Source organism: Adlercreutzia muris (assembly GCF_041223505.1).
Lineage (GTDB): Bacteria > Actinomycetota > Coriobacteriia > Coriobacteriales > Eggerthellaceae > Adlercreutzia > Adlercreutzia muris.
Genome location: NZ_JBCLQK010000003.1, coordinates 115,344 through 171,535 on the forward strand (window position 1 = coordinate 115,344; position 56,192 = coordinate 171,535).

Below are 56,192 nucleotides of genomic sequence, written 5' to 3' on the forward strand. Positions count from 1 at the left end.
GACTACATGCGCGCCCTTGTGGATGCCGGCGAGGATCTGAAGATCGTGGGCGTCGTACAGCCCAGGCCCGACGCGAAGGCCACGGCGCTGTCCATTGGCATCTACTACACGCCCGAGTTGACCCGCCACCTCATCGACCAGGCTCGCGAGACCGCCATCGTGCAGGCCCAGCTGGCCGATCCGGCCGTCGATGTGTTCAACGGCCGGGAATTCGATGCCGAGGACGAGGAAGACGCCTCGGGCTTCAATATGGATTCCCTGTTCACGGTCGATGAGGACGCCCTGCAGGATGCCTTTAAGTTCGACGAGTCGAAAATCGCCGTGGACACGAGCTCCATCAGCGGGGGGCTTTCCGCCAGCGACCTGCCATCTCCGCCCTCCCTGGATCCGAGCGATCTCGATGTGGATATGGCCTCGGCGTTCAGCCAGGAGGCCATGGGCGAGATGATGGCCGCCGCCATGGCCGGCTACGCCCAGGCCCTCGGCGCGGCCTACCAGGAGGCCATGGCCGGCATGGCCGAGGGAGCCGCGCCGCCGGACTTCCAGCAGCTGGCCCAGGACACCCTGCAAAGTTACATGGGCAGTGCCGAGTTCCAGGCCCTCGCGGGCCAGTACGCCGGCCAGATCGTGGATGCCAACGCCCTGCAGCAGGAGCTGGCAGAAAAGATCTCGGCAGCCATCCAGCAATCCATGGGCTCTTATATGGAAGAGGCCATGGGCATCATCGGATCCAAGACCGAGAGGGCGGTTCAGGGGGTCATCGGACAGTTGCAGGCGAACATTCCCCTGGCCATGTCCGTGGATGCTGATGCCTTTCAGAACGCCTTTCAGATGGCCATGACCGAGGACGAGCTGCGCGAGCTCATCCTGTCGCTTATGACCGACGGCACGCGCTCCTTCGACGGCAACTTGGCCAAGCTGGGCTACGCTGATCTGGCCAAGCCCTCCGAGATCGCCATCTATCCGGACAACTTCGAGGACAAGCAACGGGTCATCGCCATCCTGGACGGCTACAACGATCGCATGATCGAAGAGGGCCAGGAGAATCGGAAGATCTCCTACACCGATTTCGTGGGCACGCTCATGAAGTCGGTCACTACCATCGTGGACATGATCAGCTACGTGCTCATCGCCTTCGTGGCCATCTCGCTCGTGGTGTCGTCCATCATGATCGGCATCATCACCTACATATCGGTGCTCGAGCGCAAGAAGGAGATCGGCATTCTGCGGGCCATCGGCGCCAGCAAGGGCGACATCTCCCGAGTGTTCAACGCCGAGACCATTATCGAGGGTTTGGTGGCGGGCCTCATCGGCGTCGGGTTCGTGGCGCTGGTGTGCATTCCGGTGAACGCGCTCGTGTACTCGCTGCTCGACGTGCCCGATGTGGCGCTGCTGCCCTGGACCGCGGCGGCCATCCTCGTGGGCATCAGTGTGTTCCTGTCCTTCGTAGCGGGCCTGTTCCCCGCCATGGCCGCCGCCCGCAAGGACCCGGTGGAGGCCCTGCGCTCAGAATAGGCCGTTTCGTCGGGGCCGGCTCATGAGGTGCGGCGCGCGGCGCGGACCTTGCGCCCGAGCCCGGGCGCGGCCCCGGGCGCGGCCGCTCATAAGGTGCGGCACGCGGCGCGGGCCTTGCACTCGGAACGGACTGTCTCTCCGACACCCGGGAACCAGACGGGGTTTGCGACGAGCGCAGAAGGTTTTTCTAGTCGCCAAAGTCCGGTTTGGCGTGGGCTCAGCACGGATTCAGCGCGGGCTCGGCGCGGGTTTGGGACGGGTTCGGCGCTGGTTCGGCGTGCAGTGAGCACCAAAGAGGGCCTTTGAGACGAGTATGACGATAAAAATGTCCGAGAAGGGCGATTTGGTGCTTTTGGCCGTGCCGCAAAAGGGCTCTTTGGGGCAAGGACTTGGAGAAAGCCCAGTTCAAACTGCTCCAGTGGCGAACTAATTCGCCGCAAGTGACACCAAAGAGGTCATTTCGGACAAAAAATGATAAACCTAGGGCCGAAAACCCCTCTTTGGTGTTCTCCCGGGACCAGTACGGCCCCTCTTTGGCACTTTCCCCGGGACCGACAGGGCCTCTCTTCGGTGCCCTCCCCGGGACCGGAATGGCCCTTCGAGACCGCAGAGACGAACGGCTCACCTGCTCAGCGAGCAGGGGTGTGCGGCCGCGAGGGCGGACCATGCCTCCATGTTCGGCAGCCCTCATGTTGGGGAGACGCCCGCTGGGCACCTCCCGTCGCTACGGAGCTGCGCGCGGAGGCACCCCCGCTCTTGCGGCCTGATCATTCTCGCCAACTCCCTCGGGCGAATTCGGAATCGCGTTTACGCGTCGTTGCCCACGAGACCGTTCACGAGGGCCGATACAATGGAGATAACGATGGAGGCCACAAAAGCGCTGCCGAAGCTGGCGATGTAGAAGCCGGCGCCGAACAGCCCGTTGGCGAGCCAGGCGGCGAGGTAGAGCAGCAACGTGTTAACAATGAGGTAGAAGATGCCCAGGGTGAGCACCGTCACCGGAAGCGACAGCACCTGCAAAATCGGCTTGATGGACATGTTGACAAGCGACAGGATGAGCGCGAACAGCGCGATGCCCACCCATGAGGCATCGGCGCTGATGATGTCGATGCCGGGCACGATCCACACGGCGGCGGCCACGGCGATGGCGGTCACGATCCAGCGAATGATGAAGTTCATGATTACCTCCTTTTCCGATGGCCCCATTATGTCAAAATGAGACTATGACGAGAAAACATGACAACAAGCCGAAACGCGCCAGTAACCGCCCCGCCAAGGTGGGGAAGGCCCCTCGGGCAAAGCGGGGGGTCAATCGCGGCCGCGCAGCGGTGCGCGGCGATGCGCAAGGGTGCAAGGAGGCTCGCCCAGCGGGACGCGGCCCCGCCGCCCGCCCCTGCGCGCTCTGCCCGGTGTTCGGCCGTTGCGGCGGCTGCAGTCAGCTCGATGTGCCCTACGAGGCGCAGCTGGCGGCCAAGCAGCAACGCGTGGCCGCGCTCTTCGAGGGCCTTGCTCCGGCCGATGCGATGCTGCCGATTATCGGCATGGAAGAGTCCTTCCACTACCGCAACAAGGTCATCTCGCCCTATGCGCCCGCCAAGGGGAAAGCGCGGCGAGCCGGCGGCAAGGGGAAGGGCGGCGATGCCAGGCTGACCCGCGACGACATCCTCACGGGCATGTACGCACCGGGCAGCCATCGCCTCATTCCCACCGATGCCTGTGCCATCGAGAACGAAACGGCCAAGCGCGTCACCCTGGCCATCCGCGACATCATGGCCCGCTGGGGCATGGAGCCCTACGATGAGGACGCCGGCACCGGCTTCGTGCGTCACGCCGTGGTGCGGGTGGGCCACGAGTCGGGCGAGGTGCTGGTCACGGTGGTCACCAACGGCGACGAGTTCCCCTCGGCGAAGTCCTTCTGCCGCGAACTCGTGCGCCGCGTGCCCGAGATCACCACCATCGTGCAGAACGTGAACACGCGGGCCACCAATGTGATCCTCGGCGAGAAGGAGCGGGTGCTCTACGGCCCGGGATTCATCCTGGACACGCTCTGCGGTCTCAGCTTCCGCATCTCATCCCAGTCGTTTTACCAGGTGAATGCCACGCAGACCGAGGTGCTCTACGACGAGGCCATCCGCTTGGCCGGGCTCACGGGGGCGGAGACGGTGATCGATGCCTACTGCGGCACGGGCACCATCGGCCTGGTGGCCGCCAAGCGGGGAGCCGCCCGCGTCATCGGCGTTGATGCGGTGGAATCGGCCATCTGCGATGCCGCGGGCAACGCCCGCCACAACGGCGTGAAAAACGCCGCGTTCGTCGCCGAGGACGCCACGGCGTTCATGGAAGAGCTCGCCGCGTCGGGGGAGCGTCCCTGTCCGCTCGTGCTCCTCATGGACCCGCCCCGGGCCGGCTCGACGCCCGCGTTCCTCGCCGCCGCCGCAACCCTGGCCCCCGAGCGCATCGTGTACATTTCCTGCAACCCCGCCACCCAGGCCCGCGACGTGCGCCAGCTCGTGGATGCCGGCTACGTCGTGCGCACCGTGCGCCCCGTCGACATGTTTCCCCACACCGACCACGTGGAATCCATCGTGATGTTGGAACGGGAAGCCAAGCGCTCCACCACAGTGGGAGCCGTGCGCGGAGGAGACGGCGGGTGTTCCGGCCGAGCGAGTTCCGCGGCGACGGGAAGCGCCCAGTGGACACTTTCCCAAAGCGAGGACTGTCTGAGCGAATCGGAATACCCGGCGGCTCCGACCGAGGAGCCGCTGCGAGAGGAAGAGAAATGACCGACTGTTTGGAAAAGACGCTTGAGAAAGCCCGCGCCACCATCGCGGCCCGCGACTTGGCCGCCTCCGATGCGGCGGTGCTGCTCATGGTGTCGGGGGGTTCCGACTCCACGGCCCTGGCCTACCTGGGCGCGGCCCTGCGCGACGCGGGCGATATCGGCCCCGTGGCCATGCTGCACGTGAACCATCAGCTGCGCGGCGAGGAAGCCGACGGCGACGAGCGCTTCGTCTCATCGTTGGCCGAGCTGCTGGGCATTCCGCTGTTCATCTGCTCCATCGACATCGCCGCCGAGGCCGCTCGCTCCCGTGAGAACGTGGAAGCCGTGGCGCGGCGCGAGCGCTACCTGGCCGCCAATGAGGCGCTGCGCTCGATGTGCCAGCATGAGGGCTGCCCGCTCTCCGAGGCGCGCATCTTCACGGCCCATACCGCCGACGACCGCATCGAGAACTTCTACATGCGCTCCATCGTGGGCACCGGTCCGGGGGGCTTTCGCTCCATGCGCTACGAGAACGGCCCGGTGGTGCGCCCGTTGCTCGATGCGACCCGCGATGAGCTGCGGGCCTTCCTGGCTGCCCGCGAGGCGGCCGGCGAGCCCTGCGCGTGTGATGCGGCCGGCAACCTCTGGCGCGAGGACGCCACCAACGCCCACACCGATCGTTTCCGCGCCTATGTGCGCCACAAGGTGGTGCCGCCGTGCAAGGAATGGAACGAGGCGCTGCCCGAGGTGCTCGTGCGATCCATGAACCTCATCGCCGACGAGGACGACATGCTGGAGCAAATGGCCGGCGAGCTGGCGCAGCGCGACAGCGAGTGGGTGGCCGAGGACGACACCTTCGGCATCGACCGCTCCGAGGGCTTCCGCCTGCGCCCGGCCTTCGGGGCTGCCGCGCGGCCTCTGCAGCGCCGGGCCGTGCTCCAGCTGCTCCAGGCCATGCTCGGCCCCGACGCCCGGGTTGACACCGCCAGCGTGGAGGCAGTGCTCGACGGCTTTGCCGAGGGCAAGCCACACGGCGGGTACGTGACCAACATCCAGCACGATCTGGCCGTGAGCGCCAACAAGCAGGGCGTGCTCGTGGAGCCCATGGCCTACTTCCGCGCCCGTCGCAAGCGCGACAGGGAAAAGGCCGGCGAACGTGCTGCCGCGCCCCGATCCCCCCGAGACCGCCTCGTAGGGCGGCGCCTGCACTCCCGCACTCATCCGACCCCTCCCGAAAGGACGTCCCCATGACCGAAGAAGCGCCCCAGTCTGAATCCGCCGCCCCGACTTCCGCCCCCGCCTTCGAGGTGGTGCTCGCCAGCGGAAGCCCTCGCCGCCGCGAGCTGCTGGAGCAGGCTGGCGTGAAATTCATCGTGCACACGCCCGAAGCCCCGGTGGACGAGAGCCTCGAGCCCGACCTGGCCGCCAACCCCGAGGAAGCGGCGAAGAAGCTCGCCGAGCGCAAGGCGGGGGCCGTGGTGCAGGAAGTGCTGGCCGGCAACTACACGGGCATGCTCATCGTCATCGGCGCCGATACCATGGTGGTGCTCGACGGGAAGATCTTCGGCAAGCCTCGCAGCCTGTCGGATGCGAAGCACATGCTGCGCCAGCTGTCGGGCCGCACCCACGAGGTCATCACGGCGGTATCGGTGTGGATGATCTCCGCGCCCGCGACCGACGACATCTCGCTCGGCTTCCGCACCTTCGCCGATATAAGCCGCGTCACCTTCCGTGACTTGACCGACGAGGAAATCGCCGACTACCTTGGCAAGGGCGAGTCTTTCGACAAGGCCGGCGCCTACGCCATCCAAGGCGAGGGGGCCGCGCTCGTGGATCACTACGACGGAGCCCTCGACACCATCATCGGCCTGCCCGCCGACCGCCTCATCCGGGAGTTCCCGGACTTGCTTCAGGCGGAAGTGAAGTAGCAAAACGCGTCTCGCCGGGCCCCGCGGCCGCCTCGCCCGCCGCGGGGATCCTGCCGCCTCGCTCGCCGCGGGGGCCTTGCCGCCCCGCCCCACCTCCCGGCTCGCATCTAAGGAGGCCCCGCCGGACGCGGGGTCTCGGGCGCTGCGGCAGTCCCTTCGGGTATGCGCCCAGATCGAACGAAACAATTGTGTTGCGTTCTCGCATGGCGGGCGCAGGGGGAGAGGGCAATGGTACACTGAACTGCGATCAAGGATTATCCGCGGGAAACATCCCGGATATGGGAAGAAAGTGGTTCACGTGCATAACGACATTTCGAAGATTCTCTTCTCCGAGCAGGATCTTGCCAACCGCGTGCGCGAGATGGGCGAGAACATCACGGCTGATTACGCCGCGATGGCCGGCCCCGAGGGTATCGTGGTCATCTCCATTCTGCGAGGCGGTGCCATCTTCACCTGCGATCTCGTGCGGGCCATCGACATGCCCCTCGAGATGGACTTCATGGCCGTGTCCTCCTACGGCAATGGCGTGAAGAGCTCCGGGGTGGTGCGCATTCTGAAGGACCTGAATACCGATATCCGCGGCCGCCACGTCATCATCGCCGAAGACATCATCGATTCCGGTCTCACGTTGAAGTACCTCATGCAGAACTTGCAGTCCCGGGGACCGGCGTCCATGACGGTGGCCGCGCTCATGAAGAAGAACACGGAGAACCAGGCCGATATCGAGTGCCGCTATGTGGGCTTCGAATGCCCCGACGAGTTCATCGTCGGCTACGGCCTCGATTATGCCGAGCGTTACCGCAACCTTCCCTATATCGGTGTGCTGAAGCCCGAGATTTACCAGTAAAGACAGAGAGACACTATGGCAGACAACAATTCGAAACTCCCCACTCCGCCCTCGTCGTCGCGTACCACCATGGTCATGGTCGTCATCCTTTTGGCCGTGGCGTTTTTCGTGGGCAGCCAGTTCATGCGCACCGGGGCCATGGGCACCACGGTCACCGACCAGCTCATCACCTCCGAGTTCACCCAGGCCGTGGAGCAGGGTCGCGTGAAATCGGTTACCTACTCGGCCGGCGACTACACCGTGTCGGGCACCTACTTCCCCGCTGTGACCGCCGGAGCCACGGCGGCCGATGCCTTCAACAGCGCCTTCGACGCCATGAACGCCCTTATGGCCACTGAGAAGGACGCCGACGGCAAGAGCCTGGCCGGCGTGGGCACCACCACCTTGGATCCGGCCACCCTGGGCAAGGAGCACAACTACACGTCCACCTACGTGGGCAGTGATTCCCTCGGCGAGTTGCTGGCGGCGCACCCCGATATCTCCTATCAGGTCACGCTGCCGAGCCCCTTCCTGGAGATTATCGCCACGCTGCTGCCCATCATCATCATCGGAGGACTGCTGTTCTTCTTCTTTTTCAAGATGCAGCAGGCCAACAATTCCCAGATGAACTTCGGCAAGGCCAAGACGAAGAAGGCCGCCGAGGAGCGCCCCGATGTGAAGTTCTCCGATGTGGCCGGCGTGGATGAGGCGGTGGAGGAGATGCAGGAGATCAAGGACTTCCTGGCGAATCCGGCGAAGTACCAGTCCATGGGCGCGAAGATTCCCCGCGGCTGCCTGCTCGTGGGCCCTCCCGGTACCGGCAAGACGCTTCTGGCCCGCGCCGTGGCCGGCGAGGCCGGCGTGCCCTTCTTCAGCATTTCCGGCTCCGACTTCGTAGAAATGTTCGTGGGCGTGGGCGCTTCCCGCGTGCGCGACCTGTTCCAGCAGGCCAAGGACGCCGCGCCCGCCATTATCTTCATCGACGAGATCGACGCGGTGGGCCGCCAGCGCGGCACGGGCCTCGGCGGCGGTCACGACGAGCGCGAGCAGACGCTCAACCAGCTGCTCGTGGAGATGGACGGCTTCGAGTCCAACGACTCGGTGGTGCTCATCGCCGCTACGAACCGCGCCGACGTGCTGGATCCGGCACTGCTGCGTCCTGGTCGCTTCGACCGGCAGATCGTGGTGGACACCCCCGATGTGAAGGGCCGCGAGAAGATCCTCACGGTGCACGCCAAGGACAAGCCCATCGGCAGCGACGTGGACCTGAGCAAGATCGCGAAGATCACCCCCGGCTTTACCGGTGCCGATTTGGCCAACCTCATGAACGAGAGCGCCCTGCTCACGGCCCGTCGCGGCAAGAAGATCATCACCATGCGCGAGGTGAGCGAGTCCATGGAGCGCGTCATCGCCGGCCCGGAGCGCAAGGGCCGCGTGATGAACGAGAAGACCAAGCACACCATTGCCTACCACGAGAGCGGCCATGCCCTGGTGGGCCACCTGCTCGACCATGCCGACCCGGTGCACAAGATCTCGATCATCTCCCGCGGGCGCGCGCTCGGCTACACGCTGTCCATCCCCGATGAGGACAAGGTGCTGAACTCGCTTTCGGAGATGAAGGACGAGCTGGCGGTGTTCATGGGCGGCCGCGTGGCCGAGGAGATCTTCTGCGACGACGTGACCACGGGCGCTTCCAACGACCTGGAGCGCGCGAGCAAGATGGCCCGCGCCATCGTCACCCAGTACGGCATGAGCCCCTTGGGCACCCAGGTGTTCGGCCAGCCCAACCACGAGGTGTTCTTGGGCCGCGACTACGGCAACACCCAGGACTACTCCGAGGAGACGGCCCGCCGCATCGACGAGGAGGTGGCGAAGATCATGAAGGAGGCCCACGATCGGGCCCACAAGATCCTCGCCGACCATGCCGATCAGATGGACCTCATGGCCAGCGTGCTTCTGGAGCGCGAGACCGTGGAGGGCGAGGCCTGCGAGGCGCTGCTCGACAACAAGTGGGACGAGTACCTGGCTCGCGAGGACGAGATCATCGCCGCGAAGGAGGCCGAGGAGGCCGCAGCCCGGGCCAAGGACGCCGAGCTTCTGGCGGCCCAGGGCGACGGGGAAGGCGCCCAGACCGCTGCTGCCAGCAGCCCCGACGCCGGCGAGACCCTGGCCGACCCGAACTGGCGCCGTGAGCCGGTGGAGCCGGGCGACCAGGATCCGAATGCGCCGTACCGGCCCGCCGCCGAGGGTGCCGACCGCGCCGATATGCCCACCCAGGCCGAGGTGGATGCCGAGATCGACCGCGAGGACGAGATGGACTCCTCGGCCGATGCGCCCGATTCCGATAAGCGCGACTAGTTGCCTGCGCGACCCCGGTTAGACCCCTTCCAGTTGAGAGAGCGCCCTGCGGGGCGCTCTCTTGCTGTGGGGGCTTTGCCGTTTTCACCCCCCTGCTTTCTGTCTCATGCTGTCATATACTTTTCTGCGCGGTTGTGTCATACTTTTCGAAAGCATGCGAAGCGGAGAAGGGGGCGATCGGTGTTCGGCGAGCTTGTGGCAGCCTACCTGTTTTTGGCTGGCGTCGGTGCTGGCGGAATAGCTGCCGCCTCCTTGGCCGACCTGCTCTTCGTGCGGGCACCCTTCGGAGCGGCGGCGGAAAGCTCGGTGGCTGAGGCCCCCGCAGCCGAGCGGCTCGTGTCTTTGGTATTCGCGGCAGCGTTCGGCGCGCTCGCCGTGGGCGTCGGCTGCCTGGCGGCCGACTTGGGGCGCGTCGACCGGGTGCTCGCGCTGTTCCTCACACCGGCGTTCACGCTCATGAACGTGGGGGCGTGGGCGCTTGCGGGGCTTTTGGCCGTCGGCGCGGTCCTGGCGCTCGGGCGATTCGCGTACCTGCCCTGGCTCGGCCGCCGCGCAGTGGGGGCGCTCGAGGTGGCAGCGGTGGCGCTGGCTTGCGCGGTGGCGGTGTACGCGGGGCTTCTGCTGCGGGGCCTTGCCGGCGTGCGCCTGTGGGCGAGCCTGTGGGTTCCCGTGCTGTTCGTGCTGTCGGCCGCATCGTGCGGCTGCGTGCTGTTCGCGGGCTGCTCGCTGTTCGTGGAGGCCGACGGGCGCACGGTGGCGCTCGGACGCGCGATCCTGCGGGTGGATGCAGTCGTCGTCGTGGCAGAAGCTGTCGCGGCGGCGCTGTTCTTCGGCGAAGCGGCGGCCAGCGGTCACCCCGGCGTTATCGCGTCGGTCGCGAGCCTCTCCCACGGCGCGGCGGCGTTGCCCTGGTGGGGCGGCTTTGTGCTGTGCGGCCTTGCGGCATCCCTTGCCATCGAGGGCGCGCTGTGGGTGCGCGAGCGGAGGAGCGCCGGCACGAGGGGCGTCGCGGCAGTCGGAGTCACGGCCCGCGGTTCCATAGCCGCTCCCGCGTCCGCCTTCGACGCGCCGCCCGCGGTGCTGGCCGCCCTGGCGCTCGCCGTGCTCGTGGGAGGCGCGGGACTGCGCTGGGCTGTGGTGGAAGCCGGGACGCAGCGCCCCTTGGAATTGCAGAGCGTGGAAGATGCCGCGGATGCCGAGTCGTTCGGCCTTGGACAGGCCGACGAAGCCCCCGCCGTGGCAGCCGAGGGCGGGGCGTCCGGCGGCAGCCCGGCATCTTCCCAAAAGAGAGAGGACCTTTCCCTATGGTCGAGCTAGGACGCACCATTCCGGCCGGCGACTTGTTCGCGCTGGACGATGCCAGCTCCATTCCCGTCTGGCTCCAGCTGAAGAACCGCTTCATCTACCTCATCACCTCGGGGTTCTACCTGCCGGGCGATCAGCTGCCCACGGTGCGCGGGCTTGCCGCCGAGGTGGAGGTGAACTACAACACCGTGAGCAAGGTGTACCAGAGCCTGGAGGAGGATGGCTACATCGTCTCGAAGCGCCGCCAGGGCGCCTTCGTGGCCGACGTGTCGGACAAGCCTGGCGTGTCGGCCGAGGTGACGGCCGAGATTGTGACGGCTGAGTATTTGCAGCGCTGCCAGGAGCTGGGCATGTCGCTGGAGGATATCGACGCGCAGTTCACCGCCGCCCTCGTGGCGGCCAAGGCCAAGCGCGACAAGAGCGGAGGAGCAGGATATGACACGCAGGAATCGCGGCGCGGACGCCTCGTCAAGTTCCCCGAGCCCGCAGCGGGCAGCGGCGCCGAGCGCTCGGCTGGAAACGGGGCGTAGCCGCACCTCGCGCAACGGGGCCGTGGCCTTCACGCTCATCGTGTTCGCCGCCGTGGTGGCCGCGGTGCTGGGTTTGGTGCAGCTTGCCGCGGGCTCCATCGGGCTTGCGGCCATCGTGGGCGCCGTGCTGGCCGGTGCGCTCGCGGCGAGCTCGGTGCATGTGGTCATGGAATGGGAGAAGGCCGTGGTCATGCGCTTCGGCCGCTTCAACCGCGTGGCGGGGCCGGGCATCGTGTTCACCTGGCCCATCGTGGAGTTCTACACCGTGCGCATCGACCAGCGTGTGGCGGCCACCTACTTCGGCGCCGAGGAGACGCTCACGGCCGATCTGGTGCCCGTGAACGTGGACGCGGTGGTGTTCTGGATGGTGTTCTCGCCGAAGAAGGCCGCCTGCGAGGTGGAGGACTACGGCAGCGCCGTGTCGTGGATGGCCCAGGCCACGCTGCGCAAGGCCATCGGCCGCGCGAGCCTGGCCGAGGTGGCCTGCCGCCGCGACCAGCTGGACTCCGAGTTGAAGGACGCGCTGGAGGAGAAGCTGGACGGTTGGGGGATCGATATCATCGACGTGGAGGTGCGCGACATCGTGGTGCCCCGCGAGCTGCAGGCCTCCATGGCCGCCGCGGCCGTGGCCACCCGCGAGCGCGATGCCCGCATGATTCTGGCCGAGGCCGAGGCGGACATCTCCGACATGCTGAAGGACGCGAGCGCCAACTACGAGGGCGATCCGGAAGCCATGCGCCTGCGCACCATGCATCTGGCCTACGAGTCGGTGAAGCAATCCGGCGGCACACTCGTTATCCCCAGCGCCTTCAGCGAGGGCTTCACCGACCCCGACGCCGCCGAAGCCCTGGCGAAAGCCGCGAAGGGGTAGCGCCTCCTTATGCAATTGGGTGAAAAGTACAAATAAGGAGCACTCGAAATCACCGTTATTTATACGATTTGGGAAAAAGTATAAATAACGGTTCCGCTGAGCGTTCTGACGGACGATGGCAAAGCGGGATAGCAGCAAACGTGCTACAATGGATAGCGCCTAGAGAACTTGGCCCCAAGGGGCCGGGACGCCGCAAGGACGTCCCGGTAGCGAGGGTGCCTAGTCCTCGCGATTGTTGGAGTTCCCGCCGTTCTGCGGCGGGTTCTCTCTTGTTAGGGCCAGTAGCGCCACGCCAAGAGTGGCAGCTCCAACAAAAGTCTGGACCAGGGCCAGGAAAACGCTCATCTGCATCACCTCCCTCCCGCATCTAGAATTGGTGATAGGGAAGGTGTATGCAGAGAGTTCTGCTCCCCGCTTATCAACTATAATACAAACAAATATTCTATTTTCAAGACTTGACATTGCCGAGTCGTGCATTTTGAATTGAATTATTTTATCTAGCAGAATAGGCAATTAACCTGCGATAACTCTGAGATGCTCTACCTTTGTCATACTCTGCCCTACATTTTCTCTTGACAGTCTATGACAGAGTATGACAAACTGGCAACAACAGAATCCGGCCGATTCTTAGAGACTATGTTGGAATCCCATCATTCGTGCCGCGAGCATGCAACCGGATTCGCCCATGGGGGATGGGAAGAAAGGGCGCGCAAGCCCGTTGCGCAGAGAAGCTGTCTGCGCCCGGCTTGCCCCTCTGCCATGAAAGAGGAGGAGAGATGTCAGGAAGCGAAACCAAGCGCTCCGGCCTCACCCGCCGAGGATTTCTGAAAGCGACGGGTGCTGTTGCGGGCGCTGCTGCGCTGTCTGGTCTGGCAGGTTGCGCGAATGAGGAGGACAGCTCGCTGGCGGCCACAGGCGAGGAAGAGCGCCACTATGCCCGCTGCATGTGGAGCGGCTGCATGCATTGCGGCAGTTGGGTTACCGTGCGCAATGGCGTGGTGGTGAAGCGCGAGCCCGATCCCGACGAGCCGTTCAACAACCGTCCCTGCCTGCGTGGCTATTCGCAGATTCAGCGCCTGTACCACCCCAACCGCATCAAGTACCCCATGAAGCGTGTGGGCGAGCGCGGCTCAGGCGAATGGGAGCGCATTTCCTGGGAGCAGGCCATTCAGGAAATCACTGACAAATGGAAGGGCTACATGGAGGAATCTGGCCCGCAGTCCATCACCTTGTACCCTGGCACCTCGAATGGCGGCCTCATCAACGGGGCGGCCATTAGCCTGCTCAAGCGACTGTGGAATACGGCGGGGTTCTCGGTTTACGACCTATGTATCGATGTTGGGGCTCTTACCGGTGTCGACCGGGTGTGTGGCGGCACCGGTTTCGATAAGCCGGGCAATCACTACGCGTCGGATATCATGAACGCGAAGTATATCGTCAACATGTCGGCTAACGAGACCGAATCGGCCTTGTTCCGCTGGCGCGACGTTGCGAGTGCCTGCGAGAACGGCACGAAGTACATTGTCATCGATCCCAATCAGTCGACGGCCGCTTCCAAATCAGACAAGTGGATTCGCTGCCGCCCTGCATCTGACGGCGCCCTCCTCATGGGAATCATGAACGTCATTTTGGATGAGGGTTGGGAAGACGAGGACTTCATCCGCCAGCACACCGTAGCTCCCTACCTGGTGAAGGAGGACGGCAAATTCCTGCGCGCCAGTGAATTCGGGATAGAGCCGGTTGAGACGGGCATGAACCCCATGACGGGTGAGCCCATCCTGTACGATGCTCCCATTCTCATGGGCGAGGACGGCAACCATGGAACCGCCGAGGAGGTAGCGACCCCCGTGCTGCATGGCACGTTCGATATCAACGGCAAGAAGGTGACTTGCGCCTACGATCTGTTCTGCGACCGTGTGGCCGAGTACGATCCGCAAAAGGTGGAAGAAATCACCGAGGTTTCTCCCGAGGATGTACGCTATCTGGCCGAGGTATTCGCAGACGGCCCCACTCGTGTGCACCTGGGCATGGGCGGCCAGGCCTACAACAACGGTCATTCCATCGGCACGGCCTTGGGCTGCCTGCTGTCCATTACGGGCAACCTCAGCAAGCCGGGTGCCGGTATGGATGGCGGCTACTTCGGCCTGCCTTGGAACTACCTGTACATGATGCCAACCATGACCATGGGCCCCACGCTTCCTTGGCTGGAAGTGGCCGATATGCTGGAGACGGGGCTGGAGCCCGTTTCTGGCCAACCTTTCCCCATCAAGTGCATCTATTCCATCGGCGCGCTTTACGGCGGAGGTATCGATGCCAACTGGGTGAAGGAGAAGATTATCGACAAGATCGACCTGCTTGTGGTGGCCGACACGTCCATGACCGATACGGCACGACAGGCCGATTATGTGCTTCCGGCCGCTCATTACTTCGAGTTCGAGGACATCATCACCAACCCCACCAATGAGGGCGCCGTCAAGTGGCACGATAAGTGCGTAGATCCGTCTTTCGAGTGCAAACCCGACGGCCAGATTGTGCGCATGCTGGCCGAGGGCTTGGGCATGGGTGAATATTTCCAGAGCACCGATGAGGAGTTTTGGAATGAGGCGCTTTCTTCGCCGGAGTTCCAGGCAGCTGGTGTCACCTTGGAGCGGCTGCGCGAGGAGCACACCATTCGCTTCGAGTTGTACGACATCTACCATGAGAACCATATCTACGATACGCCCACGGGCAAGTTGGAGATTTACTGCGAAAATCCCGTTCCTCGCATGGCGAACGTTCACGAATGGGATTACGAGCAGGAGCACCTGCCTTACTGGTTCGAGCCGAACGAAGCGTGGCCGGACAAAGAGATTATGAAGAAGTACCCGCTGATTTTGACGTCCGAGCGCTCGCGCGACCGTCACCACACCAACGGCTTCGAGCTTGCGTGGCTGCTTGAGGCGCTTCCCGAGCCCACGCTGAAGATGAACCCCGCCGATGCCGAGGCGCGCGGCATTCAGGACGGCGACTATGTGGAAGTGTACAACGACCGCGGCAACGCGGTGGCCCGCGCGGTTCTCAACCCCGGCATGCGTCCTGGCATGCTGTTGTACCCGAAGGGGTGGCAAAAGCACCAGTTCAAGGACGGCTCGTTCTCGGATTGCTCGAATCACGAGTATTGCCCGGTGACGGTGAACTCGTCCTTCATGGACGCCGCCGTTGAGATGCGTCTGTGGGAAGGAGAGGAGTAACCATGGCCGAGCATCGTTATGCGTTTGCGGTGGATACCGTTCGCTGCGTCGGTTGCCATACCTGCGCCGTTGCGTGCAAGCAGGAGAATAATGTCCCCGATGGCGTTTTGTGGAATCGAGTGGTCACCGAGGGCGCGAACAGCCTGGACGCCTCGGTGGGCGAGTACCCGAATGTGACGAAGAGTTACCTGACGGTGGCCTGCCAACACTGCGAGAATCCTGCGTGCACGAAGGTGTGCCCCGTGGGTGCCACCTACAAGGACCCAGAGACCGGTGCGGTATGCCAGGATTACGATAAGTGCATCGGCTGCCGTATGTGCGTCGCCGCCTGTCCTTACACGGGTGTGCGCTCCTTCAACTGGGATGAGCCGGCTTACAGCATCCCCCATGCCGTGGGCGATGCCTCGGTGGCGACTCATTTAAAGCATACGGTGGAGAAGTGCACGATGTGCTCCCATCGGCTCAAGGACGGGAAGCGACCGTTTTGCGTGGATGCATGCCCCACTTACGCGCGCTTCTGGGGCGATCTGGACGATCCGGAATCCGAGGTTTCCAAGCTTCTCGCAACGCGCGAGTACAAGCAGCTGCTGCCCGAGGAGGGGACGAAGCCCTCGGTGTACTACTTGGTGTAGCGGCTGTCGTGCACGCTTGATGCTTTATTCGCTCGTCGTGTGACGCGGCGTGAATCGCAAACTTACGCGGGCGGGGCTCGCTGTCTCGCCCGCTTACCTCTAGGAGATTCTCATGGCTGATTTCTCTTCTGGGGCCGTCTTGGATGACGACCTCGACTTCAGTGCGGCCCAAGGCCGCTCGAAAACCCGCGAGGCGACTGGCGCCAAGGCCGCCGCGTGGGGCGGCCGCGGGCTGAACATCGCCATCGGCGTGTCGGCCGTCGTGGTGGTGGCCGGCCTCGTGCTCTGGGCGATGCAGCTTTCCGGCGGCATGGTGCAGACCGGCATGCGCAACCTGAACTCGTGGGGCCTCTACATCACGTCCTTCATGTTCTTCGTGGGCCTGTCTGCTGGCGGCCTCATCATCTCGTCGGTGCCCAAGGCCTTTGGCGTCGCCGGGTTCGGCGGCATCTCGAAGGTGGCGGTGATGAGCTCCATCGCCTGCACCGTGGCCGCCATCGGCATGGTGGTGGTCGACCTCGGCCAGCCCATGCGCCTGTGGGAGCTGTTCGCGTACTCCAACCTGGGCAGCCCGCTCATGTGGGACATCCTGGTGCTGGGCACCTACCTCATCTTGTCTTGTGTGTACCTGTGGGCTCAGATGCGCGCCGACGCGGGCAAGATGAGCCATACGGCCCTGCGCGTCATCTCGGTGGTGGCCCTGGTGTGCGCGGTGCTCGTGCACTCGGTGACCGCCTGGATCTTCGGCCTGCAGGTCGGTCGCGAGATGTGGCATACCGCGCTTCTCGCCCCGTGGTTCGTGTCCTCGGCGCTGGTGTGCGGCACGGCGCTCGTCATCTGCGTGGCCGTGGCCCTGCGCGCCGCGGGCTACCTGAAGTGGGAGCAGGCCAACCTGGTGAAGCTCGCCAAGCTGCTCGGCGCCTTCGTGATGGTGGATCTGTATTTCTTCGGATGCGACCTGCTCACCGAGGGCTTCCCCGCCGGGTCGGGCTTGGAAGTAGTGGCCATGCTGACGACCGGCCCCTTGGCGCCCTACTTCTGGGTGGAGATCATCGGCTGCGCAGTGTGCGCCGTCATCTGCTTCACCCCGGCGCTGCGCACCAACGGGCTTCTGGTGGCAGGCTCGCTGCTGGCCATTGCCGGTATCTTCTGCAAGCGCGTGCAGCTGCTGGTCGGCGGCTTCCAGCTGCCCAACCTGGACATGGCCGGCCCGCTGACCCCCATGCAGCACACCGCCTTCGACGCGGGCCTCTCGGGCATCTACGGCGCCATGGTCTACTGGCCCACCCCGCTCGAGTTCGGCGTCACGCTCGGCGTGGCCGCCCTCGGCGTGCTGGTGTTCCTGCTGGGCGTGAAGCTTCTGCCCCTGCGCCCGGCCGACGACAAGTAGGTTCTCTCTGCATGCAGCCCGCGCCGCCCCTCCGGCGCGGGCCTTTTCGCGCAGAAAGGGAGCAGTGCAAGTGCGTCAAAATCGCCGTGCGGCGTTTTTCTCGCAGCTTCTCGGCGCAACGGCGATGCTCATCTGAGGTTTCTCGTTGCAACGCAAGTGCAACGAGAAATTTGCTTTGCATTTGCTTTGCAACGAAAGCGCCAGTCCCCGATGTTGGCACGTATGGCGTCTGCTATGCTATTGGCAGTATTAACGATGAAGGAGGATGTCCATGACCGTTTCCGCTGACATGTGGCAGGCACGCGCGGCGATGTGCGAGCTTTTGGCCCTGTCGTTCCGCTACCCCGAGGACAAAGTGCTCGCCGAGGCCATCGCCTCGGGCGAGTGGGGCGAGGCTGCCGACGAGATCGCCGGCGCGCTCGGTCTTGCCTGGTCGTCGGCTACCGCGCCCGGCGCCGCCGAGGCTGCGGCCCTGGCCGACCCGGCCGACATCCAGAAGGAGCTGCGTCCCGAGGCCACGCGCCTGTTCGTGGGCGCCCCGCAGGCCGCGTGCAGCCCCTACGAGGGCGTGTGGCGCGCGACTGCCGAGGGCGTGCAGCCGCTTCTGTTCGTGAACCCGCACTCCATGGCGGTGGAGCGCTTCTGCAAGGCGTGCGGCCTGGGCCGTCCCGAGGGCACCAACGAGCCGCTCGACGCCGTGTGGACCGAGTTGGAGCTTTTGGAGTACCTGGCTCTGCGCGCTGCCGCTGACGCCGCCGAGGCCGAGGGCATCGCGGGCGACGCGAGCGCGGTCGAGGACGTGGTGGAAGACGAGGATACGCTGGAGGAGTTCGAGGACCCCGGCGAGCCCGGCGAGGTGGTGGCTTCGACCGACCTGCCCGGCGGCAGCCCCGAGGCGGCCTGGGACGAGTTTGTGGCCGATCACCCCCGCCGGTGGATGCCCCAGTTCGCCGCGGCCGTGCAGGAGGAGTCGCGCGTTCCCTTTTACCAGCAGGCCGCCAGCCTGCTCGCGGCGTTCGTCGGGTAGAAACGCGCGAAAACCTGATCATGCCAAGGGCCCGCGTCTTTCAAGACGCGGGCCCTTCTGCGCCTCGCCGCCTTCCGCCTCTTGGACGAGGCCCCGGGGTTGCACACCGGCGCGCGCCCATGCCGCCCTCCGCGGGCTGTGGGCGCGCATTCTAGGAGCGGGCTCGCTCGATGCGCTCTCTCACGGTCTGCTCCTGCGCCTTCACATTGCCGATGATGGGCGCGCCGATGATGTTGCCCTCGCGATCGACGATGTAGGTGGTGGGGTATCCCGTGAGCCCTTTGACGAAGTCCTGGTAAAAGCTGCTCTCGGGGCTCGGCGAGATATTGGCGTAGGTCACGCCCTTCTCGCGGAGGATGTCGCGGGCGCAGGCAAGCTGCTCGTCGCTTTCGCCCGAGTCGGCCGCCACGCCGATGAGGTTCACGTTCTCCGTCTTGAACTGCTGGTACATCTCCTCGAGCTCGGGCATTTCGGCGATGCAGGTGCCGCAGCCGTTGTTCCAGAAGTTGACGATGGTCGCGTCCCAATCGCCGAACACGTCGCTGCCGATGCTCTCGCCGTCGGTGTCCACGGCGGAAAACTCCGGGAAAGGGGTCTTCGACACGAGCTCGCCGTCAGGGGAGCTGCACCCGGCTAGCAGAGCCGCTCCCAGCAGGGCCGCCGCTGCGAGGGTCGCTATTCTTCTCAACATGATCGTTCTCCTTTGTCTCGGTTCGGTTCATCAGGGAAAATGAGAGGGAAATTGCCCGGGTGGGGCAGGTGCGCACGCAATCGCCGCACCGGATGCACTCGGTGTGATTCGGTGTGCGAAACGCTTCGACGTCCATCTTGCAGGTGCGGCTGCAGGTGCCGCAGGAGGTGCACGCGCGGGCGTCTACGTGGAGCCGGCAGGCCGATACCTTGTTGAAGGGAGCGTAGAACGCCCCCAGGGGGCACAGCCATTTGCAGAACGGCCGGTAGAAGAACACTGCCAGCGTCACAATGCCCAGAAGCAGGCAGGTCTTCCCCGTGAAAAGGGGTCCCAGGCTGGCGCGGATACCCTCGTCGGCGATGGCGAGGGGGATACCGCCTTCCAGAATGCCGGCCGGGCAGAGGTACTTGCAGAAGAAGGGATCGCCCAGGCCGACCTCGTTGACGATGGTCAAGGGGGCCACGATGACGAACGCTGCGAGGATGACGTACTTGAGGTAGGTCAGAACGCGAAGGCGCCGGGTGCTGAACTTTCGCGACGGCACCTTGTGCAGCAGCTCCTGGAACCAGCCGAAGGGGCAGAGAAACCCGCACACCACCCGTCCCAGCAGCGCACCGATGAATATCATGACGCCCAGCACGTAGTACGCGACATGGAACTTCGGCGATCCCAGGGTAGCCTGCAGCGCACCGATGGGGCACGAACCGGCCGCAGCGGGGCACGAGTAGCAGTTCAGCCCCGGCACGCACAGTGCCTTCAGTTCGCCTTTGTATATGGTGCCCGCGAAGAAGTTCGCGATGAAGGGGTTGGCAGCCAGCGCCGCGAGCAGTTGGATCTTCCACCGGCTGATGCGTCCCCTGCTCGTGCTACCCAATGCCAACGCACTCCAAGCACAGGTTGGTTCCCTTGGAGAGCACAGTGGCGACCTCGCCGCGCGCGGCTCCTGCGACCACCATGACCAGGGCGAGCGCCAAAAGGCAGACCGTCGCTTTCCTCATGGCAATCAGGCCCCCAGGGTGACGACGGCCGCCTCGCCGTTTTTGGCATCTGCTTCGTCGGCTGCCGTGCCCTCGCCCGCGCCTTGGAGGTCGAGGGAGATTTCCGCGAACGAGGCCGCCGACTCCTCGATGTCGGATGCGGAAAGGCCCGTGCACCAGGCGGAGATCACCGCTCCGTCAACGTACCACACGCCGGTAGCCGGGCCGGCCTCGGCCATCTCGGCGCTCTCTCCGAGGGCCGCGCGCAGCTCGTCGTTGTAGACGATGACGGGGAAGGGCGCGCCGTCGAACAGCTCGTTGCCCTGGTCGCCCCGCGCGCACACCACGATGCTGGCGCCGTTTTGCCGCACCGCGTCGCTGGCAGCTGCCAGCTCGCGGAAGAACGCGCGTCCCTCTTCGGCCTCGGGATCGATAAAGGTGAGGAAGGTCACGCCCTGGATGTCGCCCTTCGCGAAGGCGCCTCCCTCGACGGTTTCCGTGCTGAAGTCGGTCAGGGCATCGTCGGTCACCTTGTCGTCGGCGGCCACGCTGTGCTCCTCCAGGTAGGCATCCACCCATTCCTGGGTCACCCAGCCCTTGTCGAGTGCGTCCTCGAGGGTCACGTTGCCCTCGGCGATGGCCTTCTCCACCTCATCGAGGCTCGGCGCCTGCGGCGTGCAGGCGGCAAGGGCGAGGGCGCATGCCGCGGTCGCGATAATAATGGCGAATCGTTTCACGGGTAAGTACTCCTTTGCTTCTCGAACGTGCGCTCGGGAGCATACCGTGAGCCGTATAAAGCTGGTGTTAAGCGGGAAAGCTCACCTGGAAGATACTGCCGCGCGGCGTGCGGGGAAGCACGCAGATGCTGGCTCCGTGGCGCTCCAGGATCTTCTTGCAAAGGGCCAGGCCGAGCCCGTTTCCGCCCGTAAGGTGGCTGCGCGACGCATCGACGCGGAAGAACGGCTCGAAAATGGTCTCGCGAAGCTCTTCGGGAACGCCGCACCCCTCGTCGGCGAAGGAGACGGTCGTGCATTCTCCGTCGGTGCCGACGGCCACGTCGATGGCGGTGCCCGCGAGGCTGTACTTGATCGCGTTCTCCAGCAGGTTGTAGAACACCCGCTCAAGAAGGCCGTCTTGGCCTCGGACGACGACTTGCGTTTCCTGCACCCGCACCGTGATGCGTTTCTCGTCTGCCAGGGCGGCGAGCTCGTCGGCCACGTCGCTCAGCAGCGGGGCCAGCGGCACGGGCTCGGCGGATTCCAGCGGCACATCGCGGCTGAACAGGAGCAGGTCTTCCACCAGATCGGTCAGGCGCCGTATCTGGGCCTGAAGGTTGGCGATGAAGATGCGCGCCTCGTCGTCGAGGTGCGGCGACAGCGCGAAAACGTCCACCTTCGTCTGCAGGACGGCGAGGGGCGTGCGTAGTTCGTGGGCGGCGTCGGCGGAGAACTGCCGCTGCAGCGCGAAGGAGCGCTGGAGCTGCGCGAGCAGCTGGTTGAACGACAACGTGAGGTCGCGAATCTCGTCGGCACTGCGCGGCACGGGAAGGGGCTGCGCGAAGTTGCCGGCATCGCGGCTCTTCACTTCCTCGGACAGGCGGCGCAGCGGCTTTTGCACATAGCTCGCCGCGAAGTACGCGCCCACGCTTCCCGCAAGCACGATGAGCACGGTGGCCAGCGTCGTCTCCTGGCGGAAGGCGTCGTAGAGCAGCTGCCCTCCCGCGGGAGCTGCCTCGCTTGCCGGCTCGGTGAGCGCTGCCGGCTCGCCGCCTGCGACGGCGTCCTCTACGACGATACTGGGCTCGAGCATGACCGCGTCGATCATCCGATTGGCGGAGTAGTGCGCCACCACGGTCAGGGCGGTGCAGGAGACGATCAGGAACAGGCTGGCGGCAATGGTGAACCGCGCCCGCAGCGACAGGCTTCTCATGGCAGAAGGTACCCCTCTCCGATTTTCGTGCGAATGGGGTCGGCGCCGAGGGCTGCCTTGAGCTTCTTGCGCAACGCCGACAAGTGCACGCGCACCGAGTTGCTGAACGGATTCGCGTCCCCGTCCCACACATGATCGACGATGTCCTGCTGGGTGACGAGGCGTCCTTGGTTGAGCAGGAAGTACTCGAGGATGCCCATCTCCTTCGCGGTAAGGGACAAAGGCTCGCCGCAGGCGTGGGCCTGGCGCTTCAAAGTGTCCAGCGAGAGGTCGCGGTAGGTCAGGGTGGTCGTTTGCTGCACGAACTGCCGGTTGATGAGCACGCGGATGCGTGCCTCGAGCTCCTCGAAGTGGAAGGGCTTGGTCAGGTAGTCGCTCGCGCCGAGCGCGAAGCCCGAGAGCTTGGTCTCGAGGTGGTGGTTTGCCGACAGGATGAGGGCCTTTGCCTGCGGTTTGACGGCTCTGAGCTCGGATAGGACGCGCAGTCCGTCCATGCCGGGCAGGTTGAGGTCGAGCACAACGAGATCGTAGTCCTCGTCGAGGGCCCGCTGGAGCCCCTCGGCGCCGTCGGCGGCCTCGTCCACAGCGTAGCCTTTCAAGGCCAGCCCTCGGGCGAGGTCGTGCAGAAGCTCGGGTTCGTCTTCGATCAGGAGAATGCGCATGGGTTGCCTTCGAAACGATGGGTGCGGGCGGAATGCGGCGCTCCCTCGGTCGCGCCGTGCCCATTGTGACAGATAGGGAAGGGGTTTGGAAGCGCCAGCCGGGCGGCCTTTAGGGCGTGTACGTCCGATTGAACTGCGCCCACACGCCCGAGTACAAGATGGCGTCCATGAGATGGGCGTCCTGCACGAGGGGCAGGCGCTCGTAGGCCTCGGCGGTATCGGCGGCGGCCAGGGCCAGTGTGGTGCGCATGGTCTCGGGCGTGGCGCCGAGTATCACGAAGGGGTTGTAGCTGCCCGAGGCCGCGTCGTCGGCGAAGTCCACGGCGGCGTCCATCAGGTAGATGAAGCGACCGAGCGCGCAGCCGAGCGCCTCCATGCCCTCGGCCCAGAATCCCTGGCTGTGGGCGAAAAGCTGCCCGAGCAGCATACCGAACTCCCGCGCTGCCGCATCGGGGGCGGCCTCGGCACCTTTCCGCTCGATGGCCCGGATGCGGCCCATGGCTTCCTCGATGGCGGTGCACTGCTCGGGAATGCGGGCCCGCGCTCGCTCATAGGCCCCAGCGAGCAGGCGCGCCGCCGCGCGGGCCTTCACGTCGCCGTCGTCGGCCACGTCGTCGAGCACCTTGTGGTAGGCGAGCGCCACGGAAAGATCGGCCGCGTAGTCGGTCCACGGCGAGCGCGCCCACACCCGCGCGGCGGCTGGCGCCGGATGCATCACGCAGTGGTTCTCGCCGCGCGCCTCGGTCGGCTCGTGCAGCGAGTTCGCCAGCAGCACGAAGAAGGTGAGATCGTAGGTGAGGCACGCCCGCGACAGCTGCCCGTAGCGGTCGCGCAGCGCGAAGCACAGCCCGCAGTACAGCGAGCGGTAGCGCTCCTTCTCCTCGTCGGAAAGCGCCTCGGCATCAGCCACCACAAACCCGAACATGCCCCTCCTTGTCAGCTGTGTATCAAGAGCGATCTCAGAATGCCGTCGAATTGTTTCAGGCATTCTACCACTCGTTTTTCGAAGGAAGGATTTCGACCCAAACAGCTTTCCTGAGGTCTTTGGGATTCCCTCTGGTTGACAAATATCTACAATTTAAGAAAAAATTAGTCAACCTGCAATTAAGGAGCTATGATTGGGCTATGGGAAACTTCGCAGACATACTGAAAGAGCGCTTTGGCGAAAATGAGCCCATTCTCGTCGAGGAGATTCTTGGCGAGTTCTCCGACATCAGCCGCCAAGCGGTGTACAAGAAGATCGATGCGGCCATGGCGGAGGGCTCGCTGGAACGCTACGACCGTGGTGTGTACTACCTTCCCACGGAAACGCGATTCGGGAAATCTGGGCTTTTGGGAACCCAAGTCGCAACCAAGCGCTGGATAAAGTCTGGCGATGAAGTGTTCGGCTACGTATCGGGCTTCAACTTGGCGAACCAGGCAGGCGTGTCCGATCAGGTTCCAAACACTCTTGAAGTGACTACGAACAAAGAGAGCACGCGCTTGCGGGAGGTGAAGCCGTTTGGGGGATGGAAGCGCATCGTGCTCCGTAGGCCGCGGCGTCCCGTTAGTGCTCGTAATGTCGACGCCCTTCGGTTTTTGGATCTCATTTCCGAACAGCAGATCCAGTATTTCGATGAGTATGAAATGGAGGCGCTGAAGAATCTGGCCCGCAAGGCCGGGCGCACTATGATTTACGACTGTTCGGCAAGCTACCCGGCGCGTACCTCAAAAAAGCTAGCAGAATGCGAGAGATATCGTGTATTTGCATGAGGATTTCGATCAGTTTCGCGAGGCAGTTCGTCTAACCTCTGAACAGTTTGGCATGGCGCGGACGTTTGTTGTCAAGGACTACTTTGCCGTTCTCGTGCTCAAGGAGGTTACGCACAGGAATCCAGCGCTTGTTTTCAAGGGTGGCACGAGTCTCTCAAAGTGTTACGGGGTGATCAATCGCTTCTCGGAAGACATCGATCTCGGTATTCAGGCTGAGCATGCGACCGAAGGGATGCGACGGCGTATCAAAAAGGCCGTAGTCGAAAGTGCGGATGCGCTGGGTCTTTCCATCGCGAACTTGGATAAGACAAGAAGCCGCCGAGAATTCAATCGGTATCAGATGCTGCTCCCGAGTGTTGATGGGACGAGCTTCGCGGAGCAGCTGATCGTAGAGACCGCCGTGATGACCCCGGCCGATCCTGCTGAGAGGCGGCAACTCCAAAGCTTCGTTGGCTCCTTTTGCGAAACGCAGGGTCTTAATGATATCGTTGACGAATACAGCCTCGGCTCTTTCGAGGTGTTGGCCAACTCTCTCGAGCGCACCTTCTGCGACAAGATTTTCGCGCTATGCGACTACTATCTGAGCGGGGGCATACCCCATCGACAGTCTCGCCATATGTACGACCTCTGCAAGCTTCTCGATCATGTAAGCATGGACAACGAATTGATGTCGCTCATGGCGACGGTAAGGCGACAGCGCTTCGGCGGTTTTAGAACACCTTCTGCCAACGAGGGCGTGAGCTTGTCGGCCACGCTGCGCGAACTGGTTGCCAACGACGCCTATCGTGGCGATTACGAGAAGGTGAGCGCTCCTCTGCTCTACGAGAAGCTGCCTTATGAGCAAGCAGCGGCGGCGGTACTGACCATAGCCGACGTATTGAACCAGGCGGCGTTCTAGAGCTATTCCGGCTTTCGCGCTACGTGGACGGCGGCGATGCCGCCGGTGTAGTTCTTCCAGGTCACCTCGGCGAAGCCGGCCTCGCGCATGAGGGCGGCCAAACCCTCCTGGCCGGGGAAGGCGCGGATGGACTTCGCCAGGTACACGAAGCCCTCCTTGTCGCCGGTGATGAGGCCGCCCCAGAACGGGATGAGATGGCGCAGGTAGAAGTGGTACAACGCCCGCCAGATCCTGCTCGGTGGCGTGGAGAACTCCAGACACACCAGCGCGCCGCCGGGCTTGAGCACGCGGAACATCTCGGCCAGGGCGCGGGGCCGATCGGGCATGTTGCGGATGCCGTAGGCCATGGTGATGACGTCGTAGGCGGCGTCCTCATAGGGGATATCCTGGGCGTCCACCACCTGAAAGTCGATGGGCACGCCGGCACCGTCGCCCTCGTCCACATGCATGCGGGCCACATCCAGCATCTCGGGCACCAGGTCGGTGCACTGGATGTGGGCCGGGTGCTTGGTGCGGGCCACGGTGAACGTGACGTCTCCGGTGCCCCCGGCGATGTCCAGCACGTCGTGGTGCTCGGCGATGGGGGCCTGGCGCATCATGCCGGCCAGCCACAGCTTGTAGGCACCGAAGCTGGAGATGGCGTTGAACCGCTCGTACTTCCGGGCGATGGCGGAGAAGATGTCGCGCACGCGCTCGCTGGACAACTCAGGGGGCGCCTCAAGGCCGGTGGCGGTGTCGATGGTCATGGGGTGCAGCTCCCTCGGAATCGGCGGGCGGGGCCCGGCGCCGCGCGGTCGAGGGGCGGGAAGCCCTGGGAATTCCGCGCAGCGTTACGGTCAACGTTCGGCCCCCAGTATACGCCCCCGCACCGCAAATCGTGCGCGCCTATCCGCGCGCGGCGCGAACCTCATGCTATCATGGGTCGCTGATCGCGTACCCCTCCTCGCAAGAAGGGAGGCACCATGCTCCTCTGTGCCCAGTACATCCTGCCCGTCACCTCCGAGCCCATCGTCGATGGCGCGGTGCTCGTGCGCGACGGCATCATCCGCGACATCGGCAGCGCCGACATGCTGCGCTTGCGCTACCCCGACGAGGAAGTCGTCGACCAGGGCCTGGCCGCTATCATGCCCGGCCTGGTGGACCTGCACACCCGTCTCGAGCAATCGGTGCTGCGCGGCGTGGTGAACGATGCCCCCTATGTGGAATGGCTCTCCGAGGTGGCCCGCAAATCTGCCCGCCTCGAGGCAGTGGACTGGTTCGATTCGGCCATCCTCGGCGGTCTGGACGCTCTATCCAGCGGCATCACCACCGTGGCCGATATCACCGCCACCGGCGCCTCCTGCACCGCCGTGAACAAGCTCGGACTGCGCTCGGTCATCTACCGCTCCGTGGCCGCCATGGATCGCGACCGCATCAACGCCGCCATGCAGCTGGCCCAGAAGGACATTCTGCACTGGCGCGAGGAGGTGGATTCCGACCGCGTCACCATCGGCATCGCGCCGGCGCCCCTGTTCACCAACCACCCGGCCACGCTTACGGCCGTCTCCCAGTTCGCCACCAAGGAGGACCTGCCCGTGGCCATGTGGCTCGCCGGCAGCCGCGAGGAATGCGACTTCGTTAAATACGGCTCCTCGCCCTTCCAGGTGCACGGCGGCGACGTGAAGCGCGGCTATGTGGAGATCCCGCCCTGGCTGCCCACGGGCGTGAGCCCCGTGCGCTACGCCCTGAACTGGAGCGCCTTCGACGCCCCCAACGTCATGATCGTGGGCGCTGTCTGCGTCGACGACGCCGATCTGAAGAAGCTGCGCGACTACAACGTGGCCGTTTGCGTATGCCCCCGGGCCTGCGCCCAGCTGGGCATGGGCATCGCGCCCCTCGATGAGTTCATCCGCGCCGACCTGCGCGTCGGCATCGGCACCGATTCGCCGGCCGCCACCGAGTCCACCGATATGCTCTCCGAGATGCGCCTCGGTATGCTGCTCCAGCGCGCTGTGAACCCGGGCCGCTTCCTCGACGCGCGCACCATGCTCGAGGTGGCCACCCTCGGCGGCGCTCGGGCCCTCGGCCTGGCCGACAAGGTGGGTTCGCTGGAGATTGGCAAGTGCGCCGATATGATCGCCGTGGACCTGTCCAGCTCGCACCAGTCCTTCACCACCGACCCCGTGGCCGCCGTCGTGAACACCTGCACCACCGCCGACGTGCTCATGACCATGGTGGACGGTAACGTGCTCTACGAGAAGAACCGCTGGCACGTGAAGGTGGAGGTGGCGAAGAACATCGCCCGAGTCATCGAGATTCGCAGCAAGCTGCGTCCCGAGGCCTAGGTTTCTCCCGACGGCCCGTGGAGATCATGCAGCGCCGCCCGGCGCCGGAGGTTTTCTCTGGCGCTCGGTGGCGCAATCTGCGATAATGGCGAATTTGCCAAGAGAGATGGAATCGAGGAGCGCAAGCGATGTCCCAGAGGAAGAACAAGACCGGGTCGAAGAACATCACCCGCAAGCAGCAGGCCGAGCGCATTCGCGCGGCCGAGGAGCGGGAGCGTCACGCCAAGGAGGCCGCCGAGGCCAGGGCGCGCACGAAGAAGATCTTCACCGTTGTGGTCTGTGTCATCCTGGTGCTTGCCCTCGGCATTCCCACCATGGCCCTGACCGTGCTCTCGCTGTAGGGCTGTAGAAAGGATCGCGACGTGTTTGGAATCGGCGGATTCGAGCTTTTTCTCATCCTGCTGTTCGGGTTCCTCATTTTCGGGCCCGATAAGCTGCCTGCCATGGCGAAGACCATCGGCAAGGCCATCGCGAAATTCAGGAACGCCCAAGAGGAGATGAGCGGCGTGCTGAAGGGCGAGATGGTGTTCGATAAGGACGCCGAGGATCCCTTCAAGAACCCGCTCGATGCCCTGGACGACGTGGCCGCCAAGGCCAGCAAGGGGGCCACGGCCGCCAAGAAGGCCGCCAGCACCGCCACGAAGAAGGCGGGCCAGGCGGCGAAGAAGAGCGGCTCCACCACTGCCGCCGCCGGCGCCGCCGCCGCAGCCGCCGCCAAGGCCGAGCAGGGAGGGGATGCTCCGGCCAAGCCCGAGAGCTTCGCCGAGCGCAAGGCCCGCTACGACAAGGAGCGCCAGGCCAAGAAGGAGGCCGAGGCCGAAAAGGCCAAGAAGGAGGCCGAGGAGGAGCGCAAGGCTGCTGCTGAGGCCCGCAAGGCCGAAGCTGCTGCCAAGCGGGCCGAGGCCGAGGCGAAGAGGAAGGCCGAAGCGGCCGCCAAGACCGTCTCCGAGGCCGCCGATGCGGCACCTGCCGCCCCGGCTGCCGATACGGCCGCCGCCGAGAAGAAGGAGAACTAGCATGCCTATCGGACCGGCACGCATGCCGCTTTTCGACCATCTGGGCGAGCTGCGCATGCGCCTCGTGCGCATTGTGGCCTGCCTGGCAGTGGCCGTCGTCGTGTTCTATATGGCCACGCCCACCATCGGTCAGTTCCTGCTCATGCCTATCGCGGAGTTTCTTCCTACCAATGCCGAGGGGTTCGTCCAGACCATCGCCATCGATCCCTTCGAGGCGTTCTCCACCCGTTTCAAAATTTCAATTTGGGTGTCCATCGTGGCCACGGCCCCAGTTATTCTGTGGCAGATTCTCGCGTTCTTCCTGCCGGCACTCAAGCCCAACGAGCGCCGGTGGTTCATCCCCACGTTTGCTGCCGCTGTGGCCCTGTTCATCTTCGGCACGGTGTTCTGCTACCTCATTATCTTGAATCCGGCATTCCAGTGGCTCACCGACCAGGCCATGGGCCTCGGCGATGCCCTGCCGCGCATGTCGTCCTACATCGACACCATCATCAAGTTCGAGCTGGCCTTCGGTTTTGCCTTCGAGCTTCCCCTGGTCATCTTCTACTTGGTTATCTTCGATGTGGTGCCCTATAAGAAGCTGCGAGGCAGCTGGCGCATGGTCTACGTGGTGCTCATGGTGGTGTCCGCCATGGCCACCCCCGATGCGTCGCCGGTGACCATGCTGCTCATGTTCGCGGCTCTGGTGGTGCTCTATGAGGGCAGCCTGCTCATCGCCCGGGTGGTGCTGAGCCGCCGCATCAAGGCCCAAAACGAGCGCCTTGCGGACGAGGAAGACGCGTAGCAAGCGGATTTTGGCGCTCTTGGGCGGGGGAGACCCCGCCCTTTTTGCATCGGGCCCGCGGAACGAATCGGGAAGGGAAGCACATGCACGAACTGGGACTCATGACCGGCGTCATGGATGCGGCGGTGAAGGCGGCCCGCGAAGCGGGGGCCGTGCGGCTGCTGTCCGTGAAGCTGTCCATCGGCGAGGCCAACGAGGCCGTGGAGGACGCCCTCTTCTTCGCCTTCGATGCCCTGGCCGCAGCCGATCCCTTCACCGAGGGGGCCGTGCTCGACCTGACTATGGTGCGTCCCCGCAGCATCTGCCTGGAGTGCGGCGAGGAGTTCGAGCACGACCTCTACAGCCGGCTGTGCCCCGCTTGCGATTCCTTCGCCACCGAGCTGGTGGCCGGGCGCGAGCTCTCCATCGAGTCCATCGAGGTGGACTTACCGGAATCCTAGGGTCTCGGCAATCCCGTGGAAACATAGGGCTGCCATAGTATGGGGCGGCGCCCTCGCTAGGACGGGGGACAGGGCCGCCGATGGCGCTGGCCCGAGCTGCGCCCGAATCGGAAAGGAAGATCCATGGAGCCTTTGGAGATGTACGATGCCTGCACGGCCGCCCTGGGTGATTTCGTGCGCGGTGCCGGCTTTACCGATGTGGTCATCGGGCTATCGGGGGGCATGGACTCGTCTCTTGTGGCGGTTATGGCCGTCGATGCCCTGGGTGCCGACTCCGTGCACGGGGTCATGCTGCCGGGGCCCTATTCCAGCGAATCCTCCCTCACCGATGCCCGCGCCCTGGCCGCCAACCTCGGCATCGCCGCAGATACGGTGTTCATCTGCGAGCCCTTCGAGGCCTTCGAGACGGTTCTCGGCCGGGCCTGCGGGGGCGAGCTTGCGGGCTTGGCCGCCGAAAATACCCAGGCCCGCTGCCGCATGGTATGTCTCATGGCGCTGTCGAACGCCCATGGATGGCTGCTGCTGAACACGGGGAACAAGTCTGAGGCGGCCATGGGCTACTCCACCCTCTACGGCGACACGGCCGGTGCCTTCGCCCCCTTGGGCGGCGTCTATAAGACCGATGTGTTCGCCATGGCCCGGGCCCGTAATCGCCGAGCCGTGGAAGCCGGCGATGTCGGCCCCATTCCCGTGAACGTATTCGTGAAGCCGCCCTCGGCAGAGTTGTCGCCCGACCAGGAGGACGAGAAGTCCCTCGGCATCGACTACGCCACCCTGGATCGCATTCTCGTGGCCGCCGTGGAGCATGGGCGGGCCCCTGAGGCCGTCGCTGCAGCCCTCGTGGCCGAGGGACACGAGGCCGAAGCGACTCGGCGCCTTGTGGACGACGTGCTCGCCCGCACGGCGGCCAACGCCTTCAAGCGGGCTTTGGAGCCTCCGTACCCCGCCGCGGCCTTCTACGAATAACGCCCTCGTAACTACCCCGGCGGGAGTATGGCGCCCGGGGCCGCTCTCGTTTACCATGGTACTCATGGATGCACTGCTGGGAAAGACCGAGAAACTCACCGCCACCGACTGGCTCATCGACGTGGTGGTGACCCTCGGTGCCTTCGGCTTCGGCTGCCTGCAGTTCACTCTGGCGGTGAACTTGCTCATTCCCGACGAGTTCATGCGTCGGCTCATGGGTATTCAGGTCATGGTGCCCACGGCTTTCTCCTTAGGGGCCATCGCGCTCACCACCGCGCCCCTTGTGGTTCGGCGCCGCTTGCCCTGGGTGGCGTTTGTCGGGTGCATCGTGGCCTGGGCGCTGCTCCAGTCCCGGCTCAACGGCATCGCCCTGTCGGTTGTGGGGCCACTTGTGGCTCTGTTCACCCTGGCCGCCAGCCGTCCCCGGGGCGAGGCAATCGTGGCCTTCGCCCTGCTGGCCGTCCTGCTGCTTGTGGCACCGCCCCCGCCCGACCAGTCTCGCATCCTGACCCAGCTCACCCTCTTCCAGAACGGGGCTTTGGGGCTCGCTGCGGCCTTCGCGGGCTACGCCCTGCGCGAGCATCAGGAGCGCGCCCGGGCCATTGAGGAGCGGGCCGCTGCGGCCGAGCGCACCCGCGAGACCGAGGCGCGCCGCCGTCTCGAGGCCGAGCGGGTGTCCATCGCCCGGGAGGTCCACGACATCACGGCGCACTCCCTGTCGGCGGTGAGCATCCAGGCCGCCGCGGCCGAGCGGCTCGTGGAGCGCGATCCGGTGGCAGCTCAGGCGGCCATCGCCGAGGTGCGCTCTACGGCGAAGGAGGCCCTGGAGGAGATCCGCGCCATGATCGGCGTGCTGCGCAGCGGGGAGGGCCCGGCTGAGACCGCCCCCACCGAGGGCACCGACCGTATGGCCGATCTCGTGGGCTATCTGGAAGGGGCCGGCATCGAAACCTCTCTGGCCATGGAGGGCTACGACCGCGCTCGCGTGCCGGCCTACATTGACGTGGCCCTCTTCGGCATCGCCCGGGAGGCGGCCACCAACATCGTGCGCCATGCCGGGGCCGCTCGGGCCGCCATCGTCCTTGCGGTGGAGGACGGCGCTGTGGCTCGGCTCGTGGTGGACGACGACGGCCGCGGCCCGGGGTCGGTTGCGGAAAGCGGCCACCACGGCTTGGTGGGCATGGCCGAGCGCGTCCGACTGCTCCACGGCACCTTCGCCGCTACCGAGAGTCCTTGGGGCGGCTTCCGCATCGCCGCGGCCGTTCCTCTCGCCTCGAAGGAGGAGACCCATGACTGAGTCCGAGCCCATTCGCGTGCTCGTTGTGGACGACCAGGACCTCGTGCGCTCGGGATTCAGGATGATCCTCTCCACCTACGAGGGCATCGAGATCGTCGGCGAGGCCAGAAACGGCTCCCAGGCTGTGGAAGAGGCCCAGCGCCTCAGGCCCGATGTAGTGCTCATGGATATTCGCATGCCGGAGATGAGCGGCATCGAGGCCTGCCGCGCCATCACGGCCAACCCGCTGCTGGCCCGGACCCGGGTGCTGGTGCTCACCACCTTCGATATCGACGAGTACGTCTACGACGCCCTGGGGGCAGGGGCGAGCGGCTTTCTGCTGAAGGACGCTGACCCCGACGACATCGCCGCCGCCATCCGCGTGGTGGCCGCCGGTGACGCGCTCATCCAGCCCTCGGTGATGCGCCGGCTCGTGGAGACCTTCGTGGCCGCTCGCCCCCGGGGCGGCTGGGGGAGCGCCGAAACTGCCGACGGGCGCCGAGCGGCGCTGGGCAGCCTTACTGACCGCGAGCGCGAGATTCTCATGCTGGTGGCTCGCGGTCTGTCCAACGACGAGATCGCCGAGGAGCTGTTCATCTCGCCGGCTACGGTGAAGACCCACCTGGCCCGCATCATGGCGAAGACCGACGCCCATGATCGGGCTCAGCTCGTGGTGTTCGCTTACGAGACGGGGCTTGTTTCCCCGGCATCACGGTAATCCCTGATAAAAGCCGTAATCATAGGAAACTTGAGTGGAAAAAACTCAAGTTTTCCTTCCCGCACCCCTTGTTTTCTCCGGCGTTGCTGTTATGATGTCTTCCTGTTTAGCACTCGTAGTTGCGGAGTGCTAGCACTTAACCCGATCGAGTGGTTAAATGAGAGGTTGTGCACCCGCACTACGCAAACCATTGAAAGGACGGCAAGCTATGAATTTGAAGCCTCTGGGCGACCGCGTCATCCTGAAGCAGGACGAGGCCGAGGTCACCACCGCGTCCGGTCTCTTCCTGGCCTCCGATGCCAAGGAGAAGCCGCAGACCGGCACCATCATCGCCGTGGGCGAGGGCAAGATGGACAAGGACGGCAAGCTGATCCCCATGCCCGTGAAGGTCGGCGACAAGGTCATCTACGGCAAGTTCGGCGGCACCGAGATCGCCCTGGACGGCGAGAACGTGCTCATCCTCCGCGCCGACGACATTTACGCTGTGGTTGAATAAATAGAAGAGAACTCGAAAGGAACGCGAACTTATGGCTAAGGAAATCAAGTTCGATACCGACGCTCGCTCCGCTCTGGCCGCGGGCGTGTCCAAGCTGGCCGATGCCGTCAAGGTGACGCTCGGCCCCAAGGGCCGCTACGTGGCCCTGGAGAAGTCCTACGGCGCCCCGCTCATCACCAACGACGGCGTGACCGTGGCCAAGGAAGTGGAGCTGGAGAACCCCGTGGAGAACATGGGCGCCCAGCTGGTGCGCGAAGTGGCCGTGAAGACCAACGACGTGGCCGGCGACGGCACCACCACCGCCACGCTGCTGGCCGACGTCATCGTCTCCGAGGGCCTGAAGAACGTGACCGCCGGCGCTGACGCCCTCGGTATCCGCCGCGGCATCGAGAAGGCCACCGACGCCATCGTGGATGCCATCAAGGCCGCTGCCACTCCGGTGTCCACCAAGGAGCAGATCGCGAACGTCGGCCGCATCTCCGCCGGCGACGCCGCCATCGGCGACAAGATCGCCGAGGCCATGGACGCTGTGGGCAACGACGGCGCCATCTCGGTGGAGGAGTCCCAGACCATCTTCGGCATCGACATGGAGATCGTCGAGGGCATGCAGTACGAGCGCGGCTACATCTCCCCCTACATGGCCACCGACATGGAGAAGATGGAGGCGGTGCTGAAGGATCCCTTCGTGCTGCTCACCGATATGAAGATCAACTCCATCCAGGACATGGTTCCGCTGCTGGAGGAGGTCATGCGCGCCGGCCGCCCGCTGTTCATCGTGGCCGAGGACGTGGAGGGCGAGGCTCTCTCCACCATCCTGCTGAACCGTCTGCGCGGCACCCTGTCCGTGGTGGCCATCAAGGCCCCCGGCTTCGGTGATCGTCGTAAGCGCATCCTGGAGGACATCGCCGTGGTCACTGGCGCCCAGGTCATCGACAAGGACTTCGGCATGACCATGGCCGATGCCACCATGGAGATGCTCGGCACCGCCAAGACCGTGAAGGTCACCAAGGACACCGCCCTTATCGTGGACGGCGCCGGCAAGAAGGAAGACATCCAGAACCGCATCCAGATCATCCGCGCCGAGCTGGAGCGCGTCGACTCCGATTTCGACCGCGAGAAGGCCCAGGAGCGCCTGGCGAAGCTGTCCGGCGGCGTGGCCGTGCTGAAGGTGGGCGCTGCTACCGAGTCCGAGCTGAAGGAGAAGAAGTCCCGCATCGAGGACGCCCTGCAGGCGACCCGCGCGGCCGTGGAGGAGGGCATCGTCGCCGGCGGCGGCGTGGCCCTGGTGGACGCCATCGGCGCCCTGGACTCCGTTGAGGCTGCCGACAAGGACGAGGAAGTCGGCATCAACATCATCCGCAAGGCCATCGAGGCCCCCATGCGCGCCATCGCCCAGAACGCGGGCTTCGAGGGCTCCGTGGTGGTCGAGAAGGTGAAGAGCCTGCCGGCCGGCGAGGGTCTGAACTGCGCCAACGGCGAGTACGGCAACATGATCGAGATGGGCGTGAACGACCCGGTGAAGGTGACCCGCACCGCGCTGCAATCCGCAGCCTCTGTGGCCGCTCTCATCCTCATCACCGAGGCTACCATCAACGAGATCCCCAAGGAGGGTCCCGATCTGAGCGCTCTGGCCGGTGCCATGGGCGGTGGCGGCGGGATGTACTAAGCCGGCAGGCCCTCGGGTCTTCGGTTGAGTAACCGCTCAACAAACTAACACACGGAAAGGCGGCCCTCGGGCCGCCTTTCTTCTACAATGAGCCTATGGAAGAAATCATGCACATAGCCGAGCATGTGCTGGAGCACTCGCTGGCCGACACCCTCTACCTCATCCCGTTTCTGTGGGTCACCTACTTGGCCATGGAGTGGCTCGAGCACAAGACGGGCGAGAGAACCCAAAATGCCATCCGCCACGCCGGAGCGGCCGGTCCCATCGTGGGCGCCTTCCTCGGCGTGGTGCCCCAGTGCGGCTTCTCGGCCGTAGCGGCCACGCTGTATGCGGGCCGCGTTATCACGCTCGGCACGTTGTTCGCGGTGTTTCTGTCCACCTCCGACGAGATGCTGCCCATCTTTCTAGCTGAGGCGGTGCCGGGCAATACCATCCTCTCCATCATGGGCGCGAAGGTGGTCATCGGCATGGTCATGGGCTTTGTGGTGGACGCGGTGTTGCGCCTGGGCCGCCGCGACAAGGACCGCCTGCGCATCCACGAGCTGTGCGAGCAGGACCAGTGCGGCTGCAACCACGACTGCCGCACCTGCGAGGCCGCTCCCGAGCGGGCCTACGAGCACCACGACGACGTAGAGCACACCCACAGCCACGGCCACGGCTGGAAGGGCATCCTCCTCAGCGCCACGAAGCACACCGTGCAGGTGACGCTGTTCATCTTCGCCATCACCATCGTGCTGAACATCGTGCTCGAGACGGTGGGGGAGGAGGCCTTGGCCCGCTTCCTCGGCGACAATCCCGCCTTCTCGGTCTTCGCCACGGCGCTCGTGGGACTCATTCCCAACTGCGCTGCCAGCGTGGTCATCGCCCAGTTGTACGTGGAGGGGGTGCTGGGAGCCGGGGCCATGCTGGCCGGGCTTCTGGTGTCGGCCGGCGTGGGCCTGCTCGTGCTCGTGCGGGCGAACCGCCCCTGGCGGCAGAATGCGGCCATCATCGCGCTGCTCTACGTCATCGGCGTGTTCTGGGGGCTTGTCTGCAACGCCCTGGGCGTGGTGTTCTGAAGCTCGGGCGACAGGCCGCCTTTGCTCGGGCGAAGGCGGGTTGGCGGCGGGACCGGATTTTCCCCTGAACTGACAATTCGCCAAAATATCTCCTTGCGCTGGTGGCGAGATCGTACTAATCTCGTTACGTTCATTTTGCAGGGTCATTTTTTGGGAAGAAGGCGATGGTCATGGCCGGCCGCAAGGAAGTCATCGAGCGACTTCTCGCCGCCCATGAGGTGTGGTTCGATGTTGAGCGCGACCACTGCTTCGCGGGCCGCGTCTTTCCCGGCTATGCCGAATTCCACTCATCAGCCTCCCAGTACGTGCTCGTGAAGCGAGCGAAGCTGTGGGAGGCTTCCAGTCACGAGTATCTGTTCTTCTGGCCGACGGCTTGCCTGACCGAGACGGAATTGAACGACCTGCTGCACTTCATGACCCACGAGGCCCTAGCCAAAGTGCAGCTTGCCCCCGACCATATGTGTTCGTATCTTTCGCTGGTCGTGGTGGCTGATGGGGTGGACGAGGCCGTGCCGCGCCTCGTGCGCAGAGCCCGGTTTCGCAAGAACTTCGCCTTCGGGCTGAAGGGATGGGCCGATATGCGCCTGGTCGTCGTCGATCTGTCGGCGCGCCGCGTGTGGGCCAATACTCAGGGAAAGCCACTCGTGGAAACCTTGGCGGCGAACGCGTTTGCCGAAGATGCCCCGGCGGCGGAGGACGGAAAGACCGCACCCGTGGCGGCGGTCGCAGGCCGTTCCGTAGCTGATGCCGAGGCGCCGGCGGCAGAGGCGTCGGCCGTGAGGGTTTCGCGCGTGGGGAGATAAAGGGAAAGGAAAGGAAGGACAGGAATGAACGCATTGGTCATTCTCATCGTAGCCATCGTCGTGCTCGTCGCGGGCTACATCTTCTACGGCGGTTGGCTTGCCCGCCAATGGGGCGTGAAACCCGACCGCCCCACGCCGGCCCATGAGCTGGAGGACGGCAAGGACTACGTGCCCGCGCCGCCCTACGTGGTGCTCGGCCACCACTTCTCGTCCATTGCCGGCGCAGGACCCATTAACGGCCCCATTCAGGCTGCCATCTTCGGCTGGGTGCCCGTGCTTCTGTGGGTGCTCATCGGCGGCATTTTCTTCGGTGCCATGCACGACTTCGGCGCGCTGTTCGCCTCTATCCGCCACAAGGGGCAGACGCTGGCCACCGTTATCGCCCATAACATCGATGACACGGCTAAGAAGCTGTTCTGCATCTTCGCCTACCTGACGCTCATCCTGGTGGTGGCCGCCTTTGCCTCCATCGTGGCGAGCACCTTCGCCGTTGCGCCCGTGCCGCTCGATGACGCTGCCAAGGCCGCTGCCGCCGAGGCGGCCAACATGGCGAACATGCGCACGGCCATGATCTCGGTGCTGTTCATCGTGGTGGCCGTCATCTACGGCCTCGTTACCCGCGGCCGCAAGATCCCCGCTGCGGCCAACATCGTCTCGGCCATCGCCATCATCGTGGTCGTGGTGGCGCTTGGCTATAATCTGCCGGTCATCGCGCTGGACAACACCACGTGGATGTTCATCGTGGGCCTCTACATTCTGGTGGCCTCGGTGGCCCCGGTGTGGATTCTGCTCCAGCCGCGCGACTACCTGTCGAGCTACCTGCTCTACGGCATGATCGCCCTGGCTCTCGTCGGCATCATCGGCGCGGGCCTGACGGGAGATGCCGCCTCGCTCGAGATTCCGGCGTTCACCGGCTTTGCCGCCGCGGCGGGTGAGAGCAAGGTGGCCGCCTCGGGCTTTTTGTTCCCGGCCCTGTTCATCACCATCGCCTGCGGCGCCATCTCCGGCTTCCACAGCCTCGTAGCCTCCGGCACCACTTCCAAGCAGCTCGATCGCGAGGCCGAGGCCCAGCCCATCGCCTACGGCGGCATGCTGTTGGAGTGCCTGGTGGCTGTTATCTCGCTGTGCGCGGTGGCCTTCGTGTTCGCCGGCTACATGGACGGCACCTATGCCTCGCCGACCCAGGTGTTCGCCGCGGGCCTCTCCCAGATGCTCGCCTGCGTGCCCGGGCTGGCCGGGGTGGAGTCCATTGCCTATGCGCTTCTGGTGCTGGCCGTGTCGGTGTTCTGCCTCACCTCGCTCGACACCGCCACGCGCCTGGGCCGCTACATGTTCCAAGAGCTGTTCACCCCGCATGGCATGGAGATGGACGAGCTGACCGGCTGGCGCGCGGTTCTGACCAACCCGTGGGTGGCCACCATCATCACGGTCATCTTCGGCGTGGGGTTGGGGCTGACCGGCTACCAGCTCGTCTGGCCGCTGTTCGGTGCCGCCAACCAGCTTCTGGCCGCCCTCGGCCTTCTGGCCGTGTGCGCGTGGCTCGGCAACGCGGGCCGCAACAACAAGATGTTCTACCTGCCCATGGCCTTCATGATGGTGGTGACGCTGTGCTCGCTGGCGCTTACCGTGTGGGGCAAGATCGGCCTCATCGCCGCCGGCACGGTGGACGCGGCTACGGTGCTGCAGCTTGTCATCGGGCTTCTGCTCATGGTGTTCGCTGTCATCTTGGCGGTGAAGGGGGCGCGCACCATCTTCGGGAAGAAGCAGGCCGCTTAAAAAGCGGTTCGGGCGCGGGTCTCTTATCGGGTACGGCCCGCCCCTTAAGCGCAGGGGCTCTCCTCGAGTGCGGATCTCTCCGGCATGGTGCCGGGTGCCTGCCCTGCGCAATGTTTTCGGGGCGTCGTTGGAGGTATCTCCAGCGGCGCCCTGCTCTTTGTGGGGCGAATTCCAACGGTCGCGCGCCATGGGAGGCGCTATAGTGTTCCCAAGCGAAAACACGAGACGAGAGGAGACGCCTGTGAGCGCACTTTCCGCCGGCATGACCCGCGAGGAGGCTTTCGAGCTGCTCGCCGCCCACAACAAGGATCCCTTCCATATCGAGCACGGCGAGACCGTGGAGCAGACCATGCGCTACTTCGCTCGCGAGTACGATCCGGAGAACGAGGAGTTCTGGGGCATCGTGGGCCTTCTGCACGACCTGGATTGGGAAGAGCACGACGACGAGCCGGAGAAGCACACGCTGTTCGCCGCACCGCTCATCGAGGAAGCTGGCGGCACGCCCGAGCTCATCCGCGCCATCCAGTCGCATACCTCCGATTTCAACCCCGAGCTGCCCCGCCCCGAGCTGCAGATGGAGAAGATCCTGTTCGCCACCGAGGAACTCACCGGGCTCATCGGCGCGGCCATCGTTATGCGCCCGAGCAAGAGCGTTATGGACTTCAACGTGAAGTCGCTCAAGAAGAAGTACAAGGACAAGCGCTTCGCCGCCGGCGTGAGCCGCGAGGTCATCGCGAGCGGCGCGGAGATGCTCGGCTGGGAATTGGACGAGCTGTTCGCCCGCACCATCGAGGCCATGCAGTCCTTCGCTCCCGACCGCGACACCTTCGTCGCAGAGTAGGAGCATCGCGGAGAAGATTGTTGACTTTCGCTCGACGGCTCTTATAATGAAGAACAGGTGGTCGCCGCGGCTACGGCGGGCCGCCTCACAATACTTGCGTAATTGTGTTGAGGGGCCGCTTCCGCTTAGGCGGGGGCGGCTCTCTTTGTTCCGCCGTTGCTGACGCAGCGGCGGGAACGTCGACGCTGCGGCTCCGACAGGCACCTGGCCTTGCACCTCACCGCTTTCCCTCGCAGCACGAAGGCTGCTCGGCCGCGGTTCGGCACAATTCCAGGCACCTGTCGAACCCTCGCTGGCTGCCTTGGGCGAACCAGTGGGTATTCGCAAAGCAGCCCATATCTTCTTTTCAACAGCATGGAGAGCAATTTATGGTGTTTGACGGGCGGGTCTACAATGGTAGGCGTTGCGAAGGCAATACCCGTGCATTTGAAAGGAAGACTCATGTGGTGTCATAAGATCCTCGTGGCCTATGACGGCAGCGCTCCGTCGCACCGGGCCTTGGAGGTCATGCGCGAGATAGCCCAGTCGAACCCTACCGCGGAGGTGGTGCTCGTGCACGTCATGCGCCTGTTCTCCTCGGGGTCGGCGGCTGCCGGCTTGGACACTGTTATGGTGGAGGACGCCATGGCCATCCGCCGGGAGCTGGAGGCTATTGCCGCGGAGCTGCCGAACCCTGCCGAGGTGAAGGTACTCAAGGGCACCTCGCCGGCCGACCTCATCGTGAACTGCGCGAAGGACGAGGGCTGCGATCTCATCATCATGGGCAGCCGCGGTCAGGGCGGCGTGAAGGGCTTCCTCGGAAGCGTCAGCTACGCAGTGACCAAGGAATCGCCCGTCACCGTGCTCATCGCGAAAGAAGGCATGTGCCAGTAATGCCTGCCCCTGCTGCCGTAGCCGCTTTCTGCGCGAGCGCGTTCTTCGTCGGCGCGTGAACCTGTATCTTGCCATGGCCGCCATCGGCGCTTGCGCACTCGCCCTGTTCCTCGTCGTCGCGAAAACCGAGAAGGGCGCCCGGTAGGAGGGGGTGCAGCTCGAATCCCCATCCTGCACGACTCTGAAATATATTCATTGCTGAGAGGGGGAAGAAAATGGCTGGGGTACTAGGATTCGAACCTAGGTAGCTGGTACCAAAAACCAGAGTCCTGCCGTTGGACGATACCCCAGTGCTGTATCGAATGCCCGTGCGAGTTACGCGGCTGGATGACGAGATGGGGGAAACGACGGGAATCCCGCTGCTCGCGACACCAGTGAACGGACGGTTGGTCGTGGTTGCGACCAGGCGAGAAGATGGTGGGCCCTGCGGGGATCGAACCCGCGACCTTGGGATTAAAAGTCCCCTGCTCTACCGACTGAGCTAAAGGCCCGTACTTCTCACGCAAGCGTATAGTTTACCGCTCGCGCGGGATGCGGTCAATGCCAGAGACCTACGAGAACTGTCGTTTTCTTCTCAGTGGGAGGCGGGCTGCCTGTATCAGCGCAGCGTCGTTGACCGATCGATGGCATTGCGCTGTTGTTTCCGTGGCCATAAATCGTAACTGGTAAACTTAAGCGTGAACATCAGATTTGGCGGGCTCGACTCCGCCAACGCGCCCTTGGGAGGCAACCATGCTGCATGCCCACGACGAATCGGTCCGCGCCCATCTTCTGGAAGGCGGTTTCGGGCTGGAGAAAGAATCCCTGCGCATCGATGGCGGCGGCTTTCTCGCCCATACCCCCGCCGATTTCGCCGACGATGTGCATATCGTGCGTGACTTCTCCGAGAACCAGGTGGAAGTGAACACGCCGGTGTGCGCCACGCCGGCCGAAGCGGTGCAGTCGCTCGAGCACTACAACGCCCTCGTGCAGCGGGCCATCGCGAATCTGCCCGAGCGCGAGCTGCTCTGGCCCTTTTCCAACCCGCCCTATATCCTGGGGGAGAAGGACATTCCCATCGCCCAGTACTTCGGCGACGACGCCGGCAAGACCGCCTACCGTGAGTACCTCTCCGACCGCTACGGCCGCTACAAGATGGCCTTCTCGGGCATCCATATCAACTACTCCTTCGGCGATGAGCTGCTGCGAGCCGACTATGCGCTCGCCTGCGCAGAAAGTGCCGATGCGCCCCAGAGCTTCGAGGCCTACCGCGACCAGTTCTACGTGCGCCTGGCCGAGAACTGCGTCACCTGGGGCTGGATCCTCACCGCGGTTATGGCCGCCAGCCCCGTCATGGACTCCTCCTACGTGGAGAAGGGCAAGATCGGCGGCGACTTGTTCCAGGGTCTGGCCACGGTGCGTTGCTCCGAGCTCGGCTACTGGAACTTCTTCGCGCCCGTGCTCGATTACACCAGCGCCGCGGCCTACGCCGATTCCATTCAGGCCTACATCGACAGCGGCATGATCCGCTATCCCTCGGAGCTGTACTATCCCATCCGCCTGAAGAACTTCGGCCCCTATAGCCTTGCGGGGCTGAAGGAAGGCGTGAGCCACATCGAGCTGCGCATGGTGGACCTGAACCCCCTCGTGCGTGCCGGCATCGACGAGCGGGATGTGCTGTTCAGCCAGCTGTTCCTCGTATGGGCCGCCTCGGTGGAGGGCCCGCGCCTGTCGCCCAAGGACCAGGTGCAAGCCGTGCAGAACTTCAAGAACGCCGCGCACTACGACTTGAAGACCGTGAAGATCGTCATGCCCGATGGCAGCGCCTGCTCGGTGGTGAAGGCCGCCAAGCGCATCATCGATGCCATGGAGACGTTCTTCGACGACTTCGGCACGTCGGTTCACGACTGCCTCGCCTTCCAGCGCCTTAAGTTCGAAGACCCCCACACCCGCTACGCCTGGAAGATCCGCGAGGAATACGGCCAGGGCTTCGTAGCCCGCGGCCTGCAGCTGGCCCGGCTCCGCCAGCGCGAGTATGTGGGGGAGTAGGGGTTAAGCGTGGCCGGGACTCGCCGGTAGCGCTCAGCCTTCGTTGAACAATCCTTCGATTACCATATTTCTCGTCGCGTCGATATCGATCTTGCTTCCACGTAGCAGGATGTCGCCGACGCCGTAGATATAGGCGCTCAGGTATTGCTTTGCCGTATCTGCATCGAGTTTGGCCGGCAGGGCCCCGATGCCTCTCCCGTGTTCGATGGCTGCCTTGAATATGGCGCATGTCGCGTCGTATTGGGCACGGGCGCTTTGCAGCACGGCGGGTATCTGACTTGAAGCGGACTCGACGGTCGCGACGAATCGATTGCGCCGCTCGTCATCGCGCAGGTTGCCCGTGATGTGGGCGATGAGCGCGTCGAGCTCGCGTCGGTACTGCTCGACACTTGTGCTGGCGAGAACGTCGTCCACATTGACGTCGACGAGGGGATCGACCATCTTGTAGGTGGCCAGGAGCAGGTCTTCCTTTGATGCGAAGTGATAGTACAGGGCTGGACGGGTAATGCCGAGCTCCTCCGCGATGGAGCCCATTGAGGTGCGGTTGTAGCCCTTGTCCGCGAAGGAGCGGTAGGCAACGTCCAGTATTTTCTCCCGTGTCGTCATTTGACCAGGTCTCCTTCTCTCTTTGTGTGAGCGCGTAAGAAGCCGGCGTCCCATTCGCATTCTACTAGAAAACTTACAGAGTGTAAAAAAGTCGTTGACACCCGGTTCGTGGGTCAGTATAGTGGAACTTACTTACAGTAAGTAAAACTTGAAGCCGATCGGATGATGCAGGCTCTGCTTTACGCAGAATGAGCGAAAGGGGTATCTAGTGGATATCGGCAAGTTCAGGTTTCCCGGGGAGTTTGAACCGCAGACGGACGTGTTCATCAACTGGCTTCCCGATTATTGCGCCGGCGAGGATGGGGACAAGGCCCGCGAGGTGCTCGTCGAGGTAGTGAAGAACCTTCTGGGTCATGTGAACGTTCATGTGAACTGCGGCTGCGAGACTTCCCTCGAGGCTTGCAAGCAGATGCTGGCTGATGCGGGCGTGGATATTTCCGATCCCGATACGTCGGGTCAGCGCAACACCGCAACTGATAATGGTGACGGCAAATTCAGCCCCCACATCCGCTTCACCCAGTTCGACGACTGGAGCGTCTCCATCCGCGACAACGGTCCTGACGTCATGATCGATGACGAGGGCAACGTCCTGGCCGTGAACATGCGCTGGTCCAACTACTCCAACAACGACAAGATGGAGCCCTCCCAGCAGCTGGCCCGCCGCGCCGGCGCCAACATGGCCATTGACCTTGACGTTTTCGACATGGTGAACTCCGACATGGTGTCCGAGGGCGGCAACCGCGAGTTCAACGGCAAGGGCGTCATGATTGCCGTGGAGGACACCGAGGTGGTCAAGCGCAACCCCGAGTACACCAAGCAGGAGATCGAGGACGAGTACAAGCGCATCTGGAACCTGGACAAGGTCATCTGGATTCCCAAGCCCCTGCTGGAGGACGACGACATCCGCAAGGGCCCCATCGACAAGCTGGAGGACGGTACCTTGGTGTGGCCCGGCTCCTTCGCCGCCCATGCCGACGAATACTGCCGCTTCGTGGACGAGGACACGGTGCTTCTGGCCGAGGTGACCGAGGAGGAAGCCGCCGAGAGCCCCGTCAGCGCCGAGAACAAGCGCCGCATCGACGCCGCCTACGAGATCCTGAAGAACGAGACGCTGCCCGACGGGCGCCCGCTCAAAATCGTGCGCATGCCCTTCCCGGAGCATCTCGTCTTCCGCGGCAGCCAGGACAATCCCACGGTCATGGGATGGAAGCAGTTCTTCGACGAGAACGGCGGCGTGGCCTTCGACGGCACGCCGTGGCCCGAAGGCGACTACTGCTTCATCAACTCCTGCAGCTACTGCAACTTCCTCGTGTGCAACGACGTGGTGCTGGGCCAGCGCTACTGGCACGAGGGCATGGACCCGAAGATCAAGGAGAAGGACGAGCGCGCCAAGGCCGTGCTGGAGAGCGTCTTCCCCGGTCGCGAGGTCACCATGCTGGGCACCTACTACCTGAACCTGTTCGGCGGCGGCGTGCACTGCTGGACCAAGAACGTGGCGCTGCCCCAGTAGCGCCTCCAAGGCCGGCGGGCGCACCAGCCCGCGCCCGTCGGCACTCACCACCCAAGAGAGAAGCACCTAAAAGCGAGAAGAAAGGACGCTGAGATGCTCAACAATTTCGTAGGAAAAGACATCATCAACATTGGAGATATGACTCCCGACCAGTTCCAGTACCTGCTGGATCTGTCCAAGATGCTGAAGGCCGAGAAGATGACCGGCGTCGACCACGCCCGCTTCCACAACAAGAACGTGGTGGCTCACTTCGAGTGGGAGTCCACTCGTACCCGCTGCGCCTTCGAGACCTCATGCCACGACCTTGGTCTGGGCTTCACCTACCTTTCCAACTCCCACTTCGGCAACAAGGAGACGGTGAAGGACTCCATCCGCGTGTTCAGCGAGATGTACGATGCTATCGTTCTGCGCGCTCAGCGTGAAGAGGCCTATGTGCGCGAGGTGGCTGATATCGCTACTATCCCCGTCATCAACGCCTGCTGCGAGGGAGACCATCCCACTCAGATGCTGGCCGATGCCCTGACCATGCAGGAGCTGCTGGGCAACCTGAAGGGCCGCAAGCTGGCCTTCGTGGGTAACTGCGCTACCACCGCCATGTGGTACGGCCGCCTGTGCGCGCTTTTGGGCATGGACTTCTATGCCGTGGGTCCCGACGACGAGCGCTATCAGCTGTGCGACTCCTTCAAGGAGAACATCGAGGACCTGTTCAACAAGTGGGCCCCGAACAACGAGATCGTGCTCACCTCCGACAAGGAGAAGCTGAAGGGCATGGACGTGGTGACCACCGAGTGCTGGATCTATCAGAACCCCGACGTGCACGACGAGGACCTGGCTGCCTCCGGCGACTGGACCAGCCTGGAGTACTCCTACGACGCGTGGCTGCGCCACTCCGACATCATGGAGCCGTACCGCGTGACCAGCGACCTGATGGAAGAATACGTGAAGAATCCCGAATGCCTGGTGATGCACATGCTGCCGGCCTACCACAACGCCGATATGAAGCTGATGCAGAAGTTCCTGGCCGAGGCCAAGAACGAGCGCGACCGCCGCATCCTGACCGAGGGTATCTGCATCTCCGACGAGTGCTTCGAGAAGCATGCCAGCGAGATCTTCCGCGAGGCGGGCAACCGCCAGCCCACCATCAAGGCCTGCCTGGCCGCCGTATTGGGCATTTAGTCGTCGATTCGCCGCCGGCGGGCGGCCCTGCGCGCCCGTCCGCCGGCTCGTAAGGAGGAAACATGTCTACTGAAGTAGCAACGAAGAGGGGGAGTGGTTACGCCTGGTTGGTCATGCTCGGCTTCGGCATGGTCATGTGCGCCACCATCGGCGCCATCACCGTCATGGGCGGTTTGTTTTACTATCCGGTATGCGAGGAGTTGGGTTTCGATCTTTCGACGTTCACCCTGTATGTGACCTTGTCGATGATATTCATGGCCCTGGGCATGCCAGTTTGCGGAAAGATCATGGCATCCGGCAAAATCAAGCTGCCCACGCTCATGACAGCGGCCGTGCTCATGGAGCTCGTTCCCTTTGCCTGTATGTCCCTGTTCACTGAGATGTGGATGTGGTTCGTTGCGGCAGTGCCGATCGGCTTCGGCCTGTCAGCCACAAGTACGGTGACGGCAGCTCCCACCTTGGGTAACTGGTTCCACAAGAAGACCGGCTTCGCCATTGGCATGATCTTCACCATTCAGAGTATCTTTGTGGCAGTGGCGAGCCCCATCTTCAGCAACATGATCGAGGTGCTTGGCTGGCGCACCAGTTACGTTGTGCTGGCTGCCATCGCCGCAGTGATGGCGCTGCCCTTCACTATCTTCGTCATCCGTTATCGTCCCGAAGATAAGGGCATGCTGCCCTACGGCTACGACCCGAATGCGGCGGAAGAGGATGGCGGTGCTTTGGCGGAGTCCGGCGTTCCCTATAAGCTGGCCCTCCGCTCGGTGCCGTTCGTTATGGCCATTCTGGTAGTTATGATGAGCATGACCATCTCCAACATGAACGTTGTGTTCCCCACCTATGCCGAGGTAGTTGGCCTTGGCGCCATTGTGGGCGGCTTCATGGTGACGGCGGCAAGCCTTGCCGATATCGCTCTCAATCCCATCCTGGGGACCACGGCCGACAAGTTCGGCCCCACCAAGTCGTTCATCGGCTGGACCGTGATTACAATGGTCTCCTTCGTCATCCTGTACTTCAGCGTGGGCAGCCCTATCCTGGCTATTGTGGGCGCGGGCATCAACGATGTCATGTACGCGCTGTGCGGCGTGGGTCTGGCGACGTTTACGATGGCCTGGTTTGGCAAGAGGGACTATGAGCGCATCTTCTCCACGGTCATGATGTTCGGCTATCTCGTTGCCAGCTTGGGCGTACCCATCATGATGAAGATCTACGAGATGACCGGTGCCTTTGAGAACGTGTTCGTCTTTGGCTTCATTGTATGCATCGTCATCATTGTGTGCTTGCTGGTAGGCGAGAAGCGGTCTGCGGAACTACCGCGCGAGACCGTTAATGCCGCTGCGGAGCCGCCAGTTGCCGCTCGAGAGTAAATGTTCCGAGCCACCTGTCCATCTTTCGGGCAGGTGGCTTCTTGCCTTGTCGGAAAAGGGGCCTGCTGGGCAGCAATGTCCCAAGCGAGGAAACGAGGTTAGTCGTGGTTGGGTCTGAGAGCGCCGGGCGTAGTACCGCGAAGCTGCATTATGCATGGTTTGTCATGGTGGCGTATGGTCTTATGATGTGCGGCACCATCGGTTCGTTCTCAGTGATAAGTGCACAATGGTTCTATCCTGTGAGTGCCGACATCGGCTGCGAGTTATCGACGCTGACGCTGTATACCACTATTGAAATGGCGTGCATGGGGCTGGCCATGCCCCTGGTGGGCAGCCTCCTCACCCGGGTGAAGCTGCCCGTGCTTCTGACTGGCGCTGTGCTGATGGAGGTTCTGGCCACCGCGGCCATGGCCTTTTACAGCGAACCGTGGATGTGGTATGCCTCCAGCGTGTTCATCGGCCTGGGATTAGCGGCTACTAGTACCGTGACGGTTACACCAACCATGGGCAATTGGTTCGCGAAGAAGACTGGCTTCGCTATTGGCGTGGTATGGGCCATCCAGGCAATGTTTTGCGCCGTGGCGAGCCCTCTGTTCGCCGCTATCATCATGGTCATCGGTTGGCGAGCTGCGTATCTCGTGTTGGCTGCTGTATCAGCGTGTCTGGCATTGCCCGCTGTCATTTTCGTCATTCGCTACCGTCCTGAAGACGTTGGGCTTCTGCCCTACGGCTATGAAGAGACGTCGGTCAGGCAGTCACGCGGCGCTGCGCCTGGCGTATCGGCGCGAACCGCTTTTCGCAGCGCGCCGTTCTTCCTGTGCGCAGGCATTGTCACGCTGTGTCAGGGCACGGCGTGCATGAACGCCATATTTCCCACTTACGCAGAGGTGGTGGGCTTGGGCGCCGTCGTCGGCGGTCTCATGGTGTCAGCGGCCAGCCTCTGCGACATTGCTTTCAATCCTATCGCGGGCGCTACCAGCGACAGATTCGGCCCAACGCGCTCGATGGTGCTATGGACGGGTATCACCATGGTGTCGCTTGTGGTGTTGTACTTCAGCGGATCGTCGCCAGCGGGTTCGTGCGTGGGTGCCGGCTTGAACGATGCCATGTATGCCATCACGGGTGTGGGCTACTCTACCTTCGCCCTGTCCATCTTCGGACTGCGCGATTTTGAGAAGATATTCTCGCGTATCACTTGCTGCGGTTATTTGGCGGCCAGCTTGGGTATTCCGCTGATGATGGGCATCTATGAAGCTACCGGCGTGTTTCAGAATGTGTTCGTATTTTGCTTCGTGATAGACATCGTCATCATAGCTCTCGTTTTGGCGGCGCGGAAGCTCGGCAAAGCCCTCAGGTGGTCGAGCTAAATTTCACAAGGCTCATTTGAGCGCTTTCCCCTGGAATACCTGCCGTCTCCTCACGATGCCGATGCCCATAAGTTTTCCGTTGAGAACTAGTTTGGAGGAGATCGACGGCGAGGACTATGGTGGGGCTTCGACACCCGCGGCCTCCAACTCGCCCGTCAATGCCGTCGCGAGCACCTGGGGAGTAGGGGAAATCCAGCGTCCGTGGTATACTTTTGCCCATGGTGACGGTCCAGCACATAACGGAGGTTCTCAGCGACGTCGTGGCGCCCTATGACGTGCGTGCGGCGTACCTCTTCGGCTCTTTCGCGCGGGGGGAGCAAAGCTCGGAGAGCGACATCGATGTGCGCCTCGAATGCGGGCCGGATATCGATTATGGCAATCTGCTCGATATCCAGGAGACGCTCGAGGAGAGGCTCGGCCGCTCTGTTGAGATCGTGACGAATCCTCCCGAGTTCATGCGGCCGGCCTTCCGCAAGCGCGTCCAGCGAGACGAGGTGCTCCTCTATGCGGCAGCTTGAGCGTGATCTCGACTTGATAAGCGTCATACTCGCTGACGCCGAGGTTCTCGCAAATCGCATCACGCGGTTTTCCCTCGATCAGGAGAAGTTTGTCGAAGATCGTTCAGAGGACGGCGAGCTTGCCTACGATGCCGTTATGAGTCCTGTCTACCGTATTGCAGAGGATGCGGTTCACCTGTCTGACGACGTGGTGTCCGCGTTTCCCGCCTACCCTTGGCGCCAAATTAAAGGCTTTCGGAACTTCGTCGCTCACGGTTATCGCGAGGTTGATCGCCGTATCGCATGGTATGTGGCGAGCGACGATATCCCTCAATTAGCTGTCTTGCTTCGGGAGTATTGGGATGATCATGCGCCTCTGCTTTTGCAGGAGGACTGCGAAGAAAAATAGGCATTGGGGCCGGTCGCAGCTTTGGATGGCGCGCGTACCGAGGGGCGGGCCGCCATGCCGGCCGGTGTCTGCTGGTTTCCGCGAACCAGTCCGCCCGGGGAAGCTTGCATCCCCTCGGAGGCTGTGCTATCATTTTCTCTTGCCGACAAGGCGGCGGCGCTCTGGCAGCGCGAATAATACCTGGCGGCTCCGATTGATCTCCGAGAGCTGCGCGGCTCGACCGCAGGCCTGACAAGCAGGTCATTTCAAAGCCAAACCCGCTTTTTGGTTTTTTACGCCCTTGTGCGAAATTTCTCTTCAAATTTGCTTGCATCTTTGTTACCATTTTACGCTGCTGCTTTATCAGTCCGCTTGGAGGAGCAACTTTTGGCTAAAGAAGATGTAATCGAACTCGAGGGCACGGTGCTCGAAGCTCTGCCCAACGCGATGTTCAAGGTGGAACTTGAGAACGGTCACACCATTCTCGCCCACATTTCCGGCAAGATGCGCATGCACTACATCAAGATCCTGCCCGGAGACCGTGTCACGGTGGAATTGTCGGTCTACGACCTCAACCGCGGCCGCATCACCTACCGCTTCAAGTAGTTTCCCAGACGGCCCGATCGGGCGCACGCTCCCGCGAAGACCCGGATCCTTCGCGCGGGGTCACAGCTGAGAAAACAATCGCCAGCGGCTGGGCGTGCACGTATAGAACGATCCGCATACCGAAAGGAAAGTGATATGAAGGTACGTCCTTCGGTCAAGAAGATGTGCGACAAGTGCAAGATCATCCGACGCCATGGCAAGATCCTCGTCATCTGCGAGAATCCGCGCCATAAGCAGCGTCAGGGCTAGGGAGAAAGGACTCTTAAGAAACATGGCACGTCTCGTTGGTGTCGATCTTCCCCGCAATAAGCGCATTGAGATCGCCTTGACCTACATTTACGGCATTGGCCTCACTACGGCCAAGCAGATCATCGCCGAAACCGGCGTGAACCCCGACATTCGCGTGAAGGACCTCTCCGAGGAAGACCTCGCGAAGCTGCGCGACTACATCCAGCAGAACCTCAAGGTCGAAGGCGACCTGCATCGCGAGGTTTCGCAGAACGTGAAGCGCCTCATGGAGATCGGTTGCTATCGCGGCCTGCGTCATCGTCGCGGCCTGCCCGTTCGCGGTCAGCGCACGCACACGAACGCTCGTACCCGCAAGGGTCCGCGCAAGCAAATCGGCGGCAAGAAGAAGTAGTGAGGTAAGCAAACCGTGGCTAAGAAGCAAGTACGTACGCGCATCAAGCGCTCCGAGCGTAAGAACATTGCCGTGGGCGCCGCTCACATCAAGTCTACGTTCAACAACACCATCGTCTCCATCACCGATCCCCAGGGCAACGTGATCTCCTGGCAGTCCGCGGGCACCGTGGGCTTCAAGGGCTCCCGTAAGTCCACGCCGTTCGCCGCGCAGATGGCCGCCGAGGCCGCCGCGAAGACGGCTATGGAGCACGGCCTGAAGAAGGTCGCCGTCTTCGTGAAGGGCCCGGGTTCCGGTCGCGAGACCGCTATCCGTTCTCTCCAGGCTGCCGGCCTCGAAGTGGCCTCCATCCAGGACTGCACTCCCATCCCGCACAACGGTTGCCGTCCCCGCAAGCGTCGTCGCGTGTAACTGAAAGGATCGTACATTATGGCAATTAATAGAACTCCGGTTCTTAAGCGCTGCCGGCAGCTGGGCATCGATCCTGTGGTGCTCGGTTACTCCAGCAAGAAGGAATCCATCCGCCAGCCGAAGCGTCGTCGCAAGGAGAGCGAGTACGCCATGCAGCTGCGCGAGAAGCAGAAGGCCAAGTTCATCTACGGTGTGCTCGAGAAGCAGTTCCGTGGTTACTTCAAGCGCGCCAAGTCCATGCAGGGTCAGACCGGTGAGAACCTCATGACCATCCTGGAGACCCGTCTCGACAACGTGGTCTTCCGCCTGGGCTTCGCCCGCACCCGCAAGGAAGCCCGCCAGATGGTGACCCACGGCCACATCTGCGTGAACGGCCGCCGCGTGGACATCCCGTCCTTCCGTGTGCGCGCCGGTGAGCTCGTCTCCGTGGCTCCCAAGGCCAAGGAGCTTCTCGTCGTGAAGAGCGCGCTTGTCTCCAACGAGCGCGTGCAGGTGCCCGCCTGGCTCGAGATCGACATCGAGAAGCTGCAGGGCAGCGTGCTGTCCCTCCCGACGCGTGACCAGATCGATCTGGACATCAACGAGCAGCTCATCGTCGAACTGTACTCGAAATAATCGCGGCTCATTAAGGAGGCTACTCACACATGACAGAGTTCATGAGGCCTACAGTTACTACGGAGGAAGTCAACGACACCGTTGCCCGCTACATCGTCGAGCCGCTCGAGCGCGGTTACGGCAACACCCTGGGCAACTCCATGCGTCGCGTTCTGCTCTCCTCGCTGGACGGGGCGAAGGCCACCGCTATCCAGATCGAGGGCGTGCAGCATGAGTTCACTACCGCCGAGGGCGTCATCGAGGACATCACCGACATCGTGCTGAACGTGAAGGGCCTGGTGTTCTCCCAGGTGTCCGACGAGGCCGACGAGGCGACCGCGCACGTGTTCGCCGAGGGTCCCTGCACGGTGACCGGTGCCGACTTGGAGGTGCCCGGCCAGTTCAACCTGGTGAACCCGGATCACGTCATTGCCACGGTGGCCGACGGCGGCCAGCTGGACATGACCATCCGCATCGGGGTGGGCCGCGGGTACGTGTCCGCCGAGCGCAACAAGCGCACGGAGGATCCCATCGGCATCATCCACGTTGACTCGCTGTTCTCGCCGGTGCGTCGTTGCACGATGAACGTGACCGACACCCGCGTGGGCCAGCGCACCGACTACGACAAGCTGGTTCTGGAAGTTGAGACCGACGGCTCCATCGACCCCACCGAGGCCGTGTGCCGCGCGTCCAACATCATCAACCAGTACATGGGGGCGTTTCTGGCCCTGGCCGCCACGGGCGAGGAAGAGGAGGGCGAGGCCCCGTCCATCTTCGCGCCGGAGGGTCAGGAGTCCAACGCCGAGCTGGACAAGCAGATCGAGGACCTGGATCTGTCCGTCCGCTCCTACAACTGCCTGAAGCGCGCGGGCATCCACTCCGTGCGCCAGCTCGTCGAGTTCTCCGAGAACGACCTGCTGAACATTCGGAACTTTGGTGCGAAGTCCATTGAGGAAGTGAAGGACAAGCTCATTTCCATGGACCTCAATTTGAAGCTTTAGGAGACACGAGATATGAGACACAACAAGAAGGGGCGGAAGCTCGGCACCGACTGGAGCCACACCAAGGCCATGAAGCGCAGCCTGGTTGCCGCTCTGTTCCTGAACGACCGCATCAAGACGGTGGAGGCTCGCGCCAAGGAGATCCGTCCCGATGTGGATAAGATCGTCACTTGGGCCAAGCGCGGCGACCTGCATTCCCGCCGTCTGGCCATCGCCTACCTGAACGACAAGGAGCTCGTGCGCGAGATCTTCGAGAAGGTCGCCCAGGGTATGTGGCAGGATCGTCCCGGCGGCTACACCCGCATCATGAAGCTGGGTCCCCGCAAGGGCGACAACGCCCCCATGGTCATTATGGAGCTCGTGACCGAGCCCTGCGTGCCCAAGGCCGAGCGCCAGGCCGCTGCTGCCAAGAAGGCCGCTTCGAAGAAGGCTGCCCCCAAGAAGGTGGCCAAGAAGGCTGAGAAGGCCGAGAAGTCCGAGGAACTCGCTGAGGATCTGGGCTTCGAGAACGACGGCACCGTGGAGCAGATCGAGGCCGTGGATGCCGCTGAGAAGGCCGAGGCCGTCGAGGAGGCTCGCGAGGATGCCGAGAAGGCTGAAGCCGAGGCTGCCGAGGAGGCCGAGACCGTCGACGCCGAGAAGATCGAGGAGGAGCAGGCCGACGTCAAGTAGGCTGCTTGCTAGATCGTTCGGATGCACCTGGCGCCGGACAGCCGCATGAGCCGGCCGCTGGGATCATCGTTCTATAGGGAAGACGACCGCTTACGGGCGGTCGTCTTCTTTTATTTCAGTCGGGCAACGCGTGTACAACTGCTCAATTACTATCGGTGCAGTCAGCTTTCCGTGGCCTGTGCAACCCATAGAATAGGCGATGCAAGGGCACGAGATCTTGCTCTTACACCTTCTGTTCACGGAGATCTTCTCAGATTGAAAGGAGCCGGATCATGGCTGACAAGGATACCCTGATGAAGGAGTTCGTCGAGACCGAGGCCGCGAAGACCGAGGATGCGGTGGCCGACCTCGAGCGCATCGAGGAGGAAGTGGCCGCCGAGGCCACCTCGTCGGTGGAGTTCGAGGATGCGCTCGGCAACGAGCAGGCCGCAGCCGAGGCCGCCGAGACGGCCTTCGAGTTCGATCAGGCCAAGATCGGCACGGCCGGCATCGGCGAGGCCCTGTAGCGCATACAGACGCGGTACCGACGAGCCGCGTGACACAATCGGGGATTTCGCTAACTCAACCCTCGATCGTGCGCGAACGGCCAGATGCGCGGCGACCCGCTCCTTAACAACGAGCCGCCCATACCATCTGTAGCATGGGAAACCCCTTCCGGGCGGAAGGGGTTTCCTGCGTTTGAGGATGCTGGGCGGGGTTTGGGAGAAGGGGGTGCCGAGCATCGTTTTGTGCGCTAGCATAAAACGGCGTTGTCAGCAGGGCCGTGGCCGACTGCTCCGGTGCCGGGGGCTCTGGGAATCGCCGTTTCTGTCATACTGCGCCCATGGTATCGCTTCGCACATCGCCCTCGCGGATCCCGCGTTCTGTGCGCACCCTGGACGGGCGCGTGAAGATCGCGCTCCTCATGGCCTTTTCGGTCGCACTCTTCTGGGTCCACAGCCTGAGTGCCCTCGCTGCGGCCGCGGCTTTGCTTGCGGCCGTCATGGCCCTCGGGCGGGTGCGGTGGGTCGCGGTGCTCAAGGGCGGTGTCCCGGCCTATGTTATTGCCGCGTTCCTGCTGGTGTACAACGGCGTGAGCCTCGGCTGGATGGCTGGGACGGTGGTGGCGGCCCGGGTGCTGCTACTCGTGTGGGGAAGCCTCGTGCTAGTGTCGCTGGCCACGGCCACCGAGCTCTCCGAGGCCCTGCGGCGACTGCTTACCCCGCTGGGTCGCGTGGGCCTGCCGGTGCGGGATGTAACCACGGCCCTTTCCATTGCCCTGCGCTTCATCCCCTTGACAGCCGAGGAGCTGGTCGGCGTGCGTGCTGCCCAGGCCTCGCGGGGCGCTTCCTTCCAAGGGGGAGGGCTGAGGGGGCGGCTTGCGGCCTACGGAGGGCTCATGGTGCCGCTGTTCGTCGGCCTGTTCCGTCGCGCCGACCGTTTGGCTGCGGCCATGGATGCCCGCTGCTTCGGGGCCTCTACGGCGCCCACGACCCTCGATGGACGGCGCTTCCGTGGGAGCGATGGCGCTGTGCTCCTTGTCGGCATCGCCCTGTGCGTCGCCGTTGCGCTCGTTCCCTGAGAGCTTGCAGGCTGCGGGGCGGTGGCGGCCAGAGCGCGTCCGGTGCCGAGCGGAAAGGGCGCGGACCTTTCCCTACGGGGTTGCGCTCGGGCTTTCCTCGAGCTCGGGCGTAGGGGCTGTCTCGGTGGGCGCTTCGCGCTTCTCGGGCTGGGGCGCCAGCTCGCTCATGAGGATGGCAGCGAAGATGAGGGCAAAGCCGAGCATCATGCGGCCAGTGACCACTTCCCCGCAGAGCAGCACGCTGGCGATAACGCCGAAGACCGATTCCAAAGACAGCAGCAGCGAGCCCTGGGCCTCGGGCACGTGGGCGAGGCCCACGTTCTGCAGCACATAGCACACTCCCGAGGCGAGTACCACGAGATAGGCCAGGTTCAGCAGGAAATCGGCATTGGCCACGGCGGCGAGCCCGGGGAAGGGCTCGGTGGCCGCCCCCAGCAGAAGGCCCAGCACGCCGCCGAAGAGGAACTGGTACACCGTGAGCCCCAGCACGTCGTAGGTTTGGGAGAAGCGGGCGATGGCGATGATCTGGGCTGCGAAGAACACGGCGCACAGCAGGGTCATGAGATCGCCGAAGCCGATGGTGAGGGTGCCCGCGGCCACGGACACGAGCCCGATGCCCGCCACGCACAGCGCCGCTGCCCCCACATTGGCCACGGTGGGCCGCCTGCGGGCCACAGCCCACAGCATGAAGGGCACGATAATGCAGTAGGTGGCCGTGAGGAAGGCGTTCTTGCCCGGGGTAGTGTCGGTAAGCCCCACGGTCTGCACCCAGAAGGCGAGGAAGGTGACCGCGCCGAGTGCGAGCCCCGCGCCGAGGAAGCCGGCATTCAGGCTGCCGCGCAGTCGCCGGTGGAAAAGGGCGGCCATGAGTAGGCCCGTGAGTAGGAAGCGCACGCCGATGAGCTGCGCTGGCGGCAGCACGTCAACGGCGTCCTTCATCACCACGAAGGCAAACCCCCAGATAACGGTGGCCCCCAGCAGCATGAGTTTGTACACGAAGCTCGGTAGGCTCCGTTTGGTCTGTCGCGTGGTATCCATGGCTCGCCATTATAGGGAGCAAATCGGGGTCTGCCTAGAGTTACTGCTTCCCAACGGGCCATCAACGACCGTGGTTTGCCGGCGGTGCGGGGGCGGTCGCAGCGGCACCATAGGAAAGAACCGTGCCACCTATATGAGAGGACGTGCCATGTACTATTCCAGCGGCAACTACGAGGCCTTCGCCCATCCCCTGAAGCCCGAGGGGGTGGATGGCAAGTCGGCCTACATCGTGGGCAGCGGTTTGGCGGGGCTGGCGGCCGCGTGCTTCCTCGTGCGCGACGGGCAGATGGCCGGCGAGCGCATCCATATCTTGGAGCGAGGGCCTCGCGCCGGCGGCGGCTGCGACGGCTGGGACTACCCGAGCCTCGGCTACACCATGCGCGGCGGCCGCGAGATGGACAACCACTTCGA

At 63.7% G+C, this 56,192-nt stretch carries 58 protein-coding genes and 2 tRNA genes (2 of these 60 cut by a window edge); 47 read left to right on the forward strand and 13 right to left on the reverse strand.

The features are described 5' to 3' along the window. Positions 1–1,515, forward strand: partial view of an ABC transporter ATP-binding protein/permease gene (locus AAK988_RS04175; protein WP_369872965.1) — the end only. 1,713 nt of this gene lie to the left of the window's left edge; only the last 1,515 of its 3,228 coding nucleotides appear in the window; the start codon falls outside the window, past its left edge; its stop codon occupies positions 1,513–1,515. Between the two features lie 807 nt (positions 1,516–2,322). Here the strand turns inward: AAK988_RS04175 and AAK988_RS04180 are convergent. Then, positions 2,323–2,694, reverse strand: a complete 372-nt coding sequence (locus AAK988_RS04180) for a phage holin family protein (protein ID WP_151431117.1) — start codon at positions 2,692–2,694, stop codon at positions 2,323–2,325. A gap of 44 nt (positions 2,695–2,738) precedes the next feature. Here AAK988_RS04180 and rlmD point away from each other — a divergent pair, with 44 nt between their 5' ends. From rlmD to AAK988_RS04240, 12 genes are all read left to right on the forward strand, one after another. Beyond that, positions 2,739–4,298, forward strand: coding sequence for a 23S rRNA (uracil(1939)-C(5))-methyltransferase RlmD (gene rlmD / locus AAK988_RS04185; RefSeq protein ID WP_369872964.1), 1,560 nt, complete (start codon positions 2,739–2,741; stop codon positions 4,296–4,298). Further along, positions 4,295–5,527 (forward strand): tRNA lysidine(34) synthetase TilS, encoded by a 1,233-nt coding sequence (tilS, locus tag AAK988_RS04190; RefSeq protein ID WP_369872963.1) that lies wholly within the window; start codon positions 4,295–4,297, stop codon positions 5,525–5,527. Before rlmD ends, tilS begins: the two co-directional genes overlap by 4 nt. Continuing rightward, positions 5,524–6,204, forward strand: a complete 681-nt coding sequence (locus AAK988_RS04195) for a Maf family protein (RefSeq protein WP_369872962.1) — start codon at positions 5,524–5,526, stop codon at positions 6,202–6,204. The genes tilS and AAK988_RS04195 overlap by 4 nt, the downstream gene beginning before the upstream one ends. 298 nt (positions 6,205–6,502) lie before the next feature. Beyond that, a complete protein-coding gene (gene hpt, locus AAK988_RS04200) occupies positions 6,503–7,051 on the forward strand; it encodes a hypoxanthine phosphoribosyltransferase (protein ID WP_151431125.1) in 549 nt (182 codons plus the stop codon). Between the two features lie 15 nt (positions 7,052–7,066). After that, positions 7,067–9,388: an ATP-dependent zinc metalloprotease FtsH gene (ftsH, locus tag AAK988_RS04205; protein ID WP_440132282.1), complete on the forward strand. Its 2,322-nt coding sequence runs from the start codon at positions 7,067–7,069 to the stop codon at positions 9,386–9,388. Between the two features lie 180 nt (positions 9,389–9,568). Beyond that, positions 9,569–10,705 carry an NrfD/PsrC family molybdoenzyme membrane anchor subunit gene (nrfD, locus tag AAK988_RS04210; protein WP_369872961.1) on the forward strand — a complete coding sequence of 379 codons (1,137 nt, stop codon included), beginning with the start codon at positions 9,569–9,571 and terminating at the stop codon, positions 10,703–10,705. Then, a complete protein-coding gene (locus AAK988_RS04215; RefSeq protein ID WP_135969769.1) occupies positions 10,693–11,223 on the forward strand; it encodes a GntR family transcriptional regulator in 531 nt (176 codons plus the stop codon). The genes nrfD (AAK988_RS04210) and AAK988_RS04215 overlap by 13 nt, the downstream gene beginning before the upstream one ends. After that, on the forward strand, positions 11,129–12,094 hold the full coding sequence (locus AAK988_RS04220; RefSeq protein WP_369872960.1) for a slipin family protein: 966 nt from the start codon (positions 11,129–11,131) through the stop codon (positions 12,092–12,094). The genes AAK988_RS04215 and AAK988_RS04220 overlap by 95 nt, the downstream gene beginning before the upstream one ends. 776 nt (positions 12,095–12,870) lie before the next feature. Next, entirely contained in the window at positions 12,871–15,324 is a 2,454-nt protein-coding gene (locus AAK988_RS04225; protein ID WP_369872959.1) for a molybdopterin-containing oxidoreductase family protein, read from the forward strand. 2 nt (positions 15,325–15,326) lie between these two features. Beyond that, positions 15,327–15,956: a 4Fe-4S dicluster domain-containing protein gene (locus tag AAK988_RS04230; RefSeq protein WP_369872958.1), complete on the forward strand. Its 630-nt coding sequence runs from the start codon at positions 15,327–15,329 to the stop codon at positions 15,954–15,956. Positions 15,957–16,068: 112 nt separating this feature from the next. After that, positions 16,069–17,346 (forward strand): NrfD/PsrC family molybdoenzyme membrane anchor subunit, encoded by a 1,278-nt coding sequence (nrfD, locus tag AAK988_RS04235; protein ID WP_369872957.1) that lies wholly within the window; start codon positions 16,069–16,071, stop codon positions 17,344–17,346. Between the two features lie 271 nt (positions 17,347–17,617). Next, complete coding sequence (locus tag AAK988_RS04240; protein ID WP_369872956.1) at positions 17,618–18,373, forward strand: TorD/DmsD family molecular chaperone; 756 nt, start codon at positions 17,618–17,620, stop codon at positions 18,371–18,373. Between the two features lie 151 nt (positions 18,374–18,524). Here AAK988_RS04240 and AAK988_RS04245 read toward each other — a convergent pair whose 3' ends face one another. The 7 genes from AAK988_RS04245 to AAK988_RS04275 form a co-directional block, all read right to left on the reverse strand. Next, entirely contained in the window at positions 18,525–19,064 is a 540-nt protein-coding gene (locus AAK988_RS04245; RefSeq protein ID WP_369872955.1) for a TlpA family protein disulfide reductase, read from the reverse strand. Beyond that, entirely contained in the window at positions 18,988–19,944 is a 957-nt protein-coding gene (locus tag AAK988_RS04250; protein WP_369872954.1) for a 4Fe-4S binding protein, read from the reverse strand. The genes AAK988_RS04245 and AAK988_RS04250 overlap by 77 nt, the downstream gene beginning before the upstream one ends. Beyond that, positions 19,931–20,062, reverse strand: coding sequence for a CD1871A family CXXC motif-containing protein (locus AAK988_RS04255; protein WP_369872953.1), 132 nt, complete (start codon positions 20,060–20,062; stop codon positions 19,931–19,933). The genes AAK988_RS04250 and AAK988_RS04255 overlap by 14 nt, the downstream gene beginning before the upstream one ends. A 5-nt stretch (positions 20,063–20,067) precedes the next feature. Beyond that, a complete protein-coding gene (locus tag AAK988_RS04260; RefSeq protein ID WP_369872952.1) occupies positions 20,068–20,778 on the reverse strand; it encodes a hypothetical protein in 711 nt (236 codons plus the stop codon). Positions 20,779–20,845: 67 nt separating this feature from the next. After that, positions 20,846–21,970, reverse strand: a complete 1,125-nt coding sequence (locus AAK988_RS04265; RefSeq protein WP_369872951.1) for a sensor histidine kinase — start codon at positions 21,968–21,970, stop codon at positions 20,846–20,848. Continuing rightward, complete coding sequence (locus AAK988_RS04270; protein WP_369872950.1) at positions 21,967–22,632, reverse strand: response regulator transcription factor; 666 nt, start codon at positions 22,630–22,632, stop codon at positions 21,967–21,969. Before AAK988_RS04270 ends, AAK988_RS04265 begins: the two co-directional genes overlap by 4 nt. Positions 22,633–22,741: 109 nt before the next feature. Next, positions 22,742–23,557 carry a DUF5685 family protein gene (locus AAK988_RS04275; RefSeq protein WP_369872949.1) on the reverse strand — a complete coding sequence of 272 codons (816 nt, stop codon included), beginning with the start codon at positions 23,555–23,557 and terminating at the stop codon, positions 22,742–22,744. Positions 23,558–23,757: 200 nt separating this feature from the next. On the opposite strand from AAK988_RS04275, the gene AAK988_RS04280 reads away from it, so the two are divergent. Beyond that, entirely contained in the window at positions 23,758–24,384 is a 627-nt protein-coding gene (locus AAK988_RS04280; protein ID WP_369872948.1) for a hypothetical protein, read from the forward strand. Then, positions 24,371–25,282: a nucleotidyl transferase AbiEii/AbiGii toxin family protein gene (locus AAK988_RS04285; protein ID WP_369872947.1), complete on the forward strand. Its 912-nt coding sequence runs from the start codon at positions 24,371–24,373 to the stop codon at positions 25,280–25,282. Before AAK988_RS04280 ends, AAK988_RS04285 begins: the two co-directional genes overlap by 14 nt. Before the next feature lie 2 nt (positions 25,283–25,284). Here AAK988_RS04285 and AAK988_RS04290 read toward each other — a convergent pair whose 3' ends face one another. Then, complete coding sequence (locus AAK988_RS04290) at positions 25,285–26,028, reverse strand: class I SAM-dependent methyltransferase (protein WP_369872946.1); 744 nt, start codon at positions 26,026–26,028, stop codon at positions 25,285–25,287. A gap of 216 nt (positions 26,029–26,244) precedes the next feature. On the opposite strand from AAK988_RS04290, the gene AAK988_RS04295 reads away from it, so the two are divergent. The 15 genes from AAK988_RS04295 to AAK988_RS04365 all read left to right on the forward strand — a co-directional run bounded on the left by AAK988_RS04295 (position 26,245) and on the right by AAK988_RS04365 (position 40,319). Beyond that, positions 26,245–27,606: an amidohydrolase family protein gene (locus AAK988_RS04295; protein WP_135969777.1), complete on the forward strand. Its 1,362-nt coding sequence runs from the start codon at positions 26,245–26,247 to the stop codon at positions 27,604–27,606. Between the two features lie 128 nt (positions 27,607–27,734). Continuing rightward, a complete protein-coding gene (locus tag AAK988_RS04300; protein WP_160324031.1) occupies positions 27,735–27,947 on the forward strand; it encodes a CASC3 protein CASC3 in 213 nt (70 codons plus the stop codon). A gap of 21 nt (positions 27,948–27,968) precedes the next feature. Next, positions 27,969–28,622 (forward strand): Sec-independent protein translocase subunit TatA/TatB, encoded by a 654-nt coding sequence (locus AAK988_RS04305; protein ID WP_160324030.1) that lies wholly within the window; start codon positions 27,969–27,971, stop codon positions 28,620–28,622. Between the two features lies 1 nt (position 28,623). Then, positions 28,624–29,406: a twin-arginine translocase subunit TatC gene (gene tatC, locus AAK988_RS04310; protein WP_151430831.1), complete on the forward strand. Its 783-nt coding sequence runs from the start codon at positions 28,624–28,626 to the stop codon at positions 29,404–29,406. An 83-nt stretch (positions 29,407–29,489) separates the two neighbouring features. Further along, positions 29,490–29,846 (forward strand): hydrogenase maturation nickel metallochaperone HypA/HybF, encoded by a 357-nt coding sequence (locus AAK988_RS04315; RefSeq protein WP_135969781.1) that lies wholly within the window; start codon positions 29,490–29,492, stop codon positions 29,844–29,846. A 123-nt stretch (positions 29,847–29,969) separates the two neighbouring features. Then, the gene (gene nadE / locus AAK988_RS04320; protein WP_160324029.1) at positions 29,970–30,812 is read left to right on the forward strand and encodes an NAD(+) synthase; all 843 of its coding nucleotides are present in this window, start codon (positions 29,970–29,972) and stop codon (positions 30,810–30,812) included. 64 nt (positions 30,813–30,876) lie between these two features. Beyond that, positions 30,877–32,109, forward strand: a complete 1,233-nt coding sequence (locus AAK988_RS04325; protein WP_160324028.1) for a sensor histidine kinase — start codon at positions 30,877–30,879, stop codon at positions 32,107–32,109. Continuing rightward, entirely contained in the window at positions 32,102–32,806 is a 705-nt protein-coding gene (locus AAK988_RS04330; protein WP_160324027.1) for a response regulator transcription factor, read from the forward strand. The genes AAK988_RS04325 and AAK988_RS04330 overlap by 8 nt, the downstream gene beginning before the upstream one ends. Positions 32,807–33,014: 208 nt before the next feature. Continuing rightward, positions 33,015–33,302 carry a co-chaperone GroES gene (locus AAK988_RS04335; RefSeq protein ID WP_016309324.1) on the forward strand — a complete coding sequence of 96 codons (288 nt, stop codon included), beginning with the start codon at positions 33,015–33,017 and terminating at the stop codon, positions 33,300–33,302. A 31-nt stretch (positions 33,303–33,333) separates the two neighbouring features. Beyond that, positions 33,334–34,968, forward strand: coding sequence for a chaperonin GroEL (gene groL, locus AAK988_RS04340; RefSeq protein WP_160324026.1), 1,635 nt, complete (start codon positions 33,334–33,336; stop codon positions 34,966–34,968). A gap of 95 nt (positions 34,969–35,063) precedes the next feature. After that, positions 35,064–36,026 carry a putative manganese transporter gene (locus tag AAK988_RS04345; protein WP_160324025.1) on the forward strand — a complete coding sequence of 321 codons (963 nt, stop codon included), beginning with the start codon at positions 35,064–35,066 and terminating at the stop codon, positions 36,024–36,026. Between the two features lie 170 nt (positions 36,027–36,196). Next, entirely contained in the window at positions 36,197–36,829 is a 633-nt protein-coding gene (locus AAK988_RS04350) for a DUF8052 family protein (RefSeq protein WP_160324024.1), read from the forward strand. Positions 36,830–36,853: 24 nt separating this feature from the next. Then, positions 36,854–38,605 carry a carbon starvation CstA family protein gene (locus AAK988_RS04355; RefSeq protein WP_160324023.1) on the forward strand — a complete coding sequence of 584 codons (1,752 nt, stop codon included), beginning with the start codon at positions 36,854–36,856 and terminating at the stop codon, positions 38,603–38,605. Between the two features lie 241 nt (positions 38,606–38,846). Further along, positions 38,847–39,446 (forward strand): HD domain-containing protein, encoded by a 600-nt coding sequence (locus AAK988_RS04360; protein WP_160324022.1) that lies wholly within the window; start codon positions 38,847–38,849, stop codon positions 39,444–39,446. Positions 39,447–39,887: 441 nt separating this feature from the next. Then, positions 39,888–40,319 (forward strand): universal stress protein, encoded by a 432-nt coding sequence (locus tag AAK988_RS04365; protein WP_242369045.1) that lies wholly within the window; start codon positions 39,888–39,890, stop codon positions 40,317–40,319. A gap of 216 nt (positions 40,320–40,535) precedes the next feature. Here AAK988_RS04365 and AAK988_RS04370 read toward each other — a convergent pair. Next, positions 40,536–40,609: transfer RNA gene (locus tag AAK988_RS04370), tRNA-Gln, on the reverse strand. Between the two features lie 125 nt (positions 40,610–40,734). Further along, positions 40,735–40,810, reverse strand: a tRNA-Lys gene (locus AAK988_RS04375). A gap of 241 nt (positions 40,811–41,051) precedes the next feature. Here AAK988_RS04375 and AAK988_RS04380 point away from each other — a divergent pair. Beyond that, entirely contained in the window at positions 41,052–42,347 is a 1,296-nt protein-coding gene (locus AAK988_RS04380; protein ID WP_369872945.1) for a hypothetical protein, read from the forward strand. 33 nt (positions 42,348–42,380) lie between these two features. Here the strand turns inward: AAK988_RS04380 and AAK988_RS04385 are convergent, their stop codons facing one another. After that, positions 42,381–42,953 carry a TetR/AcrR family transcriptional regulator gene (locus AAK988_RS04385; RefSeq protein ID WP_369872944.1) on the reverse strand — a complete coding sequence of 191 codons (573 nt, stop codon included), beginning with the start codon at positions 42,951–42,953 and terminating at the stop codon, positions 42,381–42,383. A gap of 208 nt (positions 42,954–43,161) precedes the next feature. Between AAK988_RS04385 and AAK988_RS04390 the strand changes: the two genes are divergently transcribed. The 15 genes from AAK988_RS04390 to AAK988_RS04460 all read left to right on the forward strand — a co-directional run bounded on the left by AAK988_RS04390 (position 43,162) and on the right by AAK988_RS04460 (position 54,743). Beyond that, complete coding sequence (locus AAK988_RS04390; RefSeq protein ID WP_369872943.1) at positions 43,162–44,463, forward strand: agmatine deiminase family protein; 1,302 nt, start codon at positions 43,162–43,164, stop codon at positions 44,461–44,463. A 93-nt stretch (positions 44,464–44,556) separates the two neighbouring features. Continuing rightward, a complete protein-coding gene (locus AAK988_RS04395) occupies positions 44,557–45,639 on the forward strand; it encodes an ornithine carbamoyltransferase (protein WP_135969796.1) in 1,083 nt (360 codons plus the stop codon). Positions 45,640–45,701: 62 nt separating this feature from the next. Beyond that, positions 45,702–47,006 (forward strand): MFS transporter, encoded by a 1,305-nt coding sequence (locus tag AAK988_RS04400; protein ID WP_135969797.1) that lies wholly within the window; start codon positions 45,702–45,704, stop codon positions 47,004–47,006. Positions 47,007–47,110: 104 nt separating this feature from the next. Further along, positions 47,111–48,373, forward strand: coding sequence for an MFS transporter (locus tag AAK988_RS04405; protein WP_369872942.1), 1,263 nt, complete (start codon positions 47,111–47,113; stop codon positions 48,371–48,373). Between the two features lie 218 nt (positions 48,374–48,591). Beyond that, positions 48,592–48,891, forward strand: a complete 300-nt coding sequence (locus tag AAK988_RS04410) for a nucleotidyltransferase family protein (RefSeq protein WP_135969799.1) — start codon at positions 48,592–48,594, stop codon at positions 48,889–48,891. Then, entirely contained in the window at positions 48,878–49,279 is a 402-nt protein-coding gene (locus AAK988_RS04415; RefSeq protein WP_135969800.1) for a HepT-like ribonuclease domain-containing protein, read from the forward strand. The genes AAK988_RS04410 and AAK988_RS04415 overlap by 14 nt, the downstream gene beginning before the upstream one ends. A gap of 366 nt (positions 49,280–49,645) precedes the next feature. Continuing rightward, positions 49,646–49,864 (forward strand): translation initiation factor IF-1, encoded by a 219-nt coding sequence (infA, locus tag AAK988_RS04420; RefSeq protein ID WP_016309306.1) that lies wholly within the window; start codon positions 49,646–49,648, stop codon positions 49,862–49,864. A gap of 135 nt (positions 49,865–49,999) precedes the next feature. After that, positions 50,000–50,113, forward strand: coding sequence for a 50S ribosomal protein L36 (gene rpmJ, locus AAK988_RS04425; RefSeq protein WP_016309305.1), 114 nt, complete (start codon positions 50,000–50,002; stop codon positions 50,111–50,113). 22 nt (positions 50,114–50,135) lie between these two features. Then, entirely contained in the window at positions 50,136–50,504 is a 369-nt protein-coding gene (rpsM, locus tag AAK988_RS04430) for a 30S ribosomal protein S13 (RefSeq protein WP_135969801.1), read from the forward strand. Between the two features lie 15 nt (positions 50,505–50,519). Further along, on the forward strand, positions 50,520–50,915 hold the full coding sequence (gene rpsK / locus AAK988_RS04435; protein ID WP_028026883.1) for a 30S ribosomal protein S11: 396 nt from the start codon (positions 50,520–50,522) through the stop codon (positions 50,913–50,915). A gap of 18 nt (positions 50,916–50,933) precedes the next feature. Beyond that, a complete protein-coding gene (gene rpsD / locus AAK988_RS04440) occupies positions 50,934–51,530 on the forward strand; it encodes a 30S ribosomal protein S4 (RefSeq protein ID WP_028026882.1) in 597 nt (198 codons plus the stop codon). Positions 51,531–51,559: 29 nt separating this feature from the next. Beyond that, complete coding sequence (locus AAK988_RS04445) at positions 51,560–52,510, forward strand: DNA-directed RNA polymerase subunit alpha (RefSeq protein WP_135969802.1); 951 nt, start codon at positions 51,560–51,562, stop codon at positions 52,508–52,510. Between the two features lie 12 nt (positions 52,511–52,522). Next, complete coding sequence (gene rplQ / locus AAK988_RS04450) at positions 52,523–53,182, forward strand: 50S ribosomal protein L17 (RefSeq protein ID WP_369872941.1); 660 nt, start codon at positions 52,523–52,525, stop codon at positions 53,180–53,182. A gap of 272 nt (positions 53,183–53,454) precedes the next feature. After that, complete coding sequence (locus AAK988_RS04455) at positions 53,455–53,688, forward strand: BAG1 BAG family molecular chaperone regulator 1 (RefSeq protein ID WP_135969804.1); 234 nt, start codon at positions 53,455–53,457, stop codon at positions 53,686–53,688. 359 nt (positions 53,689–54,047) lie between these two features. Next, positions 54,048–54,743 (forward strand): energy-coupling factor transporter transmembrane component T family protein, encoded by a 696-nt coding sequence (locus tag AAK988_RS04460; protein ID WP_369872940.1) that lies wholly within the window; start codon positions 54,048–54,050, stop codon positions 54,741–54,743. A gap of 72 nt (positions 54,744–54,815) precedes the next feature. Here AAK988_RS04460 and AAK988_RS04465 read toward each other — a convergent pair whose 3' ends face one another. Then, positions 54,816–55,781: a DMT family transporter gene (locus AAK988_RS04465; protein WP_369872939.1), complete on the reverse strand. Its 966-nt coding sequence runs from the start codon at positions 55,779–55,781 to the stop codon at positions 54,816–54,818. Between the two features lie 148 nt (positions 55,782–55,929). Between AAK988_RS04465 and AAK988_RS04470 the strand changes: the two genes are divergently transcribed. After that, positions 55,930–56,192, forward strand: partial view of an oleate hydratase gene (locus AAK988_RS04470; protein WP_369872938.1) — the beginning only. Its footprint extends 1,657 nt past the window's final position; 263 of the gene's 1,920 nt are visible here — the first part of the coding sequence; it begins with the start codon at positions 55,930–55,932; the stop codon falls past the right edge of the window.

Bases quoted from the DNA above. Each gene is read 5' to 3' on its own strand.
- AAK988_RS04345 (WP_160324025.1), top strand. From the start codon at position 35,064: ATGGAAGAAATCATGCACATAGCCGAGCATGTGCTGGAGCACTCGCTG.
- AAK988_RS04380 (WP_369872945.1), top strand. From the start codon at position 41,052: ATGCTGCATGCCCACGACGAATCGGTCCGCGCCCATCTTCTGGAAGGC.
- AAK988_RS04180 (WP_151431117.1), bottom strand. From the start codon at position 2,694: ATGAACTTCATCATTCGCTGGATCGTGACCGCCATCGCCGTGGCCGCC.
- AAK988_RS04270 (WP_369872950.1), bottom strand. From the start codon at position 22,632: ATGCGCATTCTCCTGATCGAAGACGAACCCGAGCTTCTGCACGACCTC.
- AAK988_RS04415 (WP_135969800.1), top strand. From the start codon at position 48,878: ATGCGGCAGCTTGAGCGTGATCTCGACTTGATAAGCGTCATACTCGCT.
- AAK988_RS04315 (WP_135969781.1), top strand. From the start codon at position 29,490: ATGCACGAACTGGGACTCATGACCGGCGTCATGGATGCGGCGGTGAAG.
- nrfD (WP_369872957.1), top strand. From the start codon at position 16,069: ATGGCTGATTTCTCTTCTGGGGCCGTCTTGGATGACGACCTCGACTTC.
- AAK988_RS04365 (WP_242369045.1), top strand. From the start codon at position 39,888: ATGTGGTGTCATAAGATCCTCGTGGCCTATGACGGCAGCGCTCCGTCG.
- AAK988_RS04395 (WP_135969796.1), top strand. From the start codon at position 44,557: ATGCTCAACAATTTCGTAGGAAAAGACATCATCAACATTGGAGATATG.
- AAK988_RS04265 (WP_369872951.1), bottom strand. From the start codon at position 21,970: ATGAGAAGCCTGTCGCTGCGGGCGCGGTTCACCATTGCCGCCAGCCTG.
- ftsH (WP_440132282.1), top strand. From the start codon at position 7,067: ATGGCAGACAACAATTCGAAACTCCCCACTCCGCCCTCGTCGTCGCGT.
- AAK988_RS04255 (WP_369872953.1), bottom strand. From the start codon at position 20,062: ATGAGGAAAGCGACGGTCTGCCTTTTGGCGCTCGCCCTGGTCATGGTG.
- AAK988_RS04225 (WP_369872959.1), top strand. From the start codon at position 12,871: ATGTCAGGAAGCGAAACCAAGCGCTCCGGCCTCACCCGCCGAGGATTT.
- AAK988_RS04385 (WP_369872944.1), bottom strand. From the start codon at position 42,953: ATGACGACACGGGAGAAAATACTGGACGTTGCCTACCGCTCCTTCGCG.
- nadE (WP_160324029.1), top strand. From the start codon at position 29,970: ATGGAGCCTTTGGAGATGTACGATGCCTGCACGGCCGCCCTGGGTGAT.
- AAK988_RS04230 (WP_369872958.1), top strand. From the start codon at position 15,327: ATGGCCGAGCATCGTTATGCGTTTGCGGTGGATACCGTTCGCTGCGTC.
- rpsD (WP_028026882.1), top strand. From the start codon at position 50,934: ATGGCAATTAATAGAACTCCGGTTCTTAAGCGCTGCCGGCAGCTGGGC.
- rpsM (WP_135969801.1), top strand. From the start codon at position 50,136: ATGGCACGTCTCGTTGGTGTCGATCTTCCCCGCAATAAGCGCATTGAG.
- AAK988_RS04410 (WP_135969799.1), top strand. From the start codon at position 48,592: ATGGTGACGGTCCAGCACATAACGGAGGTTCTCAGCGACGTCGTGGCG.
- AAK988_RS04240 (WP_369872956.1), top strand. From the start codon at position 17,618: ATGACCGTTTCCGCTGACATGTGGCAGGCACGCGCGGCGATGTGCGAG.
- AAK988_RS04220 (WP_369872960.1), top strand. From the start codon at position 11,129: ATGACACGCAGGAATCGCGGCGCGGACGCCTCGTCAAGTTCCCCGAGC.
- groL (WP_160324026.1), top strand. From the start codon at position 33,334: ATGGCTAAGGAAATCAAGTTCGATACCGACGCTCGCTCCGCTCTGGCC.
- AAK988_RS04295 (WP_135969777.1), top strand. From the start codon at position 26,245: ATGCTCCTCTGTGCCCAGTACATCCTGCCCGTCACCTCCGAGCCCATC.
- tatC (WP_151430831.1), top strand. From the start codon at position 28,624: ATGCCTATCGGACCGGCACGCATGCCGCTTTTCGACCATCTGGGCGAG.
- AAK988_RS04280 (WP_369872948.1), top strand. From the start codon at position 23,758: ATGGGAAACTTCGCAGACATACTGAAAGAGCGCTTTGGCGAAAATGAG.
- rplQ (WP_369872941.1), top strand. From the start codon at position 52,523: ATGAGACACAACAAGAAGGGGCGGAAGCTCGGCACCGACTGGAGCCAC.
- AAK988_RS04465 (WP_369872939.1), bottom strand. From the start codon at position 55,781: ATGGATACCACGCGACAGACCAAACGGAGCCTACCGAGCTTCGTGTAC.
- tilS (WP_369872963.1), top strand. From the start codon at position 4,295: ATGACCGACTGTTTGGAAAAGACGCTTGAGAAAGCCCGCGCCACCATC.
- AAK988_RS04275 (WP_369872949.1), bottom strand. From the start codon at position 23,557: ATGTTCGGGTTTGTGGTGGCTGATGCCGAGGCGCTTTCCGACGAGGAG.
- AAK988_RS04335 (WP_016309324.1), top strand. From the start codon at position 33,015: ATGAATTTGAAGCCTCTGGGCGACCGCGTCATCCTGAAGCAGGACGAG.
- AAK988_RS04330 (WP_160324027.1), top strand. From the start codon at position 32,102: ATGACTGAGTCCGAGCCCATTCGCGTGCTCGTTGTGGACGACCAGGAC.
- AAK988_RS04195 (WP_369872962.1), top strand. From the start codon at position 5,524: ATGACCGAAGAAGCGCCCCAGTCTGAATCCGCCGCCCCGACTTCCGCC.
- rlmD (WP_369872964.1), top strand. From the start codon at position 2,739: ATGACGAGAAAACATGACAACAAGCCGAAACGCGCCAGTAACCGCCCC.
- AAK988_RS04350 (WP_160324024.1), top strand. From the start codon at position 36,197: ATGGCCGGCCGCAAGGAAGTCATCGAGCGACTTCTCGCCGCCCATGAG.
- AAK988_RS04400 (WP_135969797.1), top strand. From the start codon at position 45,702: ATGTCTACTGAAGTAGCAACGAAGAGGGGGAGTGGTTACGCCTGGTTG.
- AAK988_RS04325 (WP_160324028.1), top strand. From the start codon at position 30,877: ATGGATGCACTGCTGGGAAAGACCGAGAAACTCACCGCCACCGACTGG.
- rpmJ (WP_016309305.1), top strand. From the start codon at position 50,000: ATGAAGGTACGTCCTTCGGTCAAGAAGATGTGCGACAAGTGCAAGATC.
- AAK988_RS04445 (WP_135969802.1), top strand. From the start codon at position 51,560: ATGACAGAGTTCATGAGGCCTACAGTTACTACGGAGGAAGTCAACGAC.
- AAK988_RS04455 (WP_135969804.1), top strand. From the start codon at position 53,455: ATGGCTGACAAGGATACCCTGATGAAGGAGTTCGTCGAGACCGAGGCC.
- AAK988_RS04355 (WP_160324023.1), top strand. From the start codon at position 36,854: ATGAACGCATTGGTCATTCTCATCGTAGCCATCGTCGTGCTCGTCGCG.
- AAK988_RS04215 (WP_135969769.1), top strand. From the start codon at position 10,693: ATGGTCGAGCTAGGACGCACCATTCCGGCCGGCGACTTGTTCGCGCTG.
- AAK988_RS04245 (WP_369872955.1), bottom strand. From the start codon at position 19,064: ATGTTGAGAAGAATAGCGACCCTCGCAGCGGCGGCCCTGCTGGGAGCG.
- AAK988_RS04300 (WP_160324031.1), top strand. From the start codon at position 27,735: ATGTCCCAGAGGAAGAACAAGACCGGGTCGAAGAACATCACCCGCAAG.
- AAK988_RS04290 (WP_369872946.1), bottom strand. From the start codon at position 26,028: ATGACCATCGACACCGCCACCGGCCTTGAGGCGCCCCCTGAGTTGTCC.